Genomic DNA, 57,671 nt, shown 5'->3' with positions numbered 1-57,671 from the left:
AATGTACGGTTTGGAAACCAGATCGCCCTTAATAGTGATAACGGTATCCTGCGGTGCCAGCGGTGCGGTCATCAGCAGCGCCGTCAGGAACTGGCTGGATACGCTACCGTCAACCTCGACGTTACCGCCGGTAAACCCTCCGCGCAGACGCAGGGGTGGATAATTCTCTTGCTCCAGATACTCAATCTGCGCGCCGCCCTGACGAAGGGCATCCACCAGATGGCCGATCGGGCGCTCTTTCATGCGCGGCTCGCCTGTCAGGACAATGTTGTTGCTGCCCAGACACAGCGCTGCCGCCAGCGGACGCATTGCGGTCCCCGCGTTACCCAGAAACAGTTCAAGCTCATCAGCCGAGCGTAGCGCGCCGCCGTTCCCCGTCACCTCGCAGCGGGTACGGTCGTCAGACAGCGTGTAATGAACTCCCAACGCTTTCAGCGCATTGAGCATATGGCGCACGTCATCGCTGTCCAGCAGGTTCGTGAGGACGGTGGTGCCGTTTGCCAGAGCTGCCAGCAGCAGAGCGCGGTTCGAGACACTTTTTGAACCAGGCAGATTGATGGTGCCATCTACCCGCGCGATAGGTTGTAACGTCAGGGATTCCATGAAACTTATCTCAACTCAACATAATAAAAACCCCGCAGCAGGGCTACGGGGGTGAAAACAGCGCAATTAACCGTGGCGACGTTCGAAGTCAATCATGAAATCGGTCAGCGCTTTAACGCCTTCCAGCGGCATGGCGTTATAGATGGAGGCACGCATGCCGCCCACCACTCGGTGGCCTTTCAGCGCGTGCAGACCTGCCGCGAAGGACTCTTCCAGGAAGACTTTATCCAGGTTGCTGTCCGCCAGCTGGAACGGCACGTTCATGCGCGAACGGTTGGCTTTCGCCACATCGTTACGATAGAAATCGCTCTTATCAATCACGCCGTACAGCAGCTCGGCTTTCTGCTGATTAACCTTGTCCATCTGCGCCACACCGCCGTTTTGCTTCAGCCATTTGAAGACCAGGCCGGACAGGTACCAGGCAAACGTCGGCGGGGTGTTGAACATGGAGTCGTTATCGTTCAGCACGGTGTAATCGAGAATCGACGGGCAGGATTTATGCGCTTTACCCAGCAGGTCTTCGCGCACGATGACGATAGTCAGGCCAGCAGGGCCGATATTTTTCTGCGCGCCCGCATAAATTACACCGTAGCGACTGACGTCAACTGGCGCAGAAAGAATGGTGGAGGAGAAATCTGCGGCAACCACCACGTCTTTACCGAAGTTCGGGGTCTCGTCGATGGCGATACCGTCGATGGTTTCGTTCGGGCAGTAGTGAAGATACGCAGCGTTGTCAGAGAGTTGCCACTCGCTCATGGGCTTCACGGCACGCAGACCGTCAACGGTCACTTTGGCGTCGATAACATTCGGCGTGCAGTACTTGTGCGCTTCTTTCACCGCACTGGCCGCCCAGTAGCCCGCATCAACGTAGTCTGCCGTCGTTTTATCACCCAGGATGTTTAGCGGTATGCCAGCAAACTGGCCGCGTCCGCCGCCATGGCAGAACAATACTTTGTAGTTGGAGGGAATATTCAGCAGATCGCGAAAATCCTTTTCTGCCTCTTCCGCCACCTGAATAAACTCTTTACCCCGGTGGCTGATTTCCATCACCGACGTCCCCAGACCGTTCCAGTCACAAAGTTCCTGTTGAGCCTGTTTAAGCACGTCTGCCGGTAACATTGCCGGACCTGAACTGAAATTAAAGACTTGAGCCATTTCCCCTCACCACGCTAAAAGCCATAAGTTATAACTGTGGATATCGGTTTTATCATTCAGTGACACGCGCCGCAATGTCTAAAACTTATGACCGGTGAAATGTGCCCCGCGTCACACAAAACAATCTGCCGCCTCGCTATCGCAAAACCGACAAAATGGCTGTCAGGTGATCCGTTTAGCCCGGCTAACCTTCGTCCATTCCGGATTTGCACAACGAGGGCATAATTGACGATCGCCAGGCTTCATGGCCACAACATGGCTACATCTTACGCAAGCGTAATCGCCTGCTTCGGGGACCGTCCTGAAACGCTCGATCAGCATATCCGGCAAAATACAGAGGCCGGGCTTTACGTCCTCATCCGCGTAGTAATAGACGCTGATCTGCCCGTTAGTTTCCATTATCGCCAGACGCACCTGCCCGAGCTGTTCCACGCTGTTCAGGCGCAGCTCCATAAAGAACTCAAACTCGGTCATATTGGCGCTCTGGACATTTTCCCAGGCCAGCTGACCGTCCTCGACGATCACGACCGGCTTTCCTTCAAGCAGATCTTCCAGCTTTTCGCTTTTCGACATCAGCCACATCACCAGGCGATAGAGGAGCGCCAGTGAGACAAAAACGATAAACACCGGCACCATCGGCACATCATCATAAAAAGCGACATCCCCCGCCGCTGAACCCAGCGTCAGGATGATCAATACTTCAAAAAGCGACATCTGCCGCACGCCGCGACGACCGGTGATTTTAAGAAACAGGAAGACCAGAACGAAGGTATACAGACTACGCAGCGCCACTTCGCCTAAAAATTCGGGAGGGACTTTATCAAACGCCATCCGCTGGAGATCGAATGCTTTCATTTTTCTATGCCTTAACAGTGAGTTACTGACAGTAAGCATAGCCCAGTCTTTTATTTTCGCCGGAGATAGCACCTGTCACGCAAAACCCGTATCATTGCGCGCTTTACGTACGATAAAAGTGAACGCCATGACTCAAACGTTTATCCCCGGCAAAGACGCCGCCCTGGAAGATTCCATCGCTCGCTTCCAGCAGAAACTGACCGACCTGGGTTTTAACATCGAAGAAGCCTCCTGGCTCAATCCGGTGCCGCATGTCTGGTCCGTACATATTCGCGATAAAGACTGTGCCCTGTGCTTTACCAACGGTAAAGGCGCGACAAAAAAAGCGGCACTGGCCTCTGCGCTGGGTGAGTATTTTGAGCGTCTGTCCACCAACTACTTCTTCGCCGATTTCTGGCTGGGTGAAACCATCGCTAACGGCCCGTTCGTTCACTACCCGAATGAAAAATGGTTCCCGCTGACCGAAGATGACGAACTGCCGGAAGGTATCCTGGATACGCGTCTGCGCGCGTTTTACGATCCCGAAAACGAACTGACCGCCAGCATGCTGATCGATCTGCAGTCCGGTAACGAAGATCGCGGTATTTGCGCCCTGCCATTCACCCGTCAGTCGGATGAGCAGACCGTCTATATTCCGATGAACATCGTCGGCAACCTGTACGTGTCTAACGGCATGTCCGCCGGTAATACCCGCAATGAAGCGCGCGTGCAGGGTCTGTCTGAAGTCTTCGAACGCCACATTAAAAACCGCATTATTGCCGAATCCATCAGCCTGCCTGAAATTCCGGCAGACGTGCTGGCGCGTTATCCGGGCGTGGTGGAATCCATCGCCAAACTGGAAGCCGAAGGTTTCCCAATCTTTGCGTATGACGGCTCGCTGGGCGGTAAATACCCGGTTATCTGCGTTGTGCTGTTTAACCCGACGAATGGCACCTGCTTCGCCTCCTTCGGCGCACATCCGGACTTCGGCGTAGCGCTGGAACGTACCGTGACCGAACTGCTTCAGGGCCGTAGCCTGAAAGACCTCGACGTGTTTACGCCGCCAACGTTCGACGATGAAGAAGTGGCTGAGCATACCAATCTGGAAACCCACTTCATCGACTCCAGCGGTTTGATCTCATGGGATCTGTTCAAACAGGACGCAGACTATCCTTTCGTGGACTGGAGCTTTGCCGGTACCACGGAAGAAGAGTTCGCCACGCTGATGGCCATCTTCAAATCCGAAGATAAAGAAGTCTACATTGCTGACTACGAGCACCTGGGCGTCTATGCGTGCCGTATTATTGTTCCTGGCATGTCCGACATCTACCCTGCTGAAGATCTGTGGCTGGCGAATAACAGCATGGGCGCGCATCTGCGTGAAACGCTGCTGGCACTGCCGGGCAGCGAATGGGAAAAAGAGGATTATCTGAACCTGATCGCCCAGCTGGACGAGGAAGGCCACGATGACTTCACACGCGTACGCGAGCTGCTCGGTCTGGCCACCGGTAAAGATAACGGCTGGTATACCCTGCGCATCGGCGAGCTGAAAGCGATGCTGGCGCTGGCGGGCGGCGATCTGGATCAGGCCCTGGCCTGGACCGAGTGGACCATGGAGTTTAACCAGTCGGTCTTCTCTGCCGAGCGCACCAACTATTACCGCTGCCTGCAAACCCTCCTGCTTCTCGCGCAGGAAGAGGATCGTGAGCCGCTGCAGTATCTGAATGCTTTTGTGCGCATGTACGGTGCCGAGGCGGTAGAAGCGGCCAGCGCGGCGCTGAGCGGTGAAGAGCCGTTCTACGGTCTGCAGGCTGTTGACAGCGATCTGAAAGCCTTCCCGGCGCATCAGTCGCTGCTGAAGGCCTATGAGAAGCTGCAGAAAGCGAAAGCCGCTTACTGGTCAAAATAAGCGCACATAACATTACCAGCAGTAGGCGTATTCAATCAGCTGGGCTATATTACGGGGCAATTTCATTGCCCCTTTTTTTATTTTCTTCGGCAATGACTGTTGATTGTAATAATAAAGTTAATCATGGGTAAATATAATAATATCTACCCGGACTTTACTGTTACTTTTTATGGCTAATACTCCATATTAATTAACTGTTTCAGAGGTGGCCGAACGAAGAAATTCAACTCTTTTCACAACTTTTAAAATTTATTTTTATACGGATAATCAAATACTTACTCCGCATTTGGTGTAAAACCATACACACTGCGGGCCTATAAGCCAGGCGAGATATGATCTATATCAATTTCTCTTCTATAATGCTTTGTTAGTATCTCGTCGCCGACTTAATAAAGAGAGAGTTAGTGTGAAAGCTGACAACCCTTTTGATCTTTTACTCCCCGCTGCGATGGCAAAAGTCGCCGAAGAAGCGGGTGTCTATAAAGCAACGAAACACCCGATGAAGACGTTCTATCTGGCGATCACGGCTGGTGTGTTCATCTCTATCGCTTTCGTCTTCTACATCACCGCCACCACCGGTACTGCCGGAATGCCTTTTGGCATGGCCAAACTGATTGGCGGCATTTGCTTCTCACTGGGTCTGATTCTTTGCGTCATTTGCGGTGCCGATCTCTTCACCTCAACGGTGCTGATTGTCGTGGCAAAGGCCAGCGGAAGAATTACCTGGGGTCAGCTGGCACGTAACTGGCTTAACGTCTACGTGGGTAACCTGGTTGGCTGTCTGCTCTTTGTTTTGTTGATGTGGCTTTCTGGCGAGTACATGACCGCCAACGGCGGCTGGGGACTGAACGTCCTGCAAACCGCCGACCACAAAATGCACCACACATTTATTGAAGCCGTTGCTCTCGGCATCCTCGCGAACCTGATGGTCTGCCTGGCTGTATGGATGAGCTACTCCGGTCGTAGCCTGATGGACAAAGCCTTAATCATGGTTCTGCCGGTTGCGATGTTTGTTGCCAGCGGCTTTGAGCACAGTATCGCGAATATGTTCATGATCCCAATGGGCATTGTCATCCGCGACTTTGCAAGCCCGGAGTTCTGGACCGCAGTTGGTTCATCCCCGGAAAGTTTCTCTCACCTGACTATTATGAATTTCATTACTGATAACCTGATCCCTGTCACTATCGGGAACATTATCGGTGGGGGTCTGTTAGTTGGGTTGACATACTGGGTCATTTACCTGCGTGGCGACGATCATCATTGATGGTTTTCTCAGGCAGTAAATAAAAAATCCACTTAAGAAGGTAGGTGTTACATGTCCGAGCTTAATGAAAAGTTAGCCACAGCCTGGGAAGGTTTTGCGAAAGGTGACTGGCAGAATGAAGTCAACGTACGTGACTTCATTCAGAAAAACTATACCCCGTATGAAGGTGACGAATCCTTCCTGGCTGGCGCAACTGAAGCGACCACCAAGCTGTGGGACAGCGTAATGGAAGGCGTTAAACTGGAAAACCGCACTCACGCGCCAGTTGATTTTGACACCTCCGTGGCTTCCACCATCACTTCTCACGACGCTGGCTATATCAACAAAGCCCTTGAGAAAATCGTTGGTCTGCAGACTGAAGCACCACTGAAACGCGCAATCATCCCGTTCGGTGGTATTAAAATGGTTGAAGGTTCCTGCAAAGCGTATAACCGCGAGCTGGACCCAATGCTGAAAAAAATCTTCACCGAATACCGCAAAACCCATAACCAGGGCGTATTCGATGTTTACACCAAAGACATTCTGAACTGCCGTAAATCTGGCGTTCTGACTGGTCTGCCAGATGCCTATGGCCGTGGCCGTATCATCGGTGACTACCGTCGCGTTGCGCTGTACGGTATCGACTTCCTGATGAAAGACAAGTACGCGCAGTTTGTTTCCCTGCAGTCCGATCTGGAAAACGGCGTAAACCTGGAAGCGACTATCCGTCTGCGTGAAGAGATTGCTGAACAGCACCGCGCGCTGGGTCAGATCAAAGAAATGGCAGCGAAATACGGCTGCGATATCTCTGGTCCTGCAACCAACGCTCAGGAAGCTATCCAGTGGACCTACTTCGGCTACCTGGCCGCAGTTAAGTCTCAGAACGGTGCCGCAATGTCCTTCGGTCGCGTATCCACCTTCCTGGATGCCTACATCGAACGTGACCTGAAAGCTGGCAAAATTACCGAGCAAGACGCACAGGAAATGATTGACCACCTGGTCATGAAACTGCGTATGGTTCGCTTCCTGCGTACCCCTGAATACGATGAGCTGTTCTCCGGTGACCCAATCTGGGCAACTGAATCTATCGGTGGTATGGGCGTTGATGGTCGTACTCTGGTAACTAAAAACAGCTTCCGCTTCCTGAACACCCTGTACACCATGGGTCCTTCTCCGGAGCCGAACATCACCGTTCTGTGGTCTGAAAAACTGCCTCTGAACTTCAAGAAATTCGCCGCTAAAGTGTCCATCGACACCTCTTCTCTGCAGTACGAGAACGATGACCTGATGCGTCCGGACTTCAACAACGACGATTACGCTATCGCTTGCTGCGTAAGCCCAATGGTTGTTGGTAAACAAATGCAGTTCTTCGGTGCGCGTGCAAACCTGGCGAAAACCATGCTGTACGCTATCAACGGCGGCGTTGATGAAAAACTGAAAATGCAGGTGGGTCCTAAGTCTGAGCCGATCAAAGGCGATGTTCTGAACTTCGACGAAGTCATGGACCGCATGGATCACTTCATGGACTGGCTGGCTAAACAGTATGTCACTGCGCTGAACGTTATCCACTACATGCATGACAAGTACAGCTACGAAGCCTCTCTGATGGCGCTGCACGACCGTGACGTTATCCGCACCATGGCGTGTGGTATCGCAGGTCTGTCCGTTGCTGCTGACTCCCTGTCTGCAATCAAATATGCGAAAGTTAAACCAATTCGTGACGAAGATGGTCTGGCTATCGACTTCGAAATCGAAGGCGAATACCCGCAGTTTGGTAACAACGACGCTCGCGTGGATGACATGGCGGTTGACCTGGTAGAACGTTTCATGAAGAAAATTCAGAAACTCACTACCTACCGTAACGCTATCCCGACTCAGTCTGTTCTGACCATCACCTCTAACGTTGTGTATGGTAAGAAAACCGGTAACACCCCAGACGGTCGTCGTGCTGGCGCGCCATTCGGCCCAGGTGCTAACCCAATGCACGGTCGTGACCAGAAAGGTGCTGTTGCCTCTCTGACATCCGTTGCGAAACTGCCGTTTGCTTACGCGAAAGATGGTATCTCCTATACCTTCTCTATCGTGCCAAACGCGCTGGGTAAAGACGACGAAGTGCGTAAAACAAACCTCGCGGGTCTGATGGATGGTTACTTCCACCACGAAGCGTCCATCGAAGGTGGTCAGCACCTGAACGTGAACGTAATGAACCGTGAAATGCTGCTCGACGCGATGGAACACCCTGAGAAATATCCTCAGCTGACCATCCGCGTATCTGGCTACGCAGTACGTTTTAACTCCCTGACCAAAGAACAGCAGCAGGACGTTATCACCCGTACTTTCACTCAGTCCATGTAAGTGGAAATGACTGAAATCACGCGTTAAAAAGCGTACAATAAAGGCTCCACGTCAGTGGGGCCTTTTTAGCACCCTCTCCACCTCAGTCTCTTTTGTCCGCTATCTATACTCTATGGATATCAGCCAAAACAGACTTCAACACAGCCGGTTTTGAGCTGTGCATACACAGGCCCCGGACGGGCCGATGCTGGAGATATCACCGCAATGTCAACTATTGGTCGCATTCACTCCTTTGAATCCTGTGGCACCGTCGATGGCCCGGGTATCCGCTTTATTACCTTTTTCCAGGGCTGCCTGATGCGCTGCCTGTACTGCCATAACCGCGACACCTGGGACACGCACGGCGGGAAAGAAGTGACCGTCGACGATCTGATGAAAGAGGTGGTGACCTACCGCCACTTTATGAACGCGTCCGGCGGTGGTGTGACGGCGTCCGGTGGCGAGGCCATTCTTCAGGCCGAGTTTGTCCGCGACTGGTTCCGCGCCTGCCACAAAGAAGGTATTCATACCTGCCTCGACACGAACGGTTTTGTGCGCCGCTACGATCCCGTTATTGATGAATTGCTCGAAGTGACCGATCTGGTGATGCTCGATCTCAAACAGATGAACGACGAGATCCACCAGAATCTGGTTGGCGTGTCCAACCACCGTACGCTGGAGTTTGCTAAATATATCTCAGCAAAAGGCATCAAAACCTGGATCCGCTACGTGGTGGTTCCTGGCTGGTCAGATGACGACGATTCCGCGCACCGCCTGGGCGAATTTACCCGCGACATGGGCAACGTCGAGAAAATTGAGCTTCTGCCCTACCATGAACTGGGAAAACATAAATGGGTGGCGATGGGCGAAGAATATAAGCTTGATGGCGTGAAGCCGCCGAAGAAAGAGACCATGGAGCGCGTGAAAGGTATTCTTGAACAGTACGGTCACAAAGTAATGTATTAATATTAAAGAAGAGGCCCGGTAAAAACCGGGCCTTATTTATTCTATTTGAACACACCGTTAATAATGGTCGTCACCACAGCCGTGCTGAGTGCAATTAAGACCAGATCGTCACCGACCACGCGCCATTCATAGCCAGGATAGGAGGGCAGCTGGTCCAGCATAGAAGCCGGCACGGTTTTCTTCGCAATCCCCGGAGGCAGTGGTTTACCGCGTGCAAGGTTTTTCGCAATGCCCGGAGGCAGTGACTCATAGCCGGTTAAACCATAGTTCACTGCCAGATGACGGGCATGATCGAAGCTTACACGAGCATCGACATCATCGCTGACGCTTTTATTTGATTTACCCGGGTTGTCTGTATTGTGTTTACTACCATGGGTACTGGAATTTCCGTTACCGTGATTTCCGGAATTGCCGTGATTACCACCATTACCTTGTCCGCCACTGTTACCGTGACCACCACCGCCATTCCCGTTTCCAGGATTAGCCATGACCGGTGCTGTAGCAAACGTTAAAGACAACACTACTGCCAGTGCGGTAGTGGTTAAACGACATGTAGCCATGATTGCTGCCTTTTAGTGATAGAACTCACCTGAATTATCACCTGGCGCGGTAAACAAACAATGCGTAAAAGTCTTAGATGTGATGGGGACAAAAAGCCAGTCGATGACTGGCTTTTATTTAATCAGGCATGGGCCACTGGCGTTGGATGTTCGCCCGCTTTGCGCAGCAGCATCAGGAGATAAATAAACGACACGCTGGCGATCATGATGAACAGCAAATTGTCGGAATAATTCTGCATTAGCATCGCGGTAAATGTCGGCCCTAATAAACTGCCGATGGTATAGCTCAGTAAAAGCGCCTGGTTCATAGCCACCAGCTGATGATGTTCCACTTTCTCACAGGCCCAGGCCATCGCGACCGGATAGAGCGTGAAACCGGCAGCCCCAAGAATAAACAGCGCCGGTGCCATCGCGGCGTTGCTGAGCATGGCGAGGCATCCCATGATCACCACGAAGACCTGAACGCGCAGCACCAGCAGGCGGCCAAAACGGTCCGCCAGACGGCCAATAGGCCACTGGCCGAGAATGCCCGCACTCACCATCACCGCCATCCAGAAGCCGATCCCGGAATCGCTGACGCCCTGATGGTTCAGATAGAGCGGCATCAGGCCATAGAGCGAGCCCAGTACAATCCCGGAAATAATGCAGCCGTTTACCCCCAGACGTGCCTGCCGGAGTCTCAGCATTGGCCAGACGTGGGTGGCTTCCTGATGTTCGCTGTTCTGGTTCACAATACGCGTGAAGAGCAGCGGCAGGATTGCGGCCAGCACCATACCCGTCACCCACGGCAGAACGCTCATCAGATCGGTTGGCAGCTTGCTGACCATCAGCTGCCCCAGCACGGTCCCCACGTAGTACACCATCATATAGGCTGCCAGCAGGCGCCCGCGGTTGCGCGACGTGCCGCTGCACATTAACGCACTTTCAACGACCACCCAAATCATCGCGCAGCCTACGCCGGCGATAAAACGCCACACCATCCAGCTCCAGAAGCCGACCATCAGGCCCAGCCCCGCACACCCGGCGGCGAAAATCAGCGAGGCCAGGTAATAGCTGCGGTTAAAGCCTAAGCGCTTAATAAGGCTCCCGGTCACCAGCGTCCCCAGCAGGTTTCCGGTAAAAAAGGACGAGCTGACCATACCCACCTGCCAGGTCGGTAAGTTTTCATGGGCGAGCCACAGTGGAACGAGCGTATTTAACACTGCGATCGCCAGGGTCAACAGCAGCAGGCCACAGAGCAACAGCAGCACTGGCCGGGTATAGGTGGTCATGGATTAAAAGCCGTGAGGAAGTTCAGATTTCGTGCGCATCATGCCACTGGCAAAAACAAAGTCAATCCACTGACTTAGCCGCCAGGCACAATATGTTCCCTGTCGATTTAAAAAACTTATCCTGCTAATGCCACGCCTGCTATAGATATTAATTATGTCTCTGTTTTTGTTTATTAATGGCCTAAATTAAAACAAAACGACAGTCGAAAAATTTCATGATCGGAAAAAAGAAAAGCCGGGCGCTCTGACCCGGCTTTACAGAAGGGATGACCGTATCAACTGGCGACAGCCATACCCACGGTCATATGCAATCCGTAGAATACCCCACGGCCAATCAGTTCGCCCGCCAGGACGAGTACAAAGGCCAGTGACAGCAGCGGCAGCGCGGGCTGGTAACCTTTGAGCTGCGGGGTAATCCAGAATACCAATGCCGCGACCAGCAGAACGACACGCCAGGCCATCAGCGAACCGTAATCCGGCACCAGGGCAGACGCCTGCTGAATCGAACTGTGAATGGTTGCCAGTTCAGCGCCCTGCATCAGGGCAACCATAGCACTCACGACCAGCGCCAGCAGCGAAACGGCAGGCAGCAAGCGCATAGCCCAACCGTCTACCCCCGCCACGCGCAGCAGCAGATAGCCCAGCAGCGGCCCGCCGATAAACATGGTCAGGAAGAAGCTCATTGGCGTCCAGACGGTGTACCAGGTTGGAACCGTGTCGATGGTGTTATAAACGCGCACCATCATCCACACGAACACCACGCCCAGCACCATGGTCACGATCAGCCACAGGCTGCGCAGAGCCGCAGGCAGCTTCTTCATTGCGGCCAGCAGCCAGCCCAGCCCGCCAACGGCAAAGAAAATCGCCCCGCTGGCAATCTCATTACTGAGGGACGAGGCGCCCACACGGTTCAGAGAATTAAATGCGCGCATCGGCGAGCCCAGGTGCAGCGTAGAAGCAATAAAGCCAATCCCCATGAGCACCCACAGGCCAAACATGCTCAACACTAAACGCTGCTGCTGTTCGCCGCTGAGATTGCCCTTCAGCAGCGCCAGCGCGAGCACAATGAAGCCACCAGCCACGCACTGACCAAAGACCGTGAAGATCATCAGCGGCCATTCATGCCATCCACTTCCCATCTCACACCTCCTTCGGATTTGCCAGGTAGCCGGTGGTATCACCTGTAGGACGGCTGTTGGCGTTAGGTTTAATCACAATACTCGGCTTCGTGAAGTGCGCAGACGGCAGGGGCGCCACTGCGGCAAGCTGACCGTGTTTTTGACGCAGCTCTTCAACTGGGCCGAAGTCCAGCGCGCGCAGCGGGCAGGATTCGACGCAAATCGGCTTTTTGCCCTCTGCGACGCGGGTGTGGCAGCCATCGCATTTGGTCATATGCCCTTTCGCGGCGTTGTACTGCGGTGCGCCGTAGGGGCAGGCCATATGGCAATAGCGACAGCCGATGCAAACATCTTCATCCACCACCACAAAACCGTCTTCGCGCTTATGCATCGCGCCGCTCGGGCAGACCTTGGTACAGGCGGGATCTTCACAGTGGTTACAGGCAATCGACAGGTAATAAGCGAACACGTTCTGATGCCAGACGCCGTTATCTTCCTGCCAGTCGCCCCCGGCGTATTCGTAGATACGACGGAAGCTCACGTCCGGAGTCAGGTCTTTGTAATCTTTACAGGCCAGCTCGCAGGTTTTGCACCCGGTGCAACGGCTGGAATCAATAAAAAATCCATACTGGGTTGTCATCGGTTACTCCTTAAACCTTTTCAACCTGGACAAGGTTTGTGTGGGATGGGTTGCCTTTCGCCAGCGGCGACGGGCGCTGCGTGGTCAGTACGTTAATACTGCCAGCCTGATCGATGCCCTTTGCATCCGGGCTGTACCAGGCGCCCTCCCCCAGCGCCACCACCCCGGGCATCATGCGCGGGGTCACTTTGGCTTCAATATGGACCTCGCCGCGGCCGTTAAAGATCCGCACGCGATCGCCATTGCTGATGCCACGCGCTTTGGCATCCATCGGGTTGATCCACATCTCCTGTCGACAGGCCGCTTTCAGGACATCGACGTTACCGTAGGTGGAGTGAACACGCGCTTTGTAGTGGAAGCCGGTCAGTTGCAGCGGGAATTTCGCCGTCAGCGGATCGTTATAGTTTTCAAAACCCGGCGTGTAGATCGGCAGCGGATCGATAACGTCACCTTCCGGCAGCTCCCAGGTAGAGGCGATTTTTGCCAGCTCTTCGGAGTAGATTTCGATTTTGCCCGACGGCGTGGTTAGCGGGTTCGCCTGCGGATCTTCACGGAACGCTTTGTACGCCACGTGATGCCCTTCCGGGTCACGCTGTTTGTACATACCCTGCTTGCGGAAGGTATCGAAGTCCGGCAGATCGGGGATCGCTTTACGGGAGAGCTCGTGAAGATGGCGCATCCACCCTTCCTGAGTACGCCCCTCGGTAAACTGCTGCTCTACACCAAGCCGTTTCGCCAGTTCGGAGGTCATTTCATAGATGGTTTTGCACTCAAAACGCGGCTTGATGGCCTGGTCGGTGAAGATCACATAGGACATGTTGCCGCAGGAGGCATCCAGCGCGAAATCCATCTGCTCAGAGGCGGTGCAGTCCGGCAGCAGAATATCGGCATATTTTGCCGAGGAGGTCATGTGACAGTCGATCACCACAATCATCTCGCACTTCTTGTCGTCCTGCAGGATTTCATGGGTACGGTTAATTTCGGAGTGCTGGTTGATAAGACAGTTGCCGGCATAGTTCCAGATCATCTTGATCGGCACATCCAGCTTGTCCTTACCGCGAACACCGTCGCGCAGGGCGGTCATTTCCGGGCCACGTTCAATCGCATCGGTCCACATAAACATGGAGATGCTGGTCTTCACGGGGTTGTCCAGGGTCGGCATCCGTTCAAACGGCAGCGAGTACGAACCTTCACGCGCGCCGGTATTACCGCCGTGAATACCGACGTTGCCGGTCAGAATAGAGAGCATAGAGATAGCGCGGGTGGCAATTTCGCCGTTCGCATGGCGCTGTGGACCCCAGCCCTGGCTGATGTAGGCAGGTTTTGCTGAGCCAATTTCACGTGCCAGCTGCACAATACGTTCCGCCGGAATATCGGTAATGGTAGATGCCCACGCCGGCGTTTTCGCCACGCCGTCGCTGCCCTGGCCAAGAATATAGGCTTTGTAATGCCCGTTTGCTGGCGCACTGGCCGGCAGGGTTTTCTCGTCATAGCCGACGCAGTATTTATCCAGGAAAGGCTGATCGACGAGGTTTTCGGTGATCATCACCCAGGCCAGTGCGGAGACCAGCGCCGCATCGGTCCCTGGACGAATGGGGATCCATTCATCTTCACGCCCTGCACCGGTGTCGGTATAGCGCGGATCGATGATGATCATGCGGGCATTGGATTTGGCGCGGGCCTGTTCCAGATAGTAGGTCACCCCGCCGCCGCTCATACGCGTTTCACCCGGGTTGTTACCGAACAGCACGACCAGCTTACTGTTTTCGATATCCGACGGGCTGTTGCCGTCCGCCCAGCCACCGTAGGTGTAGTTCAGGCCAGCGGCGATCTGCGCCGAGGAGTAATCACCGTAGTGATTGAGATAACCGCCGCAGCAGTTCATCAGGCGCGCTACCAGCGTTTTACCCGGTGGCCAGGAGCGGGTCAGCGTGCCGCCGAGCGTTCCGGTGCCGTAGTTCAGGTAGATTGATTCATTGCCGTACTCTTTGATCAAACGCTGCATATTGCTGGCGATGATATCGTAGGCTTCATCCCAGCTAATCCGCTCGAACTTTCCTTCTCCACGCTTACCGACGCGTTTCATCGGGTATTTCAGACGGTCCGGGTTATACACGCGACGACGCATGGAGCGGCCACGCAGACAAGCCCGAACCTGATGTAATCCTTCATAGCTATCGTCGCCAGTATTATCGGTTTCGACATACTTAATTTCGCCGTCCACCACGTGCATACGCAGGGGACAACGGCTACCACAGTTGACGGTACAGGCACTCCACACCACTTTTTCCGGCGTGGTGGCTGGGGAGAGTGCCTCTGCCGCCGATGCCAGTCGGGTAAAAGGGAGCGTGAAGGCGCTGCTGGCTACAGCCAGACCGCCTATTGCCGTGGTTTTCATCAACCCACGGCGAGTGACCTCGGCAGCCATGAGTGCTTCAGGCGCGTTGATTTTCATAGAAACTCACTTTGGTTGCTCACAAAGAAAAGAGAGGCGGCGCGAACCGCAACATAGCTTTATAGATATCGAATTTCCGGGTATTCAGCTTTTTATGCTGACTTTCATTCGCAACAGTATTACTACTTTGGAGGGAGGGGGTATTGCGTCGTATCAATTCACAGACATAAAAAAAGCGCCCGCAGGCGCTTTTTTGTTTTGAGGCAAATCATTAGCCGATGTACTGCAGGCCTTTCATGTATGGACGCAGCACTTCAGGGATCTCGATGCGACCATCTGCCTGCTGGTAGTTTTCCATCACAGCAACCAGCGTACGGCCAACCGCCAGACCAGAACCGTTCAGGGTGTGCACCAGACGGGTTTTCTTGTCAGATTTGCTGCGGCAGCGTGCCTGCATACGGCGCGCCTGGAAATCCCAGACGTTAGAGCAGGAGGAGATTTCACGGTAGGTGTTCTGCGCAGGCACCCACACTTCAAGGTCGAAGGTTTTGCGGGCGCCAAAGCCCATATCACCGGTGCACAGGGCCATACGACGGTACGGCAGACCCAGCAGCTCCAGCACCTTCTCTGCGTGACCGGTCATCTCTTCCAGCGCATCCATGGAATCTTCAGGACGGACGATCTGCACCATCTCAACTTTATCAAACTGGTGCATACGGATCAGACCGCGCGTGTCGCGACCGTAAGAGCCTGCTTCAGAACGGAAGCACGGAGAGTGCGCCGTCAGTTTGATAGGCAGATCGTCTTCATCGATGATCTCATCACGCACGAGGTTGGTCAGCGGCACTTCCGCCGTTGGGATCAGCGCGTAATTGCTGCTGTCCGCTTCCTCGTCCAGCGGACGAGTGTGGAACAGATCGCCGGCAAATTTCGGCAACTGACCGGTACCGTACAGGGTATCGTGGTTAACCAGATACGGAACATAAGTTTCACTGTAGCCGTGCTGCTCGGTGTGCAGATCCAGCATGAACTGCGCCAGAGCGCGGTGCAGATGAGCAATCTGGCCTTTCATCACCACAAAGCGAGAACCTGTCAGCTTAACTGCTGCTGCAAAGTCCAGGCCTGTGTGCATTTCGCCCAGCGTCACGTGATCGCGCACCTCGAAGTCAAACTCACGAGGTGTACCCCAGCGTTTCACTTCAACGTTGTCGTTTTCATCTTTACCGACAGGGACGCTGTCGTCAGGAATATTCGGGATAGCCAGGGCAATATCACGAATTTCGGCCTGAAGAACATCCAGTTCGGCTTTCGCCTGATCCAGTTCTTCACCCAGTTTGTTCACTTCCAGGCGTAATGGCTCAATATCTTCCCCGCGCGCTTTCGCCTGGCCAATGGATTTCGATCGAGAATTACGCTCTGCCTGCAGATTTTCAGTTTGTACCTGCAGAACTTTACGACGCTCTTCAAGAGCGCGCAGCTTATCTACATCCAGCTTAAAGCCCCGGCGTGCCAGTTTTTCAGCGACTGCGTCTGGCTCATTACGCAGCAGATTGGGATCGAGCATGCTTATCCTGTGCTTATCGAATTAAAATAGGAAAAAGTGACCACAGCCTGCGATCACAGGGATACAACGCCAACATTACCGCAACGACTGCACTAACGGTAGCGTTTTATAGGGCTATTTTGATCCTGTCCGGCGAGCCAGGCGAGCTTTTCGCCAATCTTGCCTTCAAGACCTCTGTTTGTGGGGTGATAATAGCGGGTTTGTGCCATCTCCTGCGGGAAATATTCCTCACCGGCCGCGTAGGCATTGGGTTCATCATGGGCGTAACGGTACTCCTGCCCATACCCCATCTCTTTCATCAGTTTGGTTGGCGCATTACGCAGGTGAACCGGCACATCGTAGTCCGGGCGTTCACGCGCATCAGACATCGCCGCTTTAAACGCGGTATAAACGGCATTGCTTTTCGGCGCACAGGCCAGATAGACAATCGCCTGGGCAATTGCACGCTCGCCTTCCGCCGGACCCACACGGGTGAAACAGTCCCACGCCGACAGCGCGACCTGCATGGCACGAGGATCGGCATTGCCGACATCTTCTGAGGCAATCGCCAGGCAGCGGCGCGCAACGTACAGCGGATCGCCACCGGCAGTAATGATGCGCGCGTACCAGTACAGTGCCGCATCTGGCGCGCTGCCGCGCACGGATTTATGCAGGGCAGAAATGAGATCGTAAAATCGATCGCCTTTATTATCGAAACGCGCGCTGCGCTCCCCGGCTATTTCGGTGAGCAGTTCCGGCTTCAGCACTCGTTTGCCAGCATCGTCGACTTCGGCCATGTCGGCCATCATCTCCAGCGTGTTCAGAGCCCGACGCGCATCACCGTTCACCAGCTCCGCAATCGCACGACGCGTGTCGTCAGGCAGTACGATATCCTGCCCGCCGTAGCCGCGCGCTTTATCGTCCATCGCCTGGGTGAGAACCTTTTCGATATCCTCGACGGTCAACGATTTGAGCAAGTAAACGCGCGCACGAGACAGCAGCGCTGAGTTCAGTTCAAACGAGGGGTTTTCGGTGGTCGCCCCGATGAAGAAGATCGTGCCGTCTTCAATGTGCGGCAGAAAGGCATCCTGCTGGCTTTTGTTGAAGCGGTGAACTTCGTCCACGAAGAGGATAGTCCTGCGCCCGGCATTGCGGTTCTGCCGCGCGCGCTCGATCGCTTCGCGGATCTCTTTCACGCCGGAGGTAACAGCAGAGATGCGTTCAACATCCGCGTTCGCATAGCGGGCGATCACTTCGGCAAGCGTGGTTTTGCCCGTGCCGGGTGGCCCCCAGAGGATCATCGAGTGAAGATGCCCGGCCTCAATGGCGCGCGGCAATGGCTTACCGGCAGCCAGCAGGTGTTGCTGGCCGATATACTGCGCTAAATTTTCTGGCCGCATACGAGCGGCCAGAGGTTGAAACGCGTTGTCTGAAAAATCGAGCGACAGATTGCTCACTCACGCCTCTTACTTACGTTGGTCATCCACCGTTACGCCCTGCGGCGGGGTAAAGGTGAATTTCGATGCATCTACAGCGCCATTCTGCTGAGACTTCAGCTGATAGCTGCTGCGCTGATCGTCCTGCTCAACGGCGCCAAACTGATTAATGGTACCGTTGGGGCTTACGTTAATGGTGAACTGCTTCAGGTTGCCGTTACTGCCTTTTGGCGTCAGGACAAACTCGTCCCCCGTCTGCTTAATATTGTACTGCTGCCAGTCGCTGGCCTGGTTGCGGGCAATCAGCATAAATGGCGTATTGCTGGTGGCATCTTTCAGCCAGGTCGCCGTTGCCTGCTCAACGAACGGGTTGAAGAACCATAGCGTTTTACCGTCAGACACCAGGATGCTTTCATCCGGCTGGGTCATGTGCCAGTTAAACAGATTCGGGCGTTTTACCCACAAATCTCCCTGACCTTCCTGCACCGCGTTGCCGCTGCCGTCAGTCACTTTTTGCGTGAAGCTGGCGTGGAAGCTGCTTACTTTATCCAGTCGGCTTTTAAGGTCGCTGGCTGCATCAGCCCAGACGCTGCTGGCAACAAAACTGGTGAGTAATGCACAGGCGATGGCGATTTTTTTCATTGTTAATCCTTAAAATACGTCTTCCCAATATGGGGTTTCCGTCTTCTATTCTGAACCTGCCCGCAGGCAGGCGACAGAAGAAAATGCTTAATTTTGGTTGATTTACCCTTCTTTGCAATTGCCGAAGGTTAATCAAACGGCGGTGGTGCCAGCACCTCGCGGTTACCGTTGTGCCCCTGCTCGCTGACAATACCCTGCGCTTCCATCTGTTCGATGATACGCGCCGCGCGGTTATAGCCGATGCGGAACTGACGCTGTACGCCAGAGATGGAGGCCTTGCGTTTTTCGGTCACGAAGTTCACCGCCTGATCGAATAACGGATCCAGCTCTTCGCCGCCGTCGAAGCCACCGCCGCCGCCTTCGCTTTCCGTGTCGCTGGTGATGCCATCAACATATTGCGGACGACCACGTGCTTTCCAGTCCTGCACTACCGCGTGCACTTCCTGGTCGCGAACGAATGCGCCGTGAACACGCACCGGAGAGGTGGAATTCGGGCCGGAATAGAGCATATCCCCCATCCCCAGCAACGACTCTGCACCGCCCTGATCAAGGATGGTACGAGAGTCAATTTTACTGGATACGGTAAAGGCGATACGCGTCGGGATGTTCGCTTTAATCAGACCGGTGATAACGTCCACGGATGGACGCTGGGTCGCCAGCACAAGGTGAATACCGGCAGCACGCGCTTTCTGCGCCAGACGGGCAATCAGCTCTTCCACTTTTTTACCGACTGTCATCATCAGGTCGGCGAATTCATCCACCAGCACCACGATATAAGGCAGTTTTTCCAGCACCGGATGCTGTGCATCCATGCTGTCTCCCGGTTTCCAGTACGGATCCGGGATCGGACGGCCCATACGCGCCGCCTCGGCGATTTTCTCGTTATAACCGGCCAGGTTACGCACGCCCAGTGCCGACATCAGCTTGTAGCGACGCTCCATCTCGTTCACGCTCCAGCGCAGGGCGTTGGCCGCGTCTTTCATGTCGGTGACCACTTCCGTCAGCAGGTGCGGGATGCCTTCATAGACGGACAGTTCGAGCATTTTCGGGTCGATCATGATGAAACGCACATCTTCCGGCTGCGCTTTATAGAGCATGCTTAGGATCATGGCGTTCACACCGACGGACTTACCGGAACCGGTCGTACCGGCCACCAGCAGGTGAGGCATCTTCGCAAGGTCTGCCACTACCGGATCGCCCGCAATATCTTTACCCAGCACCACCGTTAGCGGGGAAGGGTTATCGCGGAACTTGGTGTTATCCAGCACTTCACGCAGGTAGACGGTCTGACGTTTCTTGTTCGGCAGTTCAAGGCCAACGTACGGTTTGCCCGGTATGACCTCCACCACACGCACCGCCACGGTCGACAGAGAACGCGCCAGGTCACGGGAGAGGTTAGAAATACGCGCGGCTTTTACGCCTGGCGCCAGGTTCAGTTCGAAACGGGTGATGACCGGCCCCGGGGAGTAGTTCACCACGTCCGCTTTAATGCGGAAATCAGCCAGACGCGCTTCAACCAGACGCGCCATCTGCTCCAGCGCGAAGGTATCAACCGGTTCAACTTCCGCTGGTGGCGGCGTTAACAGATCCAGCGACGGCAGTGGCGTGCTTGGACGCTGCAGCGGACGGCTGTCACCGTTACGCATCAGCAGCGGGTGAATCAGGCTCTCCTGCGGCTGTGGCGCAGGCTGCTGGAACTGCGGCGGTTGTTGTGGCTGCTGCGGTTGCGTGTAAGCCTGCGGCGCCGGCTGCTGCGGTTGCGGTGCGTATGACGGCTGTGCGGGTTGCTGGCGCACAGGCTCCGCTTCCGGCATCACGCTCGGGGTAAATAAAGGCTCGCTCGGGCCATCATCCACCAGATCTTTCATCGGCGAGAATTCAAAATCCGACAGGGAGAACGGATTTGCACCAGCCGGTTGTTCGCCGGAATAGCGCTGCTGCTGGGTAGCGGCAAACTGGCGCGCCAGTTCGGCTTCCGCCGCGTCATCGTCGTCCAGCGCAGGCTCATCGTGCTGATATTCCTCACCGTAGCGTTGATTCTGCTGCGCGGCGAACTGGCGAGCCAGCTCAGCCTGCTGCATGTCATCGGCATCATCCTCGTACTCAGACTCGCGGGCTTTTTCTTCGGCCATCCGCTGGGAAGGCAGTTTGATACCATAAGAGGCAAGCTCGCGACGGGTTGGCACGCGGACACGGTTAGGACGAGGCAATTGAGGACCAATCCCCTCTTTCACCTGAGGACGCGGCGCCCCCCCTGTTGCCAGGCTAAAGACAGGTGCAGCCACGGCCGCCGCCGCGGTGGCCTGCTTCACGCTTTCCGCTACAGGGGCAACAGAAGGTGTTGGATCAACCGGCGGAGCCGAAACAGCAGCTGCTTTCGTAACAGGTTCCTGCACCGGTTCAGGCACTGGCTGATACCAGGCCGCCAGCTGTTCGCGTTCACGCGCACGGCGCTCTTCGACTTCTTCAAAATAGTACAGCGGCGGACGTGCTGGCTTCACCTCTTCCACGATTTCGGGCTCAGGTTCCGGCTCAGGTTGCGGTGCGACATAAGGCTGCACGGGTTCAACCGGTTCAGGCACATACTCCTGATACGGTTGAGTTACAGGCTGTTCATAGTGTGGGTTGTGTTGTGGTTCATACGCAGGCTGCGGCGGCTGATAAGGCTGCTGCCACTGCTCCTGCTGAACGGGAATATAGCTTTCTGGTTCAGGCGCAATAACCGGTTCCGGGGTATGAACACCCGGCGCAGTCTGCCAGTCTACCTGAGGCTGCTGAATAACGGATTCCGGCGGTGAAACCGGCTCAGAAGGCATCACGGCGTCAACGGGGGCGGCATAGGCCTGAGCAGCGGTCGTCGCGGCGGCTGCGGCGGCAACCGGCTCGGTGACCGAATGACCGTTTAACAGCGGATCGTATTCGTCGAAATCGCCTGGGGTGGCACGGTTGCCGGAGAAGAGCACATCGTCAGGATCAACCTGATTTCCCGCAGCGCGATAGACCACCTGCTCGTCTTCATCCATGCGTTTACCAGAGAAGAGCGCCGCATCAGTTTTACGGCCCAGCGGGTTGGCAAATTTCTCTGCAACACGTTGGCGACGCGCCAGCGCGCCACGAAGAATTCGAGCACGACGAGACTCGCGACGCTGCACAGGCGCGTCATCTTCCTCTTCATCTTCGTACTCATCTTCATCAACCCACGTATCGTCACGACGGGTACGGTTGCTGGCGAAGGTCAGAATAGTGAGGATAAAACTGCCAATTTTCTCGGCAATGCTCACCCAGGACCAGCCGGTGAATAACGTCAGCCCCGCCGCCCAGATGCACAGCAACGCCAGCGTGCCGCCGCTGCTATGAAGCATCGGCTGCAGCGCAGAACTCAACAGGCTGCCAATCACGCCACCCGAAGCGAAGTACCAGATATCATCCGCATTAATGGCCGCCAGCCCGCATGAGGTGAGGATCAGTGCCAGTGCGCCAATCAGACGCAGCGAAACGGCGAAATAGTCGATGTAATCATCGTTTTGACGATGTCGCCACGCAAACCAGCACCCGCCGATAATAATGACGGGAAGGGTGTAGGCCATCACACCGAAAATGAAAAAGAGCGTGTCCGCAAGCCAGGCACCGGGTACGCCGCCTAAATTATGAATAGGCTCATGCCATGCAGTTTGTGACCAGCTGGGATCTGAGGGATTGAAACTGAGTAAGGCTGCCATCAGCCAGACGGCAAAAAGGGCAATAACAATCAGCAAAGCCTCGAGGAGACGACGTCCGCTGCTTAGCTTCGATAGTGTGACTTCTTTGTCTTCAGTGTATTCCTGGCTCAAGAAAGGCTCTCCAGGTATCAGGCATATCCTGCCTGTTTGCTAAAACGGACAACAGCGCCGGGACTCCCCGGCACTGTTGCTGTATGGATTAACAGGAGTGTAATCAAACTACGCTGATTTTGCACCTGTTCCGTGTTAGCGCGTCTTAATAACCAGACGATTGCTCTGTTTGACCTCTTCCATCACCACATAGGTACGGGTGTCGTTCACGCCTGGCAGACGCAGCAGGGTTTCCCCCAGCAGCTTACGGTAGGCGGACATATCAGGCACACGGGTTTTCAACAGGTAGTCGAAATCACCGGACACCAGATGACACTCTTGAATTTCTTCAAGTTTTTGTACAGCGGCGTTAAATTGCTCAAACACATCCGGCGCACCACGATTCAGAGTAATCTCAACAAATACCAGAAGTGAGGCATCCAGATAATGCGGGTTCAGCAGAGCAGTATAGCCCTGAATAAAACCCTGTCTTTCCAGTCGGCGCACACGCTCAAGGCATGGCGTCGGGGAAAGTCCCACACGTTTTGAAAGCTCGACGTTGGAAATACGCCCATCCTTTTGCAATTCATTAAGAATGTTACGATCGATACGGTCGAGATCTTTGCCAGGGCGCTTCTTGCTATCTACCATTATTATTGTCTCTCTGTATTCCTTCCCTACTCCTGCCTGGACCCTGTGCACATCACTGTTCAGAGCCTGTACCCGTTACTCATCACATCGCCTGATTTTGTATTAGACGCGATGCGGATTCGGGTTCTGTTGGTAAGAAGACCGTTGCCCGAAGGCTGTCACCGACATCACGTATGGCGTCTGTCCACGCCATGCGTAGATTTCACTGACCCGGTAAAAATGGCATTTACGTGCATGCCTATGCGGCATACGGTTAACGCGGTTTTTTTTCTTCCTTGAATGTTTTCGCAAAAGCGCAGGGGATTGTCAAAGCAAAACATCGTTTTTTAGTACAACATGCCGGATATTCATTACGGCAGGGTATTAATCCTCATTTTATTGCCTTATAAACAACCGGTTTTCAGGAGAAAGCTTGATGTTATAGCGCGCCATTCATCGTCCGTGGCTATTACACAGATTGATATCAAAATTGCTGCGCTCTTTTTTTACGACAACAAATTCCCTACAATCCAGCCAAATGTCTGCCAACAACAATGGGGATCTCATGGGCACGGCCAAACACAGTAAGCTGCTAATCCTTGGTTCTGGACCTGCGGGATATACCGCGGCGGTCTATGCTGCACGCGCTAACCTGCAACCGGTATTAATCACCGGCATGGAAAAAGGCGGTCAGCTGACCACCACCACCGAAGTGGAAAACTGGCCAGGCGACCCGAACGACCTGACCGGGCCGCTACTGATGGAACGTATGCACGAGCATGCTGCCAAATTCGAAACCGAAATTCTGTTCGACCATATTAACAAGGTCGATCTGCAGAACCGTCCGTTCCGCCTGACGGGTGACAGCGGCGAATACACCTGTGACGCGCTGATCATCGCCACCGGTGCTTCTGCCCGTTACCTGGGCCTGCCATCAGAAGAAGCGTTTAAAGGCCGCGGCGTCTCTGCCTGCGCAACCTGTGACGGTTTCTTCTATCGCAATCAGAAAGTTGCGGTCATCGGCGGCGGCAACACTGCCGTGGAAGAAGCGCTGTACCTGGCAAACATTGCCTCAGAAGTGCACCTGATCCACCGCCGCGATACATTCCGCGCGGAGAAGATCCTGATCAAACGTCTGATGGATAAAGTGGCAAGCGGCAACATCGTGCTGCACACCAACCGCACGCTGGAAGAGGTCACGGGCGATCAGATGGGCGTTGCCGGTCTGCGTATTCGTGATACCCAGAACAGCGATAACGTCGAAACGCTGGACGTGGCGGGCCTGTTTGTTGCTATCGGTCACAGCCCGAACACGGCAATCTTCGAAGGGCAGCTGGAGCTGGAAAACGGCTACATTAAAGTGCAGTCAGGCATTCACGGTAACGCGACCCAGACCAGTATCCCGGGCGTGTTTGCGGCGGGCGATGTCATGGACCACATTTACCGTCAGGCAATTACCTCTGCGGGTACCGGGTGTATGGCCGCGCTGGATGCTGAACGCTACCTCGATGGACTGGCGGAACAAGGTAAATAATCTTTACAAGTCAGTAACAAACGTAAATAAAGGCGGCGATAAGTCGCCTTTATTGTCTCCCCGTTGTAACATTGCGCTGCCCAATTTCTAATAACGTCACCTGCAAAGTACGCAATGGAAAAAACCCGTCAACAAGAGTTAACACGCTGGCTGAAACAGCAAAGCGTTATTTCCCGCCGCTGGCTTACCATTTCCCGTCTGCTGGGATTTGTTAGCGGCCTGTTGATTGTTGCCCAGGCATGGCTGCTGGCCCGCATTCTCAATCACATGATCATGGAGAACATTCCCCGCGAGGCGCTCTTGCTGCCCTTTATTGTCCTGATCCTGGTTTTTATCCTGCGCGCCTGGGTGGTCTGGCTGCGTGAACGCGTCGGTTTTCATGCCGGACAGCATATCCGCTACGAGATCCGTCGTCAGGTGCTCGACAGGCTTCAGGAAGCCGGCCCGGCGTGGATTCAGGGAAAACCAGCCGGAAGCTGGGCGACGCTGATCCTTGAGCAGATTGACGATATGCACGACTATTACGCGCGCTATTTGCCGCAAATGGCGCTTGCCGTCTTCGTTCCGCTGTTGATTGTGATCGCCATCTTCCCGGTTAACTGGATGGCAGCACTGATTCTGCTGGGCACCGCCCCGCTGATCCCCCTGTTTATGGCGCTGGTTGGGATGGGAGCGGCGGATGCCAACCGCCGTAACTTCCTGGCATTGGGTCGCTTAAGCGGCCATTTCCTTGACCGCCTGCGCGGCATGGAGACATTACGCATTTTTGGCCGCGGTGAAGCGGAAACCGACAACATTCGTCTGGCATCGCAGGATTTCCGCCAGCGCACCATGGAAGTATTACGCCTCGCCTTCTTATCCTCAGGCGTGCTGGAATTCTTTACTTCGCTGTCGATCGCCCTTGTGGCCGTCTACTTCGGCTTCTCCTATCTCGGTGCGCTGGATTTCGGCCATTACGGCACGGCAGTGACCCTTTCTGCCGGTTTCCTGGCGCTGCTCCTGGCCCCGGAATTTTTCCAGCCTCTTCGCGATTTGGGGACCTTCTATCACGCTAAAGCACAGGCGGTTGGCGCGGCCGACAGCCTGAAAACGTTCCTGGAAACACCGCTGGCGCATCCGGAGCGGGGTGACGTGATGCTAAATGCCAAAGAACCCGTGACCGTCGAGGCCCAGGATTTTTGCATCCTCTCGCCGGAAGGTAAGGTGCTGGCAGGCCCGCTGAACTTTACCCTGCCCGCCGGACAGCGCGTGGTGCTCGTCGGCACCAGCGGTTCCGGGAAAAGTTCGTTACTGAATGCGCTATCCGGTTTTATGGCCTACACCGGTTCGCTGCAAATAAACAAAACCGAGTTGCGTAAACTCGACCCTGACGCCTGGCGTAAACAGCTCAGTTGGGTAGGACAAAACCCGCAGCTTCCTGCCTCCACGCTACGTGAAAATGTGCTTCTGGCGCGTCCGGATGCGCGTGAAGATGAACTGCAATCGGTGCTCGACCGCGCCTGGGTCAGCGAGTTTCTGCCGCTGCTCCCGCAAGGGGTAGACACCGTCGTTGGTGACCAGTCCGCCGGGCTGTCTGTTGGCCAGGCGCAGCGTGTAGCCGTTGCCCGCGCGCTGCTTAACCCATGTCAGCTGATGCTGCTGGATGAGCCTGCTGCCAGCCTGGATGCCCACAGTGAGCAGCGCGTGATGGAAGCGCTTAACGCCGCCTCACGCCAGCAAACGACCCTGATGGTCACCCACCAGCTGGAAGGTCTTGCCGACTGGGACCAGATCTGGGTCATGGAAAATGGCCGTCTTGTTGAGCAAGGCGATTACGCCTCTCTTGTTGCCGCGCAGGGGCCGTTTGCCGCCCTGCTGGCGAACCGTCAGGAGGACATCTGATGCGTGCTCTGCTGCCTTATCTTGCGCTCTATAAACGCCACAAATGGATGCTGACGCTGGGGATCGTGCTGGCGATTGTGACTCTGCTCGCCAGCATTGGTCTGCTCACGCTTTCCGGCTGGTTCCTGTCAGCCTCTGCCGTCGCGGGCGTTGCCGGGTTGTACAGCTTTAACTATATGCTCCCGGCGGCCGGCGTTCGCGGTACCGCCATCACCCGTACTGCCGGACGCTATTTTGAGCGGCTGGTCAGCCACGACGCCACTTTCCGCGTGCTGCAGCACCTGCGCATCTACACCTTCAGCAAACTGCTGCCCCTCTCCCCTGCCGGGCTGGCGCGTTTTCGTCAGGGTGAGTTACTTAACCGTGTCGTTGCCGATGTCGACACGCTGGATCACCTTTACCTGCGCGTGATCTCCCCGATTGTAGGCGCGTTTGTGGTGATTGTGGTGGTGACGCTGGGATTGTCTTTTCTGGATGTTCCCGTTGCGCTCACGCTGGGCGGGATCATGCTGTTGACGCTTATAATTCTGCCGCCGCTCTTTTACCGCGCCGGGAAATCCACCGGGGAAAACCTGACGCGTCTGCGCGGAGATTACCGCCAGCAGTTGACCTCCTGGCTTCAGGGGCAGGCAGAACTGACCATTTTCGGTGCAAGCAAGCGCTATCGCGCGCGTATGGAAAGTACGGAGTTGAACTGGCATGAAGCTCAGCGCCGACAGTCGGAACTGACTGCGTTTTCCCAGGCACTGATGACGCTCATTGGCGGCATCGCGGTGATTGCCATGCTGTGGCTGGCGTCCGGAAGTATTGGGGGAAATACACAGCCAGGTCCCCTGATCGCCCTCTTCGTTTTTTGTGCGCTGGCCGCGTTTGAAGCGCTGGCACCCGTGACGGGCGCCTTCCAGCATCTGGGGCAGGTCATCGCCTCTGCCCTGCGCATCACCCAGATTGCCGAACAGAAACCTGAAGTAACATTCAGTGCCGGACAGACCGCGGTACCCGCGCAGGTTGCGCTGGCGCTGGATGATGTCACCTTCGCCTACGACAAACAGGCGCAAAACGCGCTGGAAAGCATCAACCTGTCTGTTAACGCCGGAGAGCGGATTGCGATCCTCGGCCGTACCGGGTGCGGTAAATCGACGCTGCTGCAGCTGCTGACCCGCGCCTGGGATCCGCAGCGCGGCCAGATCCGTTTTAATAATACGTTGCTGACAGATTTCAGCGAGCAGGCCCTGCGTCAAACCGTCAGCGTCGTTCCACAGCGCGTACACCTGTTTAGCGCCACCCTGCGTGATAACCTGCTGCTGGCCGCACCGCACGCGTCGGATGACGCTCTTCGCGCCATGCTGGAGCAGGTCGGTCTGCACAAGCTGCTTGAGGACGAGGGATTAAATAGCTGGCTGGGCGAAGGCGGCCGTCAACTCTCCGGCGGTGAGCTGCGCAGACTGGCGATTGCGCGCGCGCTGCTGCACGATGCCCCGCTGATGTTGCTCGACGAACCCACCGAAGGGCTGGACGCGACAACTGAGAGCCAAATCCTTGATCTCCTTGCGAATGTGATGCGCGGGAAAACCGTGCTGATGGTCACGCACCGCCTGCGCGGTCTGGCGAGTTTTGATCGGATAATTGTGATGGACAACGGACAGATTATTGAGCAAGGTAGTCACGCAGAGCTGTTGACGAAACAGGGTCGCTACTACCAGTTTAAACAGCGTCTGTAGACTATATTTGTAGCGTCCTCACTCGCGTACTGGAGTTTTGCTGTCATGCGCCTGGTCCAGCTTTCTCGTCATAATATCGCGTTCCCTTCGCCGGAGGGGGCGCTACGCGAGCCCAATGGTCTGCTGGCCCTTGGCGGTGACCTTAGCCCTGCTCGGCTATTAATGGCGTACCAGCGCGGCATTTTCCCGTGGTTCTCCCCCGGCGACCCGATTTTATGGTGGTCTCCCGATCCCCGCGCCGTGCTGTGGCCAGAGCAGTTTCACCTGAGCCGCAGCATGAAGCGTTTCCATGCAAAATCACCGTATCGTGTTACCCTGAATCACGCCTTTGGCCAGGTTATAGAAGGCTGTGCCGAAGACCGCTATGAAGGGACATGGATAACCCGCGATATCATTACCGCCTATCACCAGTTGCATGAGCTGGGTTACGCCCACTCTATCGAGGTCTGGCAAGATGGGACGCTCGTCGGCGGCATGTACGGCGTGGCGCAGGGGACGCTGTTTTGTGGCGAGTCGATGTTTTCTCGTTCGGTCAACGCCTCGAAAACCGCGCTGCTGGTTTTCTGCCAGGCCTTTGCCCAATGCGGCGGACGCCTGATCGATTGTCAGGTGCTCAACGAACACACGGCCTCGCTGGGTGCCGTTGAAATCCCGCGACGCCAGTATATCGGGCATCTGGATGCCAGCCGTCAGGAGAAGCTCCCGCGCGACTTTTGGGTCCCGAGAACGCTCTTTATGCCCTATGCCTAAATGTTTTCCGCATATTTTTTGTGAGGGTGTTATAATTATGCCGCAGAGCAGCTTCTGCCTGTTGCCCCGCCGCCGTTTGGGACCCTCGCTTCAGATAACGTCCTGACGTTTATCCTGTTGTCTCCCCTTTACGAATGCGCTTCCTGTTCGGTTGTACCGTGACGCTTGGGCAATGCGCCGAAACTGTTTTGCTGCGTTTTAATCGCGCAATTCTTTACTTAATAGATGAATTTCGGCATTATCTTGCCGGTTCAAAACTTGGTAGTGATACCCCAGAGGATTAGATGGCCAAAGAAGACAATATTGAAATGCAGGGTACCGTACTTGATACGTTGCCTAATACCATGTTTCGCGTAGAGCTGGAAAACGGTCACGTGGTAACTGCGCACATCTCCGGTAAAATGCGCAAAAACTACATCCGCATTTTGACGGGCGACAAAGTGACTGTTGAACTGACCCCGTACGACCTGAGCAAAGGCCGCATTGTCTTCCGTAGTCGCTAATTGTTTTCGCCTGTAATGGCAGATGAATATTAAATAAGGTCGGGTTCTTCCCGGCCTTAAATTTATGGAAAACCCTCCCCTTAACTATACAGTCGCCTTTCTTGCCGGGTGGCGCTGCGCTTACCCAGCCTACACGCCAAAATTGCACAACACATTGTAGGCCTGCGCAAGCGTAGCGCCGCCAGGCGACGCGGTAGTATGTAAAACCTCTTTATTTGCTTTTTTATGCTGCCTGTACTGCAGTGCACTTGCGGCGATATTCCGTGGCAGTTACACAGAATTGCTGACAGGCTCTTGTCACACAAACGACCAGTTGGGTGACAACGATTAAAACGACGGTTCAAATGCTGGAATCTGTCAAATAACCCGCCATTTATTCAGTGTCATGCAAATCAGATGTTTTTTAGCTTTAGTGACGGAATTTTCTGGGGTTCCGTCGTAGACCCCCAATGTACTGACCAGGCTTGCCCGGTGAACCCAGGGGTAACCTCTTGCTCCTGCTCTCTAAAAAATGGTTGCATCGAGCTTTATGCATCTGCCATAAATTTAAGTCCAATTGTGTTTATGGATCATACATAAGGATGTTTTGATGGATATCGCGCTTTTTCCTGGTCAGAACAGGCGCCAGTGGGCTGACACTATGATAAATCTCGAAGCCCGTAAGATTGGGAGCTATCCTCATCGGTGACGCTTTTAATACGATATCCAGAGAAGCGGCCAGGCAATTGCTGAATGCACCTGCCTCACAGGGGATGTTCGCAGACAGCGCGATGCCCATTGCTGAGTTCAAGGGATTTAGTCGTGATGTTGGTCTTGGCGTTTACAATGCCACTACTTTAGCGGCAAGCGTCTATGGTGTGTTCGGATTGACAGGCAAAGCCGAGGCCTGGCGGTTATTCAGATATCTTCCGGCAAATTAAGCATGAAAGTTTTAGGGTGGGGAGTCAGTGCAAAGGTGGTACTGGAGCGACTCACCCACGACGATCAAAATCGCTAACATACGTTCTCAATAGCTTCCAGGATTTATAACCAACTTTAACAGGCATCACCAGGAGAAAAACAACAAACAGGAAAACTGCTGCTATCGCGCTTGAGATTGCCTGTACGGTGCTGCCTAAAATGAAACTGAGAATGGTAATCACGGTCATAATAATTGTGACCCAAACGAACGTTTTGAAATAACGGGAAAGATCTAACAGAACCCTGTCCAGTGAATCACCGGTTTCAAGGTAACGTTTAATCCTTATGATTTCCTTTTTTGTAAAACCTGACGCGTGTAGATCATGTTCTTCCACTGACACCGACCTTCTTTCTGTTTAACCTGTGGACACAGGATACACTATTTTGCACATGATGGATGGGTACGCCGCGTTAGGGCGTCAGTGATTGTACGGCAAGCCTGTATATTGGGGTGCCGGGTGAGTAGACCCGCCGGTTACCTGGTCAGGCCCCTCCGCAGAACTTTGCGGTTAAACCATCTGTAGATGATTCGCTTGCTCTGGTAGATGAACTGTCCCACTCGCCTTTTATTATCTGAGATGCCGTGATAGTTGATCCATCCGCGAACAACCCGGATACAACAGTGCACCAGTACTGCGATCAGATGGTTCCGGACGGTAATTTCTAAGCTGCCTGTACGGCAGTGCACTGAAATATTATCTAAACAACTTTATGATTTTCATACAAAAAAGCTAAAAAAGCTTTTCTCACCCTCTTTTTTACAGCCATTAAATTATCATTGAAAATCAGTTCATTACACTTCAATTAAAAATTATGATCATAGCCCGCCTTCCTTTATTTACCCCTGCGTAAAACAATCACTTCCTACCATCTGACAAATGACTATAATAAACCATGACAAATGACAATCATCAGGAGGTAAAAAATGAGAACATGGGTACCTGCGCAGAAGCCTGCTGATAACGCACTCTGGCGATTTGCGGGGTTACCTGCAAACCGGGGTATGCGGTTGGTTGAGTATCTCAATCAGGGGTTACCCGTTAGCGTCCTCGACAATATCCACGAGTGGACGGCGATGTCGAAAGCGGACATCCTGCGCGTGACGGGGATTAACGAGCGTAACATCGCGCGCCGCAAAAGCGCGGGCCGTACGCTGACCCCCGATGAAAGCGAACGCGTGGCGCGTTTCGTTCGGGTGCTGGATGCTGCCGTCGATTACTTTGGCAGTAAAGACGACGCCTGGACCTGGCTGCAATCTCCGGTGCGAGGGTTAGGGAACAGAGCACCTGTCGATTTAATTGCGACAGAAACCGGCGCGCTGGAAGTGACCGATTTGATTGGTCGGCTTGAACACGGTGTGTTTGCATGATTTTTTATCGGCTGGTGACGGGACGCTACGCCAGCGAAGCGTGGAGTGGAATCGGTGCAAACCAGTATGGCGGGCGCTGGAATCATAAGGGGCATCCTGCCGTGTATGTTTCTACCACCATCTCGCTGGCATCGCTGGAAATTCTGGTACATGTCAAAAAAGACACCGTGCTGAATCAGTACCAGCTGTTTAGCATCGATATCCCGGATGAGCAGATTGATTATCTGGACAAAGCATGGCTGCCCGATGACTGGCAGGAGAACCCGGCACCGGTCTCAACGATGGATCTGGGCACCGGTTGGCTACAATCCCGCAGCGCGCTGGCGCTTATCCTGCCTTCCTGCATTATTCCTTACGAAAATAACGCCATACTTAATCCATTACATCCGGCGTTTCATCAGGTACTGGGTACAGTTAAGCCACTCCCGTTTATTTTTGATCCTCGCCTGGCAGAAAAAACCGCACCCTGAAAGCAGATACGGCTCTGAGTTTTAAGGACCAGGCATAAAAAAACCGGGCCTGTGCCCGGTTTTTACGTTTAACTTTCCACTTAGTGAGCCGCTTCCGGCTTATGCTTCGCCGCACTCTGGAAATCGTACGTCAGTTCGTTCTTCGCCTGATCCAGCGCCACGGTCACCTGACCGCCGTCCACCAGCGAGCCAAACAGCAGCTCGTTCGCCAGCGGTTTCTTCAGGTTATCCTGAATCACACGCGCCATCGGACGGGCACCCATCGCACGGTCGTAGCCTTTCTCGGCCAGCCAGTTGCGGGCCTCCTGGCTCACTTCCAGCGACACGCCTTTCTGATCCAGCTGAACCTGCAGCTCGACGATGAACTTATCCACCACCTGATGGATCACCTCGGTAGACAGGTGATCGAACCAGATAATGTTGTCCAGACGGTTACGGAACTCCGGCGTAAAGATCTTCTTGATCTCTTCCATCGCATCGGTGCTGTTATCCTGGTGAATAAGACCGATGGATTTACGCTCGGTTTCACGTACCCCGGCGTTGGTGGTCATCACCAGCACCACGTTGCGGAAGTCCGCCTTGCGCCCGTTGTTGTCGGTCAGCGTCCCGTTGTCCATCACCTGCAGCAGGATGTTGAACACGTCCGGGTGCGCTTTCTCGATTTCATCAAGCAGCAGTACCGCGTGCGGATGCTTGATCACCGCATCGGTGAGCAGCCCGCCCTGGTCAAAGCCCACGTAACCCGGAGGCGCACCGATCAAACGGCTGACGGTGTGACGCTCCATATACTCGGACATATCAAAGCGCAGCAGCTCGATGCCCAGCGCTTTGGAGAGCTGAACCGTCACCTCGGTTTTCCCCACACCGGTTGGACCGGCGAACAGGAAGGAACCGACAGGTTTATGCTCATGCCCCAGCCCGGCACGGGCCATCTTGATCGCTTCGGTTAAGGCCTCAATGGCTTTATCCTGACCAAAGACCAGCATTTTCAGGCGGTTGCCAAGAGTACGCAGCGTGTCGCGGTCGCTCTGAGAGACGCTCTTCTCAGGAATGCGCGCAATACGGGCCACCACGGACTCAATATCCGCCACGTTAACGGTTTTCTTACGCTTGCTGGCCGGCATCAGACGCGCACGCGCCCCTGCCTCATCAATGACGTCGATCGCCTTATCCGGCAGATGACGGTCGTTGATGTATTTCACCGCCAGCTCCACCGCCGCACGCACCGCTTTCGCGGTATAACGCACGTCGTGGTGCGCTTCATACTTCGGTTTCAGACCGTTGATGATCTGCACCGTTTCCTCGACGGACGGTTCGGTCACGTCGATTTTCTGGAAGCGACGCGCCAGCGCACGATCTTTCTCAAAGATGTTGCTGAACTCCTGGTAGGTGGTAGAGCCAATCACGCGGATCTTGCCGCTGGAGAGCAGCGGTTTGATCAGGTTTGCGGCATCCACCTGGCCACCGGAGGCCGCACCGGCACCGATTATGGTGTGGATCTCATCAATAAACAGGATGCTGTTGGTGTCCTGCTCCAGCTGTTTTAACAGCGCCTTGAAGCGTTTTTCAAAATCACCACGGTATTTCGTGCCCGCCAGCAGCGAGCCAATATCCAGCGAGTAGATGGTGCAATCGGCAATCACTTCCGGCACGTCGCCCTGCACAATGCGCCAGGCAAGACCTTCGGCAATCGCGGTTTTACCCACGCCAGATTCCCCCACCAGCAGCGGGTTGTTCTTGCGGCGACGGCACAGTACCTGGATGGCACGCTCCAGCTCTTTATCGCGACCAATCAGCGGGTCGATACCGCCAACGCGAGCAAGCTGATTAAGGTTGGTGGTGAAGTTTTCCATACGATCCTCCCCGCCTGCTTGCTCTTCATTGTTATTGACCTGATTGCTGGAATCCGATGCCTGGTTAGGCTCGTCTTTGCGCGTTCCGTGAGAAATAAAGTTAACCACATCGAGTCGGCTGACTTCGTGTTTGCGCAGCAGGTAGGCAGCCTGTGACTCCTGCTCGCTGAAGATGGCGACCAAGACGTTTGCGCCAGTCACTTCGCTACGTCCGGAAGACTGGACGTGAAATACCGCGCGCTGCAGCACACGCTGGAAGCTGAGCGTCGGCTGCGTGTCGCGCTCCTCTTCACTGGCTGGCAGCACCGGTGTGGTTTGTTCGATGAAGGCTTCGAGTTCCTGACGTAGCGCCACCAGATCCACGGAGCAGGCTTCCAGCGCTTCGCGGGCAGATGGGTTGCTAAGCAGTGCGAGCAGCAGGTGCTCGACGGTCATAAACTCATGTCGGTGCTCACGCGCTCTGGCGAAAGCCATGTTTAAACTGAGTTCCAGTTCTTGATTGAGCATAGGCACCTCCCCCAATTTTATGCCTTATCAGGCCTTTTCCAGCGTACACAGCAACGGATGCTCGTTCTCCCTCGCATAGTCGTTCACCATCGCCACTTTGGTTTCCGCCACTTCGGCTGTGAAGATGCCGCAGATAGCTTTGCCACGATAATGAACGGTAAGCATCAGTTGCGTTGCACGTTCTACATCATAAGAAAAGAACTTTTGTAGCACGTCAATAACAAATTCCATCGGCGTGTAATCATCGTTCATTAACATAACTTTATACATAGATGGCGGTTTTAGCGCGTCACGCACTTTGTCTTCCGCCAGCTGGTCAAAATCCAGCCAGTCGTTGGTCTTACCCATTTTGCATAACCACTTTGAATCTACCTCAGATGTTAGATAACAATCATCTATTACTGTCATCCGCGATGTCTGTCACAAACTGTTGCAATAGCGTTAACTGCTTCAAACTTTGGTTGATTATTGTCCCATCTCCAGCGCCAAACGCTTGACGACTTCTTTCGTTTCTCTAAATTGTACAAGCGTGAGATGGCGAGGTTTTGAACAGCCCCCACTCCACCACCGGTTCATTCCATCTTAACTTATAAGATTTACGAAGGATGTCGAAGCATGGAAATGGGTACTGTTAAGTGGTTCAACAACGCCAAAGGGTTTGGCTTCATCTGCCCCGAAGGCGGCGGCGAGGATATCTTCGCTCACTATTCCACCATTCAGATGGATGGTTACAGAACGCTCAAAGCCGGGCAGTCCGTCCGGTTCGATGTACACCAGGGACCCAAAGGCAATCACGCAAGCCTTATCGTCCCCATTGAAGCAGAGACGGTTGCATAGCTCTCTGTTTTATTGTGTACATCCCGCAGTCAAAATGCCAGCCCGATCGGCTGGCATTTTTATTTTCAGCCTATTCACGGGCCAGTGCATCCACCGGATCCAGCCGCGCCGCATTGCGGGCGGGTAACCAACCAAACAAAATGCCGGTAAAGGTTGAACACAAAAACGCGGTAAGAATGGCCACCGGTGAGAAGCCAATTTCCCAGCCGGGTAAAAAGAGCTGCAGCGCAAATGCGATCATCATCGAGAGCGCAATGCCCATCGCGCCCCCCACCAGACACACCAGCACAGCTTCAATCAAAAACTGTTGCAGGACGTCGCTGGCTCTGGCCCCCACCGCCATGCGGATACCAATCTCACGGGTGCGTTCGGTCACCGATACCAGCATGATATTCATCACCCCGATACCGCCAACGACCAGCGAAATGACCGCCACCAGCGTGAGGAACAACTGAAGAGTACGTGTGGTCTTTTCCGCCGTTTTCAAGAGGCCGTCCATGTTCCAGGTGAAGAAATCCTTCTTCCCGTGGCGCAGGGTTAACAGCCGCTCAAGCTGCTGTTCAGCCAGCGCGCTGTCGTAGCCCTCCTTCACGCGCACGGTGATGGAGTTAAGCCAGGACTGCCCCATAATCCGCCCGGAGATGGTGGTATAGGGCAGCCAGACGCGCAGGATCTTGCTGCTGCCAAACATCGACTGCTTCTCTTCCGCCACGCCGATGACCGTAGCCGGCATATTGCCGACCAGGATCACTTCCCCCACCACATTCGCTTTATTGGGGAAAAGCTGTCTGCGTGAGTTCGCGTCCAGTACCACCACCTGCGCCCTGCCTGCCAGCTGTTCGGCATTGAAGGTCGCACCTTCACTGAAGGTCATACCGTAAACGTTGAAATAGTCCCCGCTGACGCCGTTCGCGCTGGCGGCAACGTCCACGTTACCCACGCGCAGGCGCAAATTTTGCGACACGGCCGGCGTAGCCGAGTTGACCCACGGCTGCTTCTGAATCGCCGCCAGATCGTCATATTTCAGGGACTGCTGATACTGCGGCTCGTCGTCGCCAAAATCTTTGCCGGGATAGACGTCAATGGTATTGGTGCCAATCGCGCGGATATCGGCCAGCACCAGCTGCTTGGCCGCGTCGCCCACCACCACAATCGATACCACCGAGGCGATACCGATAATGATGCCGAGCATGGTGAGCAGGGTGCGCATTTTATTCGCCGCCATCGCCAGCCAGGCCATGGCAAGCGCTTCACGAAAGCCGCTGGAGAATTGTCCCCAGCCGGTGGACGGCGGTAGCGCTTCTTTCGTCGCCGCCGCTCTGGACGCTCCCGGAGGCGGATTGCTGACCAGCTCGCCGTCGTGGATCTCAATAATGCGTTCCGCCTGCGCCGCCACCTGCGGGTCATGCGTCACGATAATTACCGTGTGTCCCTGATCGCGCAGCTGGTGGAGGATCGCCATCACCTCTTCGCCGGAATGGCTATCGAGCGCCCCGGTGGGTTCATCCGCGAGGATCACCTGCCCGCCGTTCATCAGGGCACGGGCAATACTCACGCGCTGCTGCTGGCCGCCTGAAAGCTGCGAAGGCTGGTACTCCACCCGCTCCGCCAGCCCCAGACGCGTCAGCAGCATCTGTGCACGATCAAGACGCTTTTTCCGCTCCACGCCGGCATAGACCGCCGGCACTTCGACGTTCTGCGCCGCATTGAGGTGAGAGAGCAGATGGTAACGCTGGAAGATAAAGCCGAAGTGCTCCCGACGCAGCTTCGCCAGCGCGTCGCCGTCCAGCGTGGAGATGTCCGTTCCGGCCACGCGATAGGTGCCGCTGGTCGGTTTATCCAGACAGCCGAGAATGTTCATCAGCGTCGATTTACCGGATCCCGATGCGCCGACAATCGCCACCATCTCGCCCGCCTCCACGCGCAGAGAGATCCCTTTCAGCACCTCCACCGGGCCATCGCCCGAGGGGTAGCTGCGGCGAATGTCGTTCAGCTCAAGCAGCGCCGTCATTTCGCGGCTCCGGGCAGGCTTTCGCTGATGACAACCTCCTCACCCTCTTCCAGCCCTTTCACCACCACCACATCGGTGTCGTTGCGCGCGCCAATCACCACTTCACGCTCGCGCGTTTCCCCGTTGCGCAGCACTTTGACTTTATAGCGGTTATCCCCGGCGGACTCGCCCAGCGCAGAGAGGGGAATAGTCAGCACGTTCTTCACGCCGGTCAGCTGGATATGCACCTGCGCGGTCATGTCCAGACGCAGCACGCCCTGCGGGTTCGGCACTTCAAAACGGGCATAGTAGAAGATGGCGTCGTTAACCTTTTCCGGCGTCGGCAGAATGTCTTTCAGCACGCCTTCGTAACGAGTCTGCGGATCCCCCAGCACCGTAAACCAGGCGTTTTGCCCCGGTTTGAGATGGATAACGTCCGCCTCGGAGACCTGGGCTTTGACCAGCATGGTGCTCATGTCCGCCAGCGTCAGGATGTTTGGCGCCTGCTGCGCGGCAATCACCGTCTGCCCCTGCAGAGTGGTGATCTGGGTGACTTCGCCAGCCATCGGCGCGACGATTTGCGTATAGTCGAGGTTGGTTTTCGCCGTATCCAGCGAGGCCTGGTTGCGTTTGATTTGCGCGTCGATGGTGCCAATCTGCGCCTGTTTTACCGCCAGTTCTGTGGTGGCCGTATCTAAATCTTGTTTCGAAATGGCCTGGGTTTTCGCCAGCGCCTGCTGGCGGGTCAATGTGACCTGAGCCAGATTACGCTCTGCCAGCGCCTGGGCGCGCTGAGCGCGCAGCTCCATCAGTGTGGCTTCCACCTCGCGGATCTGGTTCTCAGCCTGTTCAGGATCGATAACCCCAAGCAGCTGACCTTTTTTCACCTTATCGCCAATCTCTACCGACAGCGTTTTCAACTGGCCGCTCACCTGGGCACCCACGTCAACCTTGCGCAGGGCATCCAGCTTGCCCGTCGCGAGGACGTTTTGCTGCAGTTCGCCAGGACGAACAATCAATGTCTGATATTGTGGCACAGGCGCATTAAGCACTTGCCATAGCCAGTACCCACCGGCTAACACCACGACCGCCAGCAGCAGAAACAGCGTTCTGCGTTTTCCCTTAAGGTTCATAAATATTCCAATTAAATGTTCTGGCAATAATAAATGTTGATTCTATCTAAACGACTCCTCAACGAAACCCCCGTTCCCTGAAATCGTCACAATTTGTTTACGAGACGTTGAACGTTCGCCTGCTGAAATGGAGATATTCATCAAGAAGCAGGATCTATCATGTCTTCCATCGTCGATACACCTTTTTCCAGCCTGCCACAGCCTAAATCGGGCTGGCAGCTCTTCAAAAATCTGGCTTTCGGCACGCTCACGCCAGGGCTGGCGTGGCAGAACCCCGCCTATCGACGTAAATTCATGTTACGTTCGCTGGCGACACCCATTAGCACCGCGCGCCTGTTAACGAGCCTTGCTAAGCAACCGCGTCTGATGCAGATGCTGCAGGTCCAGCCAGGACTGCCGTGCCGGCTGCATCGCCCCTGGCTGACGGTGAAAATGGATCGTCAGCATGCGCTGGAATCGCTTAACTGGCACTATCAGATCCTGAGCCGCCAGCTTCCTGCGACGCTGCTTGCGGGTTATCTTTCTAAGCCAGGTTACACCCTGCTGACCTTAACCGGCAAAGAGGAACAGCAGTTCACCGTTCGTCTGTGCGCTGATGCGTTCCTGGATAAAGAAGGGGAAGCCACCCTCGCCTTCTGCGACAGGCACAACACGGTGCTGGCGGAAATGACCTTTACGCTCTGCCAGTTTGCAGGAAAAACGACGCTGTTCATCGGCGGTCTACAGGGCGCAAAAGCGCACGTTCCCCATGAGCTGATCCAGGGGGCGACGAAAGCCTGTCACGGTCTGTTCCCGAAACGTCTGCTGCTGGAAGCCGCGATGACGCTTGGCGCCGCTTTTCCGGTTGAGCAGATCGTTGCCGTCAGTAACGCCACACACATCTATCGCAGCTGGCGTTACCGCAAGAAAAAAGAGGGGAAACTGCTGGCTGATTACGACAGTTTCTGGATCTCGATCGGCGGTGAAAAACAGGATAACGGTCACTTCCTGCTGCCGCTTGCCATGCCGCGTAAACCGATGGAAGAGATCGCGAGCAAAAAGCGCGCCGAGTATCGCCGCCGTTATGAACTGCTGGATAGCCTGATTCAGCAGGTCAAACAGGCAACCCAACGCTAATCCGCTTTCCCGCGCGCCAGCCACAGCACGCGGGAAAACATCTTACGCAGCAGAGTCGGTACCGCCTCCACGCCCCGCCTTCCCGCTTCTGTCGCCACTTCAATGGCTAAATCCGGTTTTGACGAACGATGAATGGCTTTGGCGATCACGCGCCGCATGTTCATCGGGACATCGACAGGCACCATGGCAATTCGGTGGAATACGTCGTCGAACCCCTGACGATACATAAAGTGCTCCATGTCCATCGCGGGCAGCATAGTTAAATGGTCGCGCTCTTCTTCCCGCTCGTTATTGAGCAGGCTACGCACGGTCGAAGCATATTTTTTGCCCGCCTCATCACCGTCGACCAGGACGTGCCACTCGATCCCCATCCGGCGTGCGAATTTAATCAACGGCTTTAATCCCGACTGGGCGAATTCGATCACCTTAATGCCTTCCGCATCAAAATGGTGACCACACTGGCGCGCCAGCTCGTTAATGACCCAGGTTTCCGTCTCTCCCTCCACCAGCAGCCAGCAGCGGGCAAAGAGCGATGACGCCCGGTTAAAGCGGATATGAAACGCGATGCGCCGCCCGTCTTCCGCGTTCATGCCGCCCGGCCCCAGTCGGTAAGCGGTGACACGGGAAGATTCACGCACCAGACGACAGACGTGTTCAACCGGCGTCAGGGATAATAGCTCACCGGAGTTGGTGGTCGTAATGCGCTGGAGCGGCAGCAGATTCAGCAGATGCCATGCCACGGAGAGCATAATGGGATGCAGGCGGGTTTCAGGATCTTCCACCAGCAACAGCGGTCGGGCGTCCCGGTCAAGACGGACGGTGCCTTTGGCCTGCAGAAGCGTGGAGAACAGCCCCAGCAAAATCACCCGATGCGTACGCCCGCCGGGCCGGTCAATCATCCGGTTAATGATATCGAGATAGCGCCAGCTTCGTTGCTCATCATGAGAGCGGCGGCGCATCAGACGATGGCGGGACTCCGAGGTCCCCTGCTCGGAAAAATAGTGCTCCAGCAGTTGTACCATCGCCGACAACCCCTGGCGGATTTGGCCATCGGTCAGATTTTGTGGACGAGACACCAGCTCCCGCGCCAGAAAATCCAGCTCGCGGGCGGTGACTTCCACTTCCGGCATATTCGGTACGGTACCGTTACGAATACGCCGCATAAAACGCGCATCGCGCAAGCGTAATACCGGCGTGAGGCGGATCAGGTGGCGGGCCAGATCGTCAATATTGTCAAGCGGGATAGGATTGGCTTTCTCGTCGAGAAACTCACGCAGCGTGAGTACACCTTCGTTCTCCGCCATCTCCCCTTCCAGCCGATAGAAAATCCGGTGGAAGCCGTCATCGCACGGCACCCAGCAGGGTGACAGCGGACGGAAGCGCCGCACGCGGTGACGGCCCGGTTCGGATTCCCGGAACGTCAGGATGATATGCAGGTGCTTCTCGCGGCCATTGACATCACCGGGCGGAAACCAGAAATCGTCCCGGACGAAGTGATACAGATCGTCTTCGGGCGAAAGCAGTAACGTCAGCGCATCCAGCAGGCTGGACTTACCCCACGCGTTCTCGCCGATCAGGACGTTATTCTGCTCCAGCTGCAGCGACAGGCGGTTAATACCGCGAAACCCGACAATTTCCACTCGTTCGAGAAGCATAAGTCCCCCGCGAAATAATCACTTTTTCCTTTAAGTTATCAGCAGTATAGCGGGAGGATGCCGCGCGGAACACTGCCAGAGGTCCTGATTATTCTGCGCCAGCACGAAAAATTAAGAATTTCCGTGGCAGGTTTCATTTGAAATAGTGTCAACAGCACAACAAACTATTGTCCGCAAATTGGACTATGCTGTATTCACCTCCAGTTTGAACAAGGATTGACATCACATTGCCTTAAATCAAATTAAACAAATTTATTTAAGTGGCGAAGGGATGTTATTGGTTTTTAAAATACAGGCTCTTTGAGTCGTCATCCCTTTATGGCGATATATCCCGCATGCAGGAAAGCGTGCGGAAATTATGTTGAGGTGGTTATGTTTAGAAAATTGGCAGCAGAATGCTTTGGTACATTCTGGCTGGTATTTGGTGGCTGCGGTAGCGCCGTTCTGGCAGCAGCATTCCCGGAATTAGGTATTGGTTTTGTCGGCGTGGCGCTGGCCTTTGGTTTAACCGTATTAACCATGGCCTTTGCCGTGGGTCATATTTCCGGCGGTCATTTTAACCCGGCCGTGACGTTGGGTTTATGGGCCGGCGGTCGTTTCCCGGCGAAAGAGGTGATCGGTTATATCGTCGCCCAGGTGGTGGGCGGTATTATTGCCGCAGCCGTTCTGTACGTCATCGCCAGCGGTAAAGAGGGCTTCGATGCGGCAGCCAGCGGTTTCGCCTCTAACGGCTTCGGCGAACACTCTCCGGGCGGATATTCCATGCTGTCGGCTATCGTGATTGAAATTGTGCTGACCGCTGGTTTCCTGCTGGTGATCCACGGCGCAACCGACAAACACGCACCTGCTGGTTTCGCGCCGATTGCCATTGGTCTGGCATTGACGCTTATCCACCTGATCTCCATTCCGGTCACCAACACCTCCGTTAACCCGGCGCGCAGTACCGCAGTGGCTATCTTCCAGGGTGGCTGGGCGCTGGAGCAGCTGTGGCTGTTCTGGGTCATGCCTATCGTCGGCGGTATTCTGGGCGGCGTGCTGTATCGCACCCTGCTGGAAAAACGCGATTAATCTTCCCTCCCTCTCCTGTGGGAGAGGGCCGGGGTGAGGGCAACAGGCCGCACACACAGGCCGGGTAAGGCGTAGCGCCACCCGGCTTTCTTTTTGCCGCTTTACTGAACAGCCTTTATTGGGTAGTGTCTCTGGCGCTCAACAGATACTCACAAGGACCGGCTGTTCATGTTTTCAGGACTCCTCATTATTCTGCTGCCCCTGATTGTGGGCTACCTTATCCCACTGCATCAGGAATCAGCCTTACGGCTGATTAACCGTTTTCTCAGCTGGATTGTTTACGTCATTCTTTTTTTTATGGGAATCAGCCTGGCCTTTCTGGATAACCTGGCGACCAATCTGCTGGCGATCCTGCATTATTCTGCGGTCACTGTTGTGGTTATTTTGCTGTGTAATATTGCCGCATTGTTCTGGCTTGAACGCACTATTCCGTGGAAAAACCACCACCATCAGGAAAAACTTCCGTCCCGCATAGCGATGGCGCTGGAATCATTAAAACTGTGCGGCGTCGTGGTGCTCGGTTTTCTTCTGGGGCTGACCGGCTGGGCGTTTTTACAGCACGCGACAGAGGCCAGCGAATATACGCTGATCTTCCTGCTGTTCCTGATTGGTATCCAGCTGCGAAATAATGGCATGACCCTGAAGCAAATTGTCCTCAATCGTCGGGGAATGATGGTCGCGGTTATTGTTATCGCCAGTTCTATGGTGGCGGGCGTGATTAACGCTTTTATTCTCAACCTGCCGCTGAAAACCGGTCTGGCCATGGCATCAGGGTTTGGCTGGTACTCCCTCTCCGGCATTCTGCTGACCGAGTCCTTCGGTCCGGTGATTGGCAGCGCCGCCTTCTTTAACGATCTGGCGCGTGAGCTGCTTGCTATCATGCTGATCCCGGGCCTGGTGCGCCGCAGCCGTTCTACCGCGCTGGGGCTTTGCGGCGCGACGTCGATGGACTTTACCCTCCCGGTACTGCAGCGTTCTGGCGGGCTGGAGATGGTCCCCGCCGCCATTGTTCACGGCTTTATTTTAAGCCTGCTGGTTCCCGTTCTGATGGCACTCTTCTCTGCCTGATACCTCTTTGGCGGTAGCGAACCTGCCGCCAAAATTGCGCTAAATCAAGCTCCCTCTATTTTGTCGTAGAAAGCCCTTTTCACCGTTCTGACACAGGCATAACCTTAAACATGTATATCAAATATAACTTTAACAGGTGTGATTATGTTTTGTGTGCAATGTGAACAAACCATCCGTACCCCGGCAGGCAATGGCTGCTCTTACGCACAGGGTATGTGCGGCAAAACCGCAGAAACATCTGACCTGCAGGACCTGCTGATTGCGGCCCTGCAAGGCCTTTCCGCATGGGCATCCAAAGCCCGCGAATACGGCATCATCGACCACTACGTCGACAGCTTCGCCCCGCGCGCCTTCTTTTCCACGCTGACCAACGTCAACTTCGACTCCCCGCGCATCGTCGGGTATGCCCGCGAAGCAATTGCCCTGCGTGAAGCGCTGAAAGCGCAGTGCCTGAAGGCGGATGCGAGCGCCCGCGTGGAACACCCGATGTCTGAACTTCAGCTGGTGAGTGACGATCTGGGCGAGTTGCAGCGTCAGGCGGCGGAATTCACTCCAAACAAAGACAAAGCCGTGATTGGTGAGAACATTCTCGGCCTGCGCCTGCTGTGCCTGTACGGTCTGAAAGGCGCTGCGGCGTATATGGAGCACGCGCACGTGCTCGGGAAGTCAGACAATGAGATTTACGCCCAGTACCACAACATCATGGCGTGGCTGGGGACCTGGCCTGCCGATATGAACGCGCTGCTGGAATGCTCCATGGAAATCGGCCAGATGAACTTCCGCGTAATGAGCATTCTGGATGCCGGTGAAACCAGCACCTATGGGCACCCAACGCCGACCCAGGTCAACGTCAAAGCGACCAAAGGCAAATGCATTCTGATCTCCGGTCATGACCTGAAAGATCTCTACAACCTGCTGAAACAGACCGAAGGCACCGGCGTTAACGTCTATACCCACGGGGAAATGCTACCGGCGCACGGCTATCCGGAGCTGCGTAAATTTACGCATCTGATCGGTAACTACGGCAGCGGCTGGCAGAACCAGCAGGTCGAGTTCGCCCGCTTCCCGGGTCCTGTTGTGATGACCTCAAACTGCATCATCGACCCGACCGTCGGGGCATATGACGACCGCATCTGGACCCGCAGCATCGTTGGCTGGCCGGGCGTGAGCCACCTTGAAGGTGACGATTTCGGTCCGGTGATTGCGCAGGCGCAGCAGATGGCTGGCTTCCCGTACAGCGAGATCCCGCATCTCATCACCGTCGGCTTCGGTCGCGAAACCCTGCTCGGCGCTGCAGATTCCCTGATTGACCTCGTCAGCCGTAAAAAACTGCGTCATATCTTCCTGATCGGCGGCTGCGACGGCGCGCGCGGCGAGCGTAACTACTTCACCGACTTCGCCACCCGCGTGCCGGAAGATTGCCTGATCCTGACTTTGGCCTGCGGTAAATACCGTTTCAACAAGCTGGACTTCGGCAACATCGAAGGTCTGCCGCGTCTGGTGGATGCAGGTCAGTGTAACGATGCTTACTCGGCGATCGTTCTGGCTGTCACCCTGGCGGAAAAACTGGGCTGTGGCGTAAACGATCTGCCGCTGTCTCTGGTGCTCTCCTGGTTTGAGCAGAAGGCCATCGTGATCCTGCTGACCCTGCTTTCGCTGGGCGTAACCAACATCGTCACCGGCCCGACCGCGCCAGGTTTCCTGACACCGGACCTGCTGGCCGTACTGAATGAAAAATTCGGTCTGCGTTCCGTGACCACCGTTGAAGAAGACATGCAGCAGCTGCTGAGCGCGTAAGGAGTTATTCATGACCATGCCAACCTCACAATGTCCGTGGCGGATGCAGGTCCATCACATCCATCAGGAGACGCCGGATGTGTGGACGCTGTCACTGCTGTGCCATGACTACTATCCGTACCGCGCGGGTCAGTATGCACTGGTCAGTGTCCGCAACAGTGCGGATACGCTGCGCGCCTACACGCTTTCCTCGACGCCGGGCGTGAGCGAGTACATTACGCTGACCATCCGCCGTATTGATGACGGGGCAGGCTCCCGGTGGCTGACCCAGGACGTGAAGCGTGGAGATTACCTCTGGCTGTCTGACGCCCAGGGCGATTTCACCTGTGACGACAAAGCAGAGGATAAGTTCCTGCTGCTGGCGGCCGGTTGTGGCGTGACGCCGATTATGTCAATGCGCCGCTGGCTGGCCAAAAACCGCCCGCAGGCTGACGTGCAGGTGATCTTCAGCGTGCGTTCACCGGACGATGTGATCTTTGCCGACGAATGGCGCAACTATCCGGTCACGCTGGTGGCAGAACGCAACGCGACGCACGGTTTTGTCGCGGGGCGTCTGAACCGCGAACTGCTGCGAAGCGTACCGGATATCGCAAACCGTACCGTGATGACCTGCGGCCCGGCGCCGTACATGGCTATTGTGGAAGAGGACGTAAAAGCGCTCGGCGTCCCCCGCTTCTTCAAAGAGCAGTTCTTCACGCCGGTGGCAGAGGCGGCAACCAGCGGGATCCAGTTCACCAAACTGCAACCGGCGCAGACCTTCTTTGGCCGCGTGGGCACCACGCTGCTGGAGGCGCTGGAGAGCAATAAAGTACCGGTGGCTGCAGCCTGTCGTGCTGGCGTGTGTGGGTGCTGTAAAACGAAAGTGGTGTCCGGTGATTATACCGTCACCAGCACCATGACGCTGACGGACGCAGAGATCGCGGAAGGTTACGTGCTGGCGTGTTCGTGCCATCCGCAGGGCGATCTGGTCCTCGCATAAACAATAAACGCTCGTTCGTAGGCCCGGTAAGCGTCAGCGCCACCGGGCTTTTTTGGCGGGTGGCACTGCGTTTACCCGGCCTACAACTACCCTACCGCCACGCGGGCGCTTTCCCCAGCGCGTAACGCCCGGCTCCTAAAAACGCCACCGCCAGCGAGCCGATAAAGAAGTACATCAGGCTCTCAATCGCCCAGGCCCCCACGGCATCCAGCGCAAAGGTTTTGCCCGTGCCCACCATCAGCCATGCCACGATCATGGTGAACGCCAGCACCAGCGCCGCCGGGCGCGTGAAGAGCCCGACGATAATCAGGATCGGTGCCACCACTTCGCCAATCAGCACACCGTAAGCGATAAATCCCGGCAATCCTTTTTCCACCAGCATGCCGCTGATAAACCCGACGCCGCCAAACAACTTGTGTAAACCGTGAAACAGCATCAGCCCGCCGACGGCAAGTCGTAACAAGAGTTTGCCGAGATCGTCACACGCGAGCTTTTCATTTACAGCCATTAACAATGATTTAACCATTTGAAATCCTTTATTTTTCACCCTGTACCCGAACAGATTATGCCGAACAATCACTCATGAAAACCACCTTTAAATGAGGGGGATTGCGCAGGCAATACAGTGACTTTCTTCTAAGCTTGTAGGCGAAATCACAAAAAGGAGACGGACCACCATGAAACAAACCGTGGCTGCATATATAGCGAAGACCCTGGAACAGGCAGGCGTAAAACGTATCTGGGGCGTAACCGGGGATTCCCTTAACGGCCTCAGCGATAGCCTTAACAGGATGAAGACCATTGAATGGATGTCGACCCGTCATGAAGAGGTCGCCGCCTTTGCTGCCGGTGCCGAAGCACAGCTCACGGGTGAACTGGCCGTCTGCGCCGGGTCGTGCGGGCCGGGTAACCTGCATCTGATCAACGGGCTGTTCGACTGCCACCGCAATCACGTACCGGTGCTGGCGATAGCCGCCCACATCCCCTCTTCCGAAATCGGCAGCGGCTATTTTCAGGAGACGCATCCGCAGGAGCTGTTCCGTGAATGCAGCCACTATTGCGAGCTGGTTTCATCCCCGGAGCAGATCCCTCAGGTGCTGGCCATCGCCATGCGCAAGGCGGTGCTGAACCGGGGCGTTTCTGTGGTCGTCATCCCGGGCGACGTGGCCCTGAAGGCGGCGCCTGAAGGGGCCAGTACCCACTGGTACCACGCGCCGCAGCCGGTCATCACCCCAGCGGAAGAGGAGCTGAAAAAGCTGGCGCAGCTGCTGCGCTACTCAAGCAATATCGCCCTGATGTGCGGCAGCGGCTGTGCTGGCGCGCACAAGGAGCTGCTTGAATTTGCGGGCAAGCTGAAAGCCCCGATAGTTCATGCCCTGCGCGGCAAAGAGCACGTCGAGTACGACAACCCCTATGACGTGGGAATGACCGGGCTGATCGGTTTTTCCAGCGGCTTCCACACCATGATGAACGCCGACACCCTGATTTTGCTCGGCACCCAGTTCCCGTATCGCGCGTTCTACCCGACGGATGCCAAAATCATTCAGATTGATATCAACCCGGCCAGCATCGGCGCACACAGTAAGGTCGATATGGCGCTGGTGGGGGACATCAAATCCACCCTTGCCGCCCTGCTGCCGCTGCTGGAAGAGAAAACAGATCGCAGGTTCCTCGACAAGGCCCTCAGCGATTATCGCGATGCCCGCAAGGGGCTGGACGACCTCGCCAAACCGAGCGACAAAGCGATCCATCCACAGTATCTGGCCCAGCAGATCAGTCATTTCGCAGACGACGATGCCATCTTCACCTGTGACGTAGGCACCCCCACCGTCTGGGCAGCGCGCTATCTGAAAATGAACGGCAAACGCCGTCTGCTCGGCTCGTTCAACCACGGCTCGATGGCGAACGCCATGCCGCAGGCGCTGGGAGCAAAAGCGACAGCGCCGGAGCGTCAGGTGGTGGCGATGTGCGGCGATGGCGGGTTCAGCATGCTGATGGGGGATTTCCTGTCGGTGGTACAAATGAAGCTGCCGCTGAAAATCGTGGTCTTTAATAACAGCGTGCTGGGCTTTGTGGCGATGGAGATGAAAGCTGGCGGCTATCTGACAGATGGCACCGAGTTGCACGACACCAACTTCGCGCGCATCGCCGAGGCCTGTGGCATTACCGGCATACGCGTGGAGAAAGCGTCAGAGGTGGATGAAGCCCTGCAGCGCGCCTTTTCCATCGACGGCCCGGTGCTGGTGGATGTCGTGGTCGCCAAAGAGGAGCTGGCCATCCCGCCGCAGATCAAGCTGGAGCAGGCCAAAGGCTTTAGCCTCTACATGCTGCGTGCGATCATCAGCGGCCGCGGCGATGAGGTGATCGAACTGGCAAAAACCAACTGGCTCAGGTAAAACATCTGGCATCGCCTTTTAAATATAAGGACATGCCATGATTGATTTACGCAGTGATACCGTTACCCGCCCGAGTCGCGCCATGCTCGAAGAGATGATGGCCGCCCCGGTCGGGGACGACGTTTACGGTGACGATCCGACCGTAAACGAGCTGCAGCGCTATGCCGCGGAGCTCAGCGGCAAAGAGGCCGCCCTGTTCCTGCCCACCGGAACCCAGGCTAACCTGGTGGCGCTGCTCAGCCACTGCGAGCGCGGCGAAGAGTACATTGTCGGCCAGGGGGCACATAACTATCTCTACGAAGCAGGCGGTGCCGCAGTGCTGGGCAGCATTCAGCCGCAGCCGATTGACGCCGCACCGGACGGCACCCTGCCGCTCGACAAAGTCGCCGCGAAAATCAAAGCCGACGATATCCATTTCGCCCGCACCCGGCTGCTCAGCCTCGAAAACACCCATAACGGCAAAGTCCTGCCGCGCGAGTACCTGAAAGCGGCGTGGGAATTCACCCGCGAACGCAAACTCGGGCTGCACGTGGACGGCGCGCGTATTTTTAACGCCGTGGTGGCCTACGGCTGCGAGCTGAAAGAGATTACGCAATACTGCGATTCGTTCACCATCTGCCTCTCTAAAGGGCTGGGTACGCCTGTCGGCTCCCTGCTGGTGGGCAACGCGGACTACATTAAGCGCGCGAACCGCTGGCGCAAGATGACCGGCGGCGGCATGCGCCAGGCCGGTATTCTGGCGGCGGCGGGTCTGTATGCCCTGAAAAACAACGTGGCGCGCCTGAAGGACGATCACGACAATGCCGCGTGGATGGCGACGCAGCTGCGTGAAATTGGCGCCGACGTGATGCGCCACGACACCAACATGCTGTTCGTTCGCGTGGGCGATGACCATGCCGCGGCGCTGGGTGAGTTTCTGAAAGCGCGTGGCGTGCTGATCAATGCGTCACCCGTTGTGCGTCTGGTGATGCATCTCGACGTGAGTCGCGCAAAGCTGGCGGACGTGGTGAAACACTGGCAGGCCTTTTTACAGCGTTAAGGAGCAGAACGTGCCGCAGCGTATTCTGGTGCTTGGCGCCAGCGGGTATATCGGTCAGCATCTCACCGCGGCGTTAAGCCAGCAGGGGCATCAGGTGCTGGCGGCGGCACGCAACACGGAACGCCTGCAAAAGCAGAACCTGCCCGGCGTGACCTGCCACAACGTCGACCTCAACTGGCCTGTCGCGCTGCCAGCACTGCTGGAGGGGGTCGATACGCTTTATTACCTGGTGCACAGCATGGGCGAAGGGGGCGATTTTATCGCCCACGAACGTCAGGTGGCCCTCAACGTGCGCGATGCGCTGCGGCAAACGCCGGTGAAGCAGGTGATTTTTTTAAGTTCGCTTCAGGCCCCTGAAAATGCGCAGTCCGATCATCTGCGTGCGCGCCAGCTTACCGCTGACACGTTGCGCAGTGCGAACATTCCCGTCACGGAACTGCGCGCCGGCATTATCGTCGGTGCCGGTTCCGCTGCCTTCGAAGTGATGCGCGATATGGTCTACAACCTGCCGGTGCTCACGCCGCCGCGCTGGGTCCGCTCGCGTACCACGCCCATCGCGCTGGAGAATCTGCTGCATTATCTGGTGGCATTACTGGATCATCCGGCGGAGCAGCACCGCGTGTTCGAAGCCGCTGGCCCGGAAGTGCTGAGCTATCAGGAACAGTTTGAACACTTTATGCGCGTCAGCGGCCGTCGACGCTGGCTGATCCCGATCCCCTTCCCGACCCGCTGGATCTCGGTGTGGTTTTTGAATGTGATCACCTCCGTCCCGCCGACGACCGCCAAGGCCCTGATCCAGGGGCTGAAACACGATCTGCTGGCAGACGATAGCGCGCTCCGCGCCTTAATTCCCCAGCCGTTGATCCGCTTTGACGAGGCCGTGCGCAACACCCTGCAAGAAGAGGCGCAGCTGGTGAACTCCAGCGACTGGGGCTACGACGCCCAGGCGTTTGCCCGCTGGCGGCCGGAGTACGGTTATTACCCGAAACAGGCAGGCTGCACGGTAAAAACCCCGGCAAGCCTGGCCGCGCTGTGGGAGGTGGTAAACCAGATTGGCGGTAAAGAGCGCTATTTCTTCGGCAACCTGCTCTGGCAAACCCGCGGAGCGATGGACCTGCTGGTGGGCCACCGGCTGGCAAAAGGCCGCCCGGCGCGCCCGTATCTTGAGGTGGGCGACGCGGTGGACAGCTGGAAGGTGATCATCGTCGAACCGGAAAAACAGCTGGCACTGCTGTTCGGTATGAAAGCGCCGGGACTCGGCCGGCTTTGCTTTACCCTGAAAGACAAAGGCGATCATCGTGAACTGGACGTCCGCGCCTGGTGGCATCCGCACGGCATGCCCGGTCTGTTCTACTGGTTGTTTATGATCCCGGCGCACCTGTTTATCTTTCGCGGGATGGCAAAGCGGATTGCGCAACGGGCAGAACAAAAGACGGAAAAGATCTAAATAAAACTCTCTTTCTTTCACCTTTCCCATTGCATAGCGCCGTAATTCACGAAAGAATGCGCACGAAATTCTTTTCAACACAGTGGATTGATATGAAGGTACTGGTTACCGGGGCGACCAGCGGCTTAGGCCGAAATGCGGTCGAATTTCTGCGCAACAAGGGCATCAGCGTCAGGGCTACCGGTCGCAACGAAGCGATGGGTAAACTGCTGCAAAAAATGGGCGCAGAGTTCGTCCATGCCGATCTGACGGAGCTGGTCTCCTCTCAGGCCAAAGTGATGCTCGCCGGTATCGATACCCTGTGGCACTGCTCCAGCTTTACCTCTCCGTGGGGTACCCAGGAAGCCTTTGATCTCGCCAACGTGCGGGCCACCCGCCGTCTGGGCGAATGGGCCGTCGCCTGGGGCGTGCGTAACTTTATTCATATCTCCTCTCCGTCGCTCTATTTCGACTATCACCACCACCGCGATGTGCAGGAAGATTTCCGGCCAGCCCGTTTTGCCTGTGAGTTTGCCCGCAGCAAGGCAGCCAGCGAAGAGGTAATTGATCTGCTGGCACAGTCGAACCCGCATACCCGTTTTACGATCCTGCGTCCGCAGAGCCTGTTCGGACCGCACGACAAAGTGTTTATTCCCCGTCTGGCGCAGATGATGCACCACTACGGCAGCGTGCTGCTGCCGCGCGGCGGCGACGCGCTGGTGGATATGACCTATTACGAAAATGCGGTCCACGCCATGTGGCTGGCCAGCCAGCCGGACTGCGATACGCTGATTTCCGGTCGCGCCTATAACATCACCAACGGCGAGCCCTGTACGCTTCGCAGCATTGTGCAGCGCCTGATTGATGAGCTGCAGATCAACTGCCGTATCCGTTCCGTGCCTTACCCGATGCTGGATATGATCGCCCGCAGCATGGAGCGTTTTGGCAGTAAATCGGCCAAAGAGCCTGCGCTGACCCACTATGGCGTCTCTAAGCTAAATTTTGATTTCACGCTGGATATTTCCCGCGCGGAGAATGAGCTGGGGTATAAGCCGATTGTGACGCTGGATGAAGGGATTGTGCGTACCGCGGCGTGGCTGCGGGATCACGGGAAGTTGCATCGGTAGTTAATCTGGTGCGGCCTGATGCCCTCTCCCACAGGGAGAGGGAGTAAAGACTAAAACGGCAACCTTTCGGTTGCCGTTTTGTTTTTACAGAGCCGTCCAGGCTTCAGACCATGCCAGACCCGCGCCTGGTTCATAGTATGCCGGGGCGTTGTTACACCAGCCGCTGTACGGGAACGGTTTGCACTGGAACAGTTTACCGTGGTTGTTCACGATATCGCCTGCGCTGTACTTGCTGTTCGCGCTCCACGCCGGGTAGGTACCTTCATCCTGAGACGGGGTCGCCGCTTTGGCTTTGACGTTCAGCAGGTAAGTGGTGGTGCTGCTCAGTTCACCATCGCTGACGGTCAGGCTGACTTCGTACTGTTTCGCCGTGGCGGCTTCTGGTGCCGTAAAGGTGATCACCGCTTTGTCCTGACCGGTCACCGTCTGGCCGTCCTGGGAACGCCAGGTGTAAGTCAGCTGGTTACCGTCTTCGTCAGTAGAACCTTCCGCGCTCAGAGACACCTGCGCACCCGCTTCAACCGCACCAATCGGACCGGCAATCTGCGCAACCGGTGCGTGGCTTACCGGAGCCGGCGTGTTGTCAGCAGGCGTATTATCCGCTGGGGTATTGTCTGCTGGCGTGTTGTCCGCTGGCGTATTATCTGCCGGGGTGTTGTCAGCAGGGGTGTTATCCGCCGGGTTCACATTTGAGCCATCGTCATTCACGATCTTCACGTTAAAGAACTTCTGTACACACTTGGTGTAGTCGCCGTCTTTGAACGCGCTGAATGGCGTCTGGTAGCCCACCAGCTGGCACGCGTAGGTTTTGCCGTCAGGCGTATCCGCGCTCCATCCCCAGTCCTGCTCCCAGTAAATCTTCAGGGCACCCGCGCCGCCTTCATCGAACTGCTTCATGTTGGCACAGCCCAGCACTTCATCAGCAGGAACAGGCACTTTCAGGTAGTTTGCGAACTCTTTGTAGTACTTGATACGGTTCTGAGACTGGGCAATCTCGGTCGGACCGCCGCACTCAACGCCGCCGTTGATGATCTGGGTGGTGACACCGAAGCCTGGGACCAGGCCGTTAGCCTTGTCGTGGTCGTTCGGCTGCCAGGTCCCGTCGATAACCTGCAGCATGCTTGGTTTTGGCGGTTGTGGATAGGCGAAGAAGAAGATCGCACTCGCCAGGTTCAGCCAGGTGTCTGCCACCAGCTCTGGTTTGTCGAGCAGCGTGCGGACATCGCCATACATCGCTTCAGAGAACGGACCGTAGTTATAGTTGTAAGAAAGCTGTTTCGCACCGCGACCGAAGTAGCTCAGGAAATCGCCGTCTTTGTCTTTACCGCACGGCCAGGTCTGACCCTGCCAGACGCTGGTATTACATTCGCCGTTATAACCGCCCTTCTGGCCTTCGCTCCAGCCCATTTCACGCACGTACACCAGCGCCTGACGCCATTCAGCTTCCGGACGCCAGCTTTCGTGCCCCCCCGTTTCCTGCGCAAAGTGAGCAAACATGGTTGCCAGCTCTTTACGGCAGATGGCATCGCTGTTGCGGCCGTCTTTATAGGTGTCGCACAGTGCAGGGAATTTACCCACCGCTTTCAGGAAGTTGCTGTAGCTGTAATCCTTCGCGCGCAGTGGGAACAGGTATTCCCAGTCGCTCTCTTTCAGGATCCCTTCAACGCGTTTTACGTTATCCGGGTTTGCCGCACGGCCTGGCTCAATCTGCTCAACTGACGCGTTGTCCAGCGTACGGATAGTATCCTTCACGGATTTCATCAGCGGGAAATCGGTGAGCGCTTTCTCCTTTTTCGCCAGATCGCTGGCTTTCATGGTGTAAGGCTCGCTGTTATCCGCCTTCAGCATGGTGGCCTGAGCAATAACAGGTGCTACGCATGCACCTGCAATAAGCACGCTCAGTAATGTCCTTTTATTCATCTCGGTTATTCCTGTTAATTTCGATAGTGTTAAATAAAAATCCAGCTTATTTATTAATCCATTAATAAATAAACTCCAGACAGCTGCTTTTCATTTTCTGAAGAATACGTATTGGTACTCTTCAAAAAAGAAAAAACTCACCAGTCATTTCTTTCATAGGCAACGGATTTGAGTTGCTGATATTTTTCCCAGACTTTATGGGCATACACCATGCGTTTGGGGTAATTCTCTTTTTTGAGTCCGGCGTTATAAGCGCCGACGGCTTCCCAGTTATAACCGTAAACTTTAATCATGCCTGAGAGGATCGATGCGCCCACCATAATGGAGGTACAAGGTTCAGTCATGAGTCTTCGCTCGCTGATACCGTGTTGTTCAAGCGCCGTAAAGTGCGTGCTGTTAATTTGCATTAATCCCACATCAATCGTGCCATCGTGATTTTTCCCGACAGCGTAGGGATTCATTCCTGATTCAACATTAGCAATCGCATACAACAAATACGGATCGACATGATAATAGTGCGCTGCTTTATTCCAGCAATTCGCTAACGCGCTTTGGCTTAATATTAATAACAGAAACAGTAAACGCTTCATTATTCACCTGCTGTGGTATGACTCGATTCTCCTTAAACACGTCCTGTTAAATTAGGTGAAGTGGCTGGTCACACCCGAAGCGGGGTGTGACCAGTAATTGTGGGCAGATATCGCACCCACAATTTCACATCAGAAGATTATTTGCAGTCCGCAGACGCGCCTTCTTTCACCCATACATCGCTGTTACCGGGTTTGTCGCCCTGAGTCCACCATTTCGCACGGTATTCAAAGCCCTGATAGGACGTTTTGTCACCACCGTTGTAGACTTTATCGGCACGCCAGTTCATTTTCACCTGGCTGACCATTTCCCATGCGTCTGCATCAAAGCCAGGTTTGTTGCCCTGAGTCCAGTATTTCGCTTTCCATACCAGATTATCGGAACTGACCATATCGCCATTGTTGTAGACTTTGCTGGATTCCCATGCCGCATATTTGCTGGCGTTGGCGTCAACCGGGTTGTCACAGCTGCCGGTTGCTTGCCCTTCGTCAGAAGGTTTGTCGCCTTCGTCAGCGGGGGTGTTGTCTTCATCAGGCACAACCGGCGTTGCTTTCGGCGTGACCGTAACCTGTACGTTAGACTGAACGCTGGCTTTGCCGTCGCTCACCATCACGCTCAGGGTGTAGGTTGAGTCAGTGCTCACATCCGGTGCGGTGATCTGTACGCTTGAGGTGTTCGTACCGGTGGCGTGCATATCAGATGGAACGCTCCAGGTATAGGTCAGTGCATCACCATCTGGATCCGCAGCCTGTACGTTCAGGGTATAAGACTGGCCTGCTTCCAGGGTTACAGCCTGCATCTGGTTAACCACTGGAGCCTGGTTCGCTTTCGGCGCCTTGTTCACAACCTGAACATCAGCGGTGCTGCTCAGACCTTTAGGATCGGTCACGGTCAGACGGAATGCCAGGGTCTGGTTGCTGGTCACCGCGCCAACGGAGAAGGTCGCTTTCGCTTTGGTGCTGTTGGTCAGCGTGACGGATGGGCCAGAGATCTGGGTCCACTTGTACGTCAGCGCATCGCCATCAGGATCGGTAGACGCAGAGCCGTCCAGGGTGACAGTTGCCGGACCGGTCACGGTTTGATCCGCAGCGGAGGCAATTGGCGCATGGTTAGTCACCACCGGATCCGGCGTTGAACCACCCAGCAGGCTTTCGTTCATCGCGTTCAGGATGTCACCGTTATCAGAGTCGATAGACCAGGCGAACAGACCACCGAGGTTTTTGGCCATCACGTATTTACCTTTCGCCGTCGCGGAACGGGCATCTTCATAAGAGATCAGCTCGCCGGTAGACTTGTTAAAGACGTATGGCGCTTCAGCATCCGCGTCATAACCGTATTCCTAGCCTGGCTTGCCTTTGTACTCGTTCACAATCTGACGATAGTCAACAACGCCGGGTTCCCAGGTGCCTTTCACGGCGTCAGTCGCCGTACCGGTGAACGGGTTGTCGCCAGTGTAACCGTGAACGCCCTTCCAGCCGCGGCCATACATGCCGGTACCCACCACGATTTTGCCTGGCTGTACGCCCTGCTGCAGCAGCGCGTCAACGCCGTTAGAGGTGGTGTAGTTGGTGTCCGGACGCCATGCTGGCGCATGCAGTGCCGCCTGGTGGCCGAGATCGGTCATGCTCCACGCACCGTAGAAGTCATAGCTCATCAGGAAGATGTGGTCGAGGTACTGCTGCGCCGTGGTGTAGTCCACGTCTTCGATCTTATCTTTGCCCGCACCGATAGCGCTGGTCAGCTCATAGGTACGTCCGGTTTCCGCAGACAGCTCGTTCAGCATGGTGCGCAGATCGTGCATCAGCGCGGTATAGGTCGCTTTATCCTGCTGAGCATTACCCAGACCTTCGTTTACACCGCCGCCGCCAGGGAATTCCCAGTCGATATCCACGCCGTCGAAGAATTTCCAGGTTTTCAGGAAGTCTTTAACAGACGCCACGAAGCGGGCACGGATCGCGGTGTCGTTCATATGATAGAACGGATCGGACATGGTCCAGCCGCCGATGGATGGCAGGATCTTCAGGTCCGGATGGGCTTTTTTCAGCGCCATTAGCTGGCCAAAGTTACCTTTGTACGGGTCGTCCCAGTTAGATACGCCAGATTGTGGCATCTGCAGCGCAGCCCACGGATCGTGGATCGCCACAGTGTAGTCAGGACGGCCAGCACAGGCTTTCTGAAGGTTTGCGAAGCTGTTGCCATTCTCAACGGTTTTCAGACCGTCGTTGATGCCGTCACCGCCACAAATTGGAATGAAGCCGTACAGGAGGTGGTTCAGGTTAGAGGCTGGAATTTTATCAACCGGGAACTGACGACCGTATACGCCCCACTCAGGGAAGTAAGCGGCAACCACTTTATCGGTATGCTGTGCGAAGGTTTTGTTGTTTTCACGCATAGGCGCATTCAGCGGCTGCAGGTGGCTACCGTCGGTATCCGCAACGATAATCAGCTTGCTGGCGCTTTTGGTACAACCGCTGGTGTTACAGAGTTCAACCTGTTCCTGGTAACGGCCACCTTTTTTCACTTTAAAGGTCGCAGAGCCAGAGGCACCGGCAGCGCCAGACCATACGGTCTGACCGTCGAGCAGGACTTTACCGGTGGTCGGCGCATCGCCGCTCCAGACGTTCCACTCCACCTTCACGTCAACGCCATCGTTATGGACCTTAACGAGGTTACCGTAGTCCACCACAGACTGATCCACTTCAACGATAGCAAATTTGTCATTACCGCTGCTGATAGTTGGCGTACCTGGGGCTGCGGCGAACGCAGAGCCGGAGACGGCGGCGACAAACAGTGCCAGATAAGTTGGCTTCATAAATTTCATTATTAATTCCTGATAATCTTATTTGTGATAAATTAAAACAACCATGTATTCCATATAACATGGGCGGGTAGTGAA

The 57,671-nt window shown here is 55.4% G+C and carries 44 protein-coding genes and 2 pseudogenes (1 of these 46 only partly in view); 22 read left to right on the top strand and 24 right to left on the bottom strand.

Features of this window, described 5'->3' with window-relative positions:
* The 3 genes from aroA to GM298_RS04835 all read right to left on the bottom strand — a co-directional run.
* On the bottom strand, positions 1-603 hold the 5' end (the start) of the coding sequence (gene aroA / locus GM298_RS04845; protein WP_045284487.1) for a 3-phosphoshikimate 1-carboxyvinyltransferase. The gene continues 681 nt to the left of window position 1, outside the view; 603 of the gene's 1,284 nt are visible here — the first part of the coding sequence; its start codon is at positions 601-603; its stop codon lies beyond the left edge, outside the window.
* A gap of 66 nt (positions 604-669) precedes the next feature.
* Positions 670-1,758 carry a 3-phosphoserine/phosphohydroxythreonine transaminase gene (gene serC / locus GM298_RS04840; RefSeq protein ID WP_252087335.1) on the bottom strand — a complete coding sequence of 363 codons (1,089 nt, stop codon included), beginning with the start codon at positions 1,756-1,758 and terminating at the stop codon, positions 670-672.
* 162 nt (positions 1,759-1,920) lie between these two features.
* Positions 1,921-2,613, bottom strand: coding sequence for a DUF421 domain-containing protein (locus GM298_RS04835; RefSeq protein ID WP_025756012.1), 693 nt, complete (start codon positions 2,611-2,613; stop codon positions 1,921-1,923).
* 127 nt (positions 2,614-2,740) lie between these two features.
* Here GM298_RS04835 and ycaO point away from each other — a divergent pair, with 127 nt between their 5' ends.
* From ycaO to pflA, 4 genes are all read left to right on the top strand, one after another.
* Positions 2,741-4,501, top strand: a complete 1,761-nt coding sequence (ycaO, locus tag GM298_RS04830) for a 30S ribosomal protein S12 methylthiotransferase accessory factor YcaO (RefSeq protein WP_162185033.1) — start codon at positions 2,741-2,743, stop codon at positions 4,499-4,501.
* Between the two features lie 406 nt (positions 4,502-4,907).
* Entirely contained in the window at positions 4,908-5,765 is an 858-nt protein-coding gene (gene focA, locus GM298_RS04825) for a formate transporter FocA (RefSeq protein ID WP_008499974.1), read from the top strand.
* A gap of 51 nt (positions 5,766-5,816) precedes the next feature.
* On the top strand, positions 5,817-8,099 hold the full coding sequence (gene pflB / locus GM298_RS04820; RefSeq protein ID WP_045284490.1) for a formate C-acetyltransferase: 2,283 nt from the start codon (positions 5,817-5,819) through the stop codon (positions 8,097-8,099).
* Between the two features lie 204 nt (positions 8,100-8,303).
* Positions 8,304-9,044, top strand: a complete 741-nt coding sequence (gene pflA / locus GM298_RS04815; RefSeq protein ID WP_025756015.1) for a pyruvate formate lyase 1-activating protein — start codon at positions 8,304-8,306, stop codon at positions 9,042-9,044.
* A gap of 41 nt (positions 9,045-9,085) precedes the next feature.
* Here the strand turns inward: pflA and GM298_RS04810 are convergent, their stop codons facing one another.
* The 10 genes from GM298_RS04810 to lrp all read right to left on the bottom strand — a co-directional run bounded on the left by GM298_RS04810 (position 9,086) and on the right by lrp (position 23,109).
* Positions 9,086-9,604, bottom strand: a complete 519-nt coding sequence (locus GM298_RS04810; RefSeq protein ID WP_266153701.1) for an anti-virulence regulator CigR family protein — start codon at positions 9,602-9,604, stop codon at positions 9,086-9,088.
* A 122-nt stretch (positions 9,605-9,726) separates the two neighbouring features.
* Complete coding sequence (locus GM298_RS04805) at positions 9,727-10,875, bottom strand: MFS transporter (protein ID WP_025756017.1); 1,149 nt, start codon at positions 10,873-10,875, stop codon at positions 9,727-9,729.
* A 275-nt stretch (positions 10,876-11,150) separates the two neighbouring features.
* Entirely contained in the window at positions 11,151-12,014 is an 864-nt protein-coding gene (locus GM298_RS04800) for a dimethyl sulfoxide reductase anchor subunit family protein (RefSeq protein WP_262783575.1), read from the bottom strand.
* A gap of 1 nt (position 12,015) precedes the next feature.
* Positions 12,016-12,633, bottom strand: a complete 618-nt coding sequence (locus GM298_RS04795) for a DMSO/selenate family reductase complex B subunit (RefSeq protein WP_025756019.1) — start codon at positions 12,631-12,633, stop codon at positions 12,016-12,018.
* 10 nt (positions 12,634-12,643) lie between these two features.
* Entirely contained in the window at positions 12,644-15,088 is a 2,445-nt protein-coding gene (gene dmsA, locus GM298_RS04790; protein ID WP_266153700.1) for a dimethylsulfoxide reductase subunit A, read from the bottom strand.
* Between the two features lie 211 nt (positions 15,089-15,299).
* Entirely contained in the window at positions 15,300-16,592 is a 1,293-nt protein-coding gene (gene serS / locus GM298_RS04785; protein ID WP_025756021.1) for a serine--tRNA ligase, read from the bottom strand.
* Between the two features lie 92 nt (positions 16,593-16,684).
* Positions 16,685-18,028 (bottom strand): replication-associated recombination protein RarA, encoded by a 1,344-nt coding sequence (gene rarA, locus GM298_RS04780; protein WP_025756022.1) that lies wholly within the window; start codon positions 18,026-18,028, stop codon positions 16,685-16,687.
* Positions 18,029-18,037: 9 nt separating this feature from the next.
* A complete protein-coding gene (gene lolA / locus GM298_RS04775; protein WP_059386168.1) occupies positions 18,038-18,649 on the bottom strand; it encodes an outer membrane lipoprotein chaperone LolA in 612 nt (203 codons plus the stop codon).
* A 128-nt stretch (positions 18,650-18,777) separates the two neighbouring features.
* Positions 18,778-22,479, bottom strand: a complete 3,702-nt coding sequence (locus GM298_RS04770) for a DNA translocase FtsK 4TM domain-containing protein (protein ID WP_266153699.1) — start codon at positions 22,477-22,479, stop codon at positions 18,778-18,780.
* A 135-nt stretch (positions 22,480-22,614) separates the two neighbouring features.
* Positions 22,615-23,109, bottom strand: a complete 495-nt coding sequence (lrp, locus tag GM298_RS04765; protein WP_000228469.1) for a leucine-responsive transcriptional regulator Lrp — start codon at positions 23,107-23,109, stop codon at positions 22,615-22,617.
* A gap of 544 nt (positions 23,110-23,653) precedes the next feature.
* Between lrp and trxB the strand changes: the two genes are divergently transcribed.
* The 6 genes from trxB to GM298_RS04735 all read left to right on the top strand — a co-directional run bounded on the left by trxB (position 23,654) and on the right by GM298_RS04735 (position 30,397).
* Positions 23,654-24,622: a thioredoxin-disulfide reductase gene (gene trxB, locus GM298_RS04760; RefSeq protein ID WP_025756025.1), complete on the top strand. Its 969-nt coding sequence runs from the start codon at positions 23,654-23,656 to the stop codon at positions 24,620-24,622.
* Between the two features lie 114 nt (positions 24,623-24,736).
* Positions 24,737-26,503, top strand: coding sequence for a heme ABC transporter permease/ATP-binding protein CydD (gene cydD / locus GM298_RS04755; RefSeq protein ID WP_266153697.1), 1,767 nt, complete (start codon positions 24,737-24,739; stop codon positions 26,501-26,503).
* The gene (gene cydC, locus GM298_RS04750) at positions 26,503-28,224 is read left to right on the top strand and encodes a heme ABC transporter ATP-binding protein/permease CydC (RefSeq protein ID WP_266153696.1); all 1,722 of its coding nucleotides are present in this window, start codon (positions 26,503-26,505) and stop codon (positions 28,222-28,224) included. The genes cydD and cydC overlap by 1 nt, the downstream gene beginning before the upstream one ends.
* A 45-nt stretch (positions 28,225-28,269) precedes the next feature.
* The gene (gene aat / locus GM298_RS04745; protein ID WP_025756028.1) at positions 28,270-28,974 is read left to right on the top strand and encodes a leucyl/phenylalanyl-tRNA--protein transferase; all 705 of its coding nucleotides are present in this window, start codon (positions 28,270-28,272) and stop codon (positions 28,972-28,974) included.
* Positions 28,975-29,258: 284 nt separating this feature from the next.
* On the top strand, positions 29,259-29,477 hold the full coding sequence (infA, locus tag GM298_RS04740; RefSeq protein WP_002211347.1) for a translation initiation factor IF-1: 219 nt from the start codon (positions 29,259-29,261) through the stop codon (positions 29,475-29,477).
* Between the two features lie 665 nt (positions 29,478-30,142).
* Positions 30,143-30,397, top strand: a complete 255-nt coding sequence (locus tag GM298_RS04735; RefSeq protein ID WP_072049117.1) for a DUF4225 domain-containing protein — start codon at positions 30,143-30,145, stop codon at positions 30,395-30,397.
* 51 nt (positions 30,398-30,448) lie between these two features.
* Here the strand turns inward: GM298_RS04735 and GM298_RS04730 are convergent, their stop codons facing one another.
* Positions 30,449-30,772: a hypothetical protein gene (locus tag GM298_RS04730; RefSeq protein WP_266153694.1), complete on the bottom strand. Its 324-nt coding sequence runs from the start codon at positions 30,770-30,772 to the stop codon at positions 30,449-30,451.
* Positions 30,773-30,918: 146 nt separating this feature from the next.
* A pseudogene (locus GM298_RS04725) lies at positions 30,919-31,053 on the bottom strand (group II intron reverse transcriptase/maturase); the annotation flags it as partial.
* A gap of 309 nt (positions 31,054-31,362) precedes the next feature.
* Between GM298_RS04725 and GM298_RS04720 the strand changes: the two are divergent.
* Complete coding sequence (locus GM298_RS04720; RefSeq protein ID WP_266153693.1) at positions 31,363-31,806, top strand: antitoxin Xre/MbcA/ParS toxin-binding domain-containing protein; 444 nt, start codon at positions 31,363-31,365, stop codon at positions 31,804-31,806.
* Positions 31,803-32,276, top strand: coding sequence for an RES family NAD+ phosphorylase (locus GM298_RS04715; protein ID WP_266153692.1), 474 nt, complete (start codon positions 31,803-31,805; stop codon positions 32,274-32,276). The genes GM298_RS04720 and GM298_RS04715 overlap by 4 nt, the downstream gene beginning before the upstream one ends.
* A gap of 80 nt (positions 32,277-32,356) precedes the next feature.
* Here GM298_RS04715 and clpA read toward each other — a convergent pair whose 3' ends face one another.
* Together clpA and clpS are read right to left on the bottom strand one after the other, a co-directional pair.
* Positions 32,357-34,636, bottom strand: a complete 2,280-nt coding sequence (gene clpA, locus GM298_RS04710) for an ATP-dependent Clp protease ATP-binding subunit ClpA (protein ID WP_014831269.1) — start codon at positions 34,634-34,636, stop codon at positions 32,357-32,359.
* Between the two features lie 27 nt (positions 34,637-34,663).
* Positions 34,664-34,984 (bottom strand): ATP-dependent Clp protease adapter ClpS, encoded by a 321-nt coding sequence (gene clpS, locus GM298_RS04705; protein WP_006174393.1) that lies wholly within the window; start codon positions 34,982-34,984, stop codon positions 34,664-34,666.
* A gap of 267 nt (positions 34,985-35,251) precedes the next feature.
* Here clpS and cspD point away from each other — a divergent pair, with 267 nt between their 5' ends.
* Complete coding sequence (gene cspD, locus GM298_RS04700) at positions 35,252-35,473, top strand: cold shock-like protein CspD (protein WP_008499993.1); 222 nt, start codon at positions 35,252-35,254, stop codon at positions 35,471-35,473.
* 70 nt (positions 35,474-35,543) lie between these two features.
* Here cspD and macB read toward each other — a convergent pair whose 3' ends face one another.
* Entirely contained in the window at positions 35,544-37,484 is a 1,941-nt protein-coding gene (macB, locus tag GM298_RS04695) for a macrolide ABC transporter ATP-binding protein/permease MacB (RefSeq protein ID WP_045284510.1), read from the bottom strand.
* Positions 37,481-38,596: a macrolide transporter subunit MacA gene (gene macA / locus GM298_RS04690; protein WP_059386160.1), complete on the bottom strand. Its 1,116-nt coding sequence runs from the start codon at positions 38,594-38,596 to the stop codon at positions 37,481-37,483. The genes macB and macA overlap by 4 nt, the downstream gene beginning before the upstream one ends.
* Positions 38,597-38,755: 159 nt before the next feature.
* Between macA and GM298_RS04685 the strand changes: the two genes are divergently transcribed.
* The gene (locus GM298_RS04685; protein ID WP_266153691.1) at positions 38,756-39,712 is read left to right on the top strand and encodes a VirK/YbjX family protein; all 957 of its coding nucleotides are present in this window, start codon (positions 38,756-38,758) and stop codon (positions 39,710-39,712) included.
* Here GM298_RS04685 and GM298_RS04680 read toward each other — a convergent pair.
* On the bottom strand, positions 39,709-41,367 hold the full coding sequence (locus tag GM298_RS04680) for an ATP-dependent endonuclease (RefSeq protein WP_045284513.1): 1,659 nt from the start codon (positions 41,365-41,367) through the stop codon (positions 39,709-39,711). The two genes, GM298_RS04685 and GM298_RS04680, sit on opposite strands and share 4 nt — an antisense overlap.
* 372 nt (positions 41,368-41,739) lie before the next feature.
* On the opposite strand from GM298_RS04680, the gene aqpZ reads away from it, so the two are divergent.
* The 4 genes from aqpZ (at position 41,740) to hcr (ending at position 46,279) form a co-directional block, all read left to right on the top strand.
* Positions 41,740-42,435 carry an aquaporin Z gene (aqpZ, locus tag GM298_RS04675; RefSeq protein WP_045284514.1) on the top strand — a complete coding sequence of 232 codons (696 nt, stop codon included), beginning with the start codon at positions 41,740-41,742 and terminating at the stop codon, positions 42,433-42,435.
* A gap of 168 nt (positions 42,436-42,603) precedes the next feature.
* The gene (locus GM298_RS04670) at positions 42,604-43,503 is read left to right on the top strand and encodes a lysine exporter LysO family protein (RefSeq protein ID WP_225285015.1); all 900 of its coding nucleotides are present in this window, start codon (positions 42,604-42,606) and stop codon (positions 43,501-43,503) included.
* Positions 43,504-43,647: 144 nt separating this feature from the next.
* Positions 43,648-45,300, top strand: coding sequence for a hydroxylamine reductase (gene hcp, locus GM298_RS04665; RefSeq protein WP_095449423.1), 1,653 nt, complete (start codon positions 43,648-43,650; stop codon positions 45,298-45,300).
* A gap of 10 nt (positions 45,301-45,310) precedes the next feature.
* The gene (hcr, locus tag GM298_RS04660) at positions 45,311-46,279 is read left to right on the top strand and encodes an NADH oxidoreductase (protein ID WP_266153686.1); all 969 of its coding nucleotides are present in this window, start codon (positions 45,311-45,313) and stop codon (positions 46,277-46,279) included.
* Between the two features lie 91 nt (positions 46,280-46,370).
* Here hcr and GM298_RS04655 read toward each other — a convergent pair whose 3' ends face one another.
* Positions 46,371-46,805: a DoxX family protein gene (locus GM298_RS04655; protein ID WP_025756042.1), complete on the bottom strand. Its 435-nt coding sequence runs from the start codon at positions 46,803-46,805 to the stop codon at positions 46,371-46,373.
* Positions 46,806-46,956: 151 nt separating this feature from the next.
* Between GM298_RS04655 and poxB the strand changes: the two genes are divergently transcribed.
* The 4 genes from poxB to GM298_RS04635 all read left to right on the top strand — a co-directional run bounded on the left by poxB (position 46,957) and on the right by GM298_RS04635 (position 52,267).
* Positions 46,957-48,675 carry a ubiquinone-dependent pyruvate dehydrogenase gene (poxB, locus tag GM298_RS04650; RefSeq protein ID WP_059386154.1) on the top strand — a complete coding sequence of 573 codons (1,719 nt, stop codon included), beginning with the start codon at positions 46,957-46,959 and terminating at the stop codon, positions 48,673-48,675.
* A gap of 37 nt (positions 48,676-48,712) precedes the next feature.
* Positions 48,713-49,714 carry a low-specificity L-threonine aldolase gene (gene ltaE / locus GM298_RS04645; protein WP_266153684.1) on the top strand — a complete coding sequence of 334 codons (1,002 nt, stop codon included), beginning with the start codon at positions 48,713-48,715 and terminating at the stop codon, positions 49,712-49,714.
* 10 nt (positions 49,715-49,724) lie between these two features.
* Positions 49,725-51,161: an SDR family oxidoreductase gene (locus GM298_RS04640; RefSeq protein ID WP_095449419.1), complete on the top strand. Its 1,437-nt coding sequence runs from the start codon at positions 49,725-49,727 to the stop codon at positions 51,159-51,161.
* Positions 51,162-51,253: 92 nt separating this feature from the next.
* Complete coding sequence (locus tag GM298_RS04635; RefSeq protein WP_025756046.1) at positions 51,254-52,267, top strand: NAD-dependent epimerase/dehydratase family protein; 1,014 nt, start codon at positions 51,254-51,256, stop codon at positions 52,265-52,267.
* Positions 52,268-52,351: 84 nt separating this feature from the next.
* Here GM298_RS04635 and GM298_RS04630 read toward each other — a convergent pair whose 3' ends face one another.
* The 3 genes and pseudogenes from GM298_RS04630 to GM298_RS04620 all read right to left on the bottom strand — a co-directional run bounded on the left by GM298_RS04630 (position 52,352) and on the right by GM298_RS04620 (position 57,596).
* Positions 52,352-54,187, bottom strand: coding sequence for a glycoside hydrolase family 19 protein (locus tag GM298_RS04630; RefSeq protein ID WP_266153683.1), 1,836 nt, complete (start codon positions 54,185-54,187; stop codon positions 52,352-52,354).
* Positions 54,188-54,324: 137 nt separating this feature from the next.
* On the bottom strand, positions 54,325-54,777 hold the full coding sequence (gene iagB, locus GM298_RS04625) for a type III secretion system invasion protein IagB (protein ID WP_266153682.1): 453 nt from the start codon (positions 54,775-54,777) through the stop codon (positions 54,325-54,327).
* Between the two features lie 137 nt (positions 54,778-54,914).
* Positions 54,915-57,596 (bottom strand): annotated as a pseudogene (locus GM298_RS04620) (glycosyl hydrolase family 18 protein).
* Positions 57,597-57,671 lie beyond the last annotated feature (75 nt).

Origin of the sequence: Enterobacter sp. HSTU-ASh6, assembly GCF_026319105.1 — a bacterium.
In the GTDB taxonomy this organism is placed as follows: Bacteria; Pseudomonadota; Gammaproteobacteria; order Enterobacterales; family Enterobacteriaceae; genus Enterobacter; species Enterobacter sichuanensis.
Note: the sequence above shows the minus strand (reverse complement) of the source record. Positions and strands in the feature narration are given on the sequence as shown.

What these genes read in the sequence shown, in the direction of transcription:
- clpS (WP_006174393.1), bottom strand. Translation starts at nt 34,984, where the DNA reads ATGGGTAAGACCAACGACTGGCTGGATTTTGACCAGCTGGCGGAAGAC.
- pflA (WP_025756015.1), top strand. Translation starts at nt 8,304, where the DNA reads ATGTCAACTATTGGTCGCATTCACTCCTTTGAATCCTGTGGCACCGTC.
- hcp (WP_095449423.1), top strand. Translation starts at nt 43,648, where the DNA reads ATGTTTTGTGTGCAATGTGAACAAACCATCCGTACCCCGGCAGGCAAT.
- GM298_RS04795 (WP_025756019.1), bottom strand. Translation starts at nt 12,633, where the DNA reads ATGACAACCCAGTATGGATTTTTTATTGATTCCAGCCGTTGCACCGGG.
- lrp (WP_000228469.1), bottom strand. Translation starts at nt 23,109, where the DNA reads ATGGTAGATAGCAAGAAGCGCCCTGGCAAAGATCTCGACCGTATCGAT.
- cspD (WP_008499993.1), top strand. Translation starts at nt 35,252, where the DNA reads ATGGAAATGGGTACTGTTAAGTGGTTCAACAACGCCAAAGGGTTTGGC.
- clpA (WP_014831269.1), bottom strand. Translation starts at nt 34,636, where the DNA reads ATGCTCAATCAAGAACTGGAACTCAGTTTAAACATGGCTTTCGCCAGA.
- GM298_RS04720 (WP_266153693.1), top strand. Translation starts at nt 31,363, where the DNA reads ATGAGAACATGGGTACCTGCGCAGAAGCCTGCTGATAACGCACTCTGG.
- aat (WP_025756028.1), top strand. Translation starts at nt 28,270, where the DNA reads ATGCGCCTGGTCCAGCTTTCTCGTCATAATATCGCGTTCCCTTCGCCG.
- macB (WP_045284510.1), bottom strand. Translation starts at nt 37,484, where the DNA reads ATGACGGCGCTGCTTGAGCTGAACGACATTCGCCGCAGCTACCCCTCG.
- GM298_RS04670 (WP_225285015.1), top strand. Translation starts at nt 42,604, where the DNA reads ATGTTTTCAGGACTCCTCATTATTCTGCTGCCCCTGATTGTGGGCTAC.
- cydD (WP_266153697.1), top strand. Translation starts at nt 24,737, where the DNA reads ATGGAAAAAACCCGTCAACAAGAGTTAACACGCTGGCTGAAACAGCAA.
- GM298_RS04635 (WP_025756046.1), top strand. Translation starts at nt 51,254, where the DNA reads ATGAAGGTACTGGTTACCGGGGCGACCAGCGGCTTAGGCCGAAATGCG.
- ycaO (WP_162185033.1), top strand. Translation starts at nt 2,741, where the DNA reads ATGACTCAAACGTTTATCCCCGGCAAAGACGCCGCCCTGGAAGATTCC.
- GM298_RS04810 (WP_266153701.1), bottom strand. Translation starts at nt 9,604, where the DNA reads ATGGCTACATGTCGTTTAACCACTACCGCACTGGCAGTAGTGTTGTCT.
- GM298_RS04680 (WP_045284513.1), bottom strand. Translation starts at nt 41,367, where the DNA reads ATGCTTCTCGAACGAGTGGAAATTGTCGGGTTTCGCGGTATTAACCGC.
- GM298_RS04835 (WP_025756012.1), bottom strand. Translation starts at nt 2,613, where the DNA reads ATGAAAGCATTCGATCTCCAGCGGATGGCGTTTGATAAAGTCCCTCCC.
- cydC (WP_266153696.1), top strand. Translation starts at nt 26,503, where the DNA reads ATGCGTGCTCTGCTGCCTTATCTTGCGCTCTATAAACGCCACAAATGG.
- GM298_RS04630 (WP_266153683.1), bottom strand. Translation starts at nt 54,187, where the DNA reads ATGAATAAAAGGACATTACTGAGCGTGCTTATTGCAGGTGCATGCGTA.
- GM298_RS04685 (WP_266153691.1), top strand. Translation starts at nt 38,756, where the DNA reads ATGTCTTCCATCGTCGATACACCTTTTTCCAGCCTGCCACAGCCTAAA.
- hcr (WP_266153686.1), top strand. Translation starts at nt 45,311, where the DNA reads ATGACCATGCCAACCTCACAATGTCCGTGGCGGATGCAGGTCCATCAC.
- serS (WP_025756021.1), bottom strand. Translation starts at nt 16,592, where the DNA reads ATGCTCGATCCCAATCTGCTGCGTAATGAGCCAGACGCAGTCGCTGAA.
- pflB (WP_045284490.1), top strand. Translation starts at nt 5,817, where the DNA reads ATGTCCGAGCTTAATGAAAAGTTAGCCACAGCCTGGGAAGGTTTTGCG.
- serC (WP_252087335.1), bottom strand. Translation starts at nt 1,758, where the DNA reads ATGGCTCAAGTCTTTAATTTCAGTTCAGGTCCGGCAATGTTACCGGCA.
- poxB (WP_059386154.1), top strand. Translation starts at nt 46,957, where the DNA reads ATGAAACAAACCGTGGCTGCATATATAGCGAAGACCCTGGAACAGGCA.
- dmsA (WP_266153700.1), bottom strand. Translation starts at nt 15,088, where the DNA reads ATGAAAATCAACGCGCCTGAAGCACTCATGGCTGCCGAGGTCACTCGC.
- lolA (WP_059386168.1), bottom strand. Translation starts at nt 18,649, where the DNA reads ATGAAAAAAATCGCCATCGCCTGTGCATTACTCACCAGTTTTGTTGCC.
- macA (WP_059386160.1), bottom strand. Translation starts at nt 38,596, where the DNA reads ATGAACCTTAAGGGAAAACGCAGAACGCTGTTTCTGCTGCTGGCGGTC.
- infA (WP_002211347.1), top strand. Translation starts at nt 29,259, where the DNA reads ATGGCCAAAGAAGACAATATTGAAATGCAGGGTACCGTACTTGATACG.
- iagB (WP_266153682.1), bottom strand. Translation starts at nt 54,777, where the DNA reads ATGAAGCGTTTACTGTTTCTGTTATTAATATTAAGCCAAAGCGCGTTA.
- GM298_RS04655 (WP_025756042.1), bottom strand. Translation starts at nt 46,805, where the DNA reads ATGGTTAAATCATTGTTAATGGCTGTAAATGAAAAGCTCGCGTGTGAC.
- trxB (WP_025756025.1), top strand. Translation starts at nt 23,654, where the DNA reads ATGGGCACGGCCAAACACAGTAAGCTGCTAATCCTTGGTTCTGGACCT.
- ltaE (WP_266153684.1), top strand. Translation starts at nt 48,713, where the DNA reads ATGATTGATTTACGCAGTGATACCGTTACCCGCCCGAGTCGCGCCATG.
- GM298_RS04715 (WP_266153692.1), top strand. Translation starts at nt 31,803, where the DNA reads ATGATTTTTTATCGGCTGGTGACGGGACGCTACGCCAGCGAAGCGTGG.
- GM298_RS04800 (WP_262783575.1), bottom strand. Translation starts at nt 12,014, where the DNA reads ATGGGAAGTGGATGGCATGAATGGCCGCTGATGATCTTCACGGTCTTT.
- aqpZ (WP_045284514.1), top strand. Translation starts at nt 41,740, where the DNA reads ATGTTTAGAAAATTGGCAGCAGAATGCTTTGGTACATTCTGGCTGGTA.
- GM298_RS04805 (WP_025756017.1), bottom strand. Translation starts at nt 10,875, where the DNA reads ATGACCACCTATACCCGGCCAGTGCTGCTGTTGCTCTGTGGCCTGCTG.